The sequence below is a fragment of the Sphingopyxis sp. genome, from assembly GCF_035998905.1.
Lineage (GTDB): Bacteria > Pseudomonadota > Alphaproteobacteria > Sphingomonadales > Sphingomonadaceae > Sphingopyxis.
In genome coordinates this window covers 224,388-278,663 of record NZ_DASYHG010000009.1, presented here as the reverse complement: position 1 = coordinate 278,663, position 54,276 = coordinate 224,388, and the positions used below count along the sequence as shown (strand labels likewise).

General features: G+C 65.7%; 60 protein-coding genes and 1 tRNA gene (2 of these 61 running past the window's edge). 27 read left to right on the top strand and 34 right to left on the bottom strand.

Going from position 1 to position 54,276, the window contains the following annotated elements; translation table 11 throughout:
* The 4 genes from VGN62_RS03690 to VGN62_RS03675 all read left to right on the top strand — a co-directional run.
* Positions 1-164: the end of a M20/M25/M40 family metallo-hydrolase gene (locus tag VGN62_RS03690; protein WP_327451290.1), read on the top strand. The gene continues 1,489 nt to the left of window position 1, outside the view; the window shows 164 of its 1,653 coding nt (coding positions 1,490-1,653); the start codon falls outside the window, past its left edge; it ends in the stop codon at positions 162-164.
* A gap of 172 nt (positions 165-336) precedes the next feature.
* Positions 337-2,148, top strand: a complete 1,812-nt coding sequence (locus VGN62_RS03685; protein WP_327451288.1) for a DUF885 domain-containing protein — start codon at positions 337-339, stop codon at positions 2,146-2,148.
* Between the two features lie 19 nt (positions 2,149-2,167).
* On the top strand, positions 2,168-2,743 hold the full coding sequence (locus VGN62_RS03680; protein WP_327451286.1) for a phosphoribosyltransferase: 576 nt from the start codon (positions 2,168-2,170) through the stop codon (positions 2,741-2,743).
* Positions 2,736-3,761 carry an adenosine deaminase gene (locus VGN62_RS03675; protein ID WP_327451284.1) on the top strand — a complete coding sequence of 342 codons (1,026 nt, stop codon included), beginning with the start codon at positions 2,736-2,738 and terminating at the stop codon, positions 3,759-3,761. Before VGN62_RS03680 ends, VGN62_RS03675 begins: the two co-directional genes overlap by 8 nt.
* A 7-nt stretch (positions 3,762-3,768) precedes the next feature.
* Here the strand turns inward: VGN62_RS03675 and VGN62_RS03670 are convergent, their stop codons facing one another.
* From VGN62_RS03670 to VGN62_RS03635, 8 genes are all read right to left on the bottom strand, one after another.
* A complete protein-coding gene (locus VGN62_RS03670; protein WP_327451283.1) occupies positions 3,769-4,809 on the bottom strand; it encodes a rod shape-determining protein in 1,041 nt (346 codons plus the stop codon).
* 170 nt (positions 4,810-4,979) lie between these two features.
* The gene (locus VGN62_RS03665) at positions 4,980-5,462 is read right to left on the bottom strand and encodes a hypothetical protein (protein WP_327451358.1); all 483 of its coding nucleotides are present in this window, start codon (positions 5,460-5,462) and stop codon (positions 4,980-4,982) included.
* A 64-nt stretch (positions 5,463-5,526) separates the two neighbouring features.
* Positions 5,527-5,910, bottom strand: coding sequence for a reverse transcriptase-like protein (locus VGN62_RS03660; protein WP_327451281.1), 384 nt, complete (start codon positions 5,908-5,910; stop codon positions 5,527-5,529).
* A 17-nt stretch (positions 5,911-5,927) separates the two neighbouring features.
* On the bottom strand, positions 5,928-8,021 hold the full coding sequence (locus VGN62_RS03655; RefSeq protein ID WP_327451356.1) for a TonB-dependent receptor plug domain-containing protein: 2,094 nt from the start codon (positions 8,019-8,021) through the stop codon (positions 5,928-5,930).
* Positions 8,021-8,767 (bottom strand): hypothetical protein, encoded by a 747-nt coding sequence (locus tag VGN62_RS03650; protein WP_327451280.1) that lies wholly within the window; start codon positions 8,765-8,767, stop codon positions 8,021-8,023. Before VGN62_RS03650 ends, VGN62_RS03655 begins: the two co-directional genes overlap by 1 nt.
* Before the next feature lie 112 nt (positions 8,768-8,879).
* A complete protein-coding gene (locus tag VGN62_RS03645) occupies positions 8,880-10,601 on the bottom strand; it encodes a M56 family metallopeptidase (RefSeq protein WP_327451278.1) in 1,722 nt (573 codons plus the stop codon).
* Positions 10,601-10,975: a BlaI/MecI/CopY family transcriptional regulator gene (locus tag VGN62_RS03640; RefSeq protein WP_327451276.1), complete on the bottom strand. Its 375-nt coding sequence runs from the start codon at positions 10,973-10,975 to the stop codon at positions 10,601-10,603. The genes VGN62_RS03645 and VGN62_RS03640 overlap by 1 nt, the downstream gene beginning before the upstream one ends.
* A 321-nt stretch (positions 10,976-11,296) precedes the next feature.
* Positions 11,297-12,079 (bottom strand): cold-shock protein, encoded by a 783-nt coding sequence (locus VGN62_RS03635; protein ID WP_327451275.1) that lies wholly within the window; start codon positions 12,077-12,079, stop codon positions 11,297-11,299.
* Positions 12,080-12,340: 261 nt separating this feature from the next.
* On the opposite strand from VGN62_RS03635, the gene VGN62_RS03630 reads away from it, so the two are divergent.
* The 4 genes from VGN62_RS03630 (at position 12,341) to VGN62_RS03615 (ending at position 16,309) form a co-directional block, all read left to right on the top strand.
* Entirely contained in the window at positions 12,341-12,958 is a 618-nt protein-coding gene (locus VGN62_RS03630) for a ribonuclease D (RefSeq protein ID WP_327451274.1), read from the top strand.
* 26 nt (positions 12,959-12,984) lie between these two features.
* Positions 12,985-13,623: an LPS export ABC transporter periplasmic protein LptC gene (gene lptC / locus VGN62_RS03625; RefSeq protein WP_327451273.1), complete on the top strand. Its 639-nt coding sequence runs from the start codon at positions 12,985-12,987 to the stop codon at positions 13,621-13,623.
* Positions 13,620-14,195 carry an LptA/OstA family protein gene (locus tag VGN62_RS03620; protein WP_327451272.1) on the top strand — a complete coding sequence of 192 codons (576 nt, stop codon included), beginning with the start codon at positions 13,620-13,622 and terminating at the stop codon, positions 14,193-14,195. Before lptC ends, VGN62_RS03620 begins: the two co-directional genes overlap by 4 nt.
* Positions 14,196-14,488: 293 nt before the next feature.
* Entirely contained in the window at positions 14,489-16,309 is a 1,821-nt protein-coding gene (locus VGN62_RS03615; protein ID WP_327451271.1) for an ABC transporter ATP-binding protein/permease, read from the top strand.
* Between the two features lie 9 nt (positions 16,310-16,318).
* Here VGN62_RS03615 and VGN62_RS03610 read toward each other — a convergent pair whose 3' ends face one another.
* A complete protein-coding gene (locus tag VGN62_RS03610) occupies positions 16,319-16,705 on the bottom strand; it encodes a hypothetical protein (RefSeq protein ID WP_327451270.1) in 387 nt (128 codons plus the stop codon).
* A 97-nt stretch (positions 16,706-16,802) separates the two neighbouring features.
* Here VGN62_RS03610 and ybaL point away from each other — a divergent pair, with 97 nt between their 5' ends.
* The 5 genes from ybaL to VGN62_RS03585 all read left to right on the top strand — a co-directional run bounded on the left by ybaL (position 16,803) and on the right by VGN62_RS03585 (position 22,770).
* On the top strand, positions 16,803-18,443 hold the full coding sequence (gene ybaL / locus VGN62_RS03605; RefSeq protein ID WP_327451269.1) for a YbaL family putative K(+) efflux transporter: 1,641 nt from the start codon (positions 16,803-16,805) through the stop codon (positions 18,441-18,443).
* Between the two features lie 42 nt (positions 18,444-18,485).
* Entirely contained in the window at positions 18,486-20,264 is a 1,779-nt protein-coding gene (recQ, locus tag VGN62_RS03600; RefSeq protein WP_327451267.1) for a DNA helicase RecQ, read from the top strand.
* A gap of 147 nt (positions 20,265-20,411) precedes the next feature.
* Entirely contained in the window at positions 20,412-20,717 is a 306-nt protein-coding gene (locus VGN62_RS03595; protein WP_327451265.1) for a UrcA family protein, read from the top strand.
* 59 nt (positions 20,718-20,776) lie between these two features.
* Positions 20,777-21,835, top strand: coding sequence for an AraC family transcriptional regulator (locus VGN62_RS03590; protein WP_327451264.1), 1,059 nt, complete (start codon positions 20,777-20,779; stop codon positions 21,833-21,835).
* A 74-nt stretch (positions 21,836-21,909) separates the two neighbouring features.
* A complete protein-coding gene (locus VGN62_RS03585) occupies positions 21,910-22,770 on the top strand; it encodes a sterol desaturase family protein (protein WP_327451262.1) in 861 nt (286 codons plus the stop codon).
* Here VGN62_RS03585 and VGN62_RS03580 read toward each other — a convergent pair.
* Positions 22,707-23,336 carry a GNAT family N-acetyltransferase gene (locus VGN62_RS03580; protein WP_327451260.1) on the bottom strand — a complete coding sequence of 210 codons (630 nt, stop codon included), beginning with the start codon at positions 23,334-23,336 and terminating at the stop codon, positions 22,707-22,709. The genes VGN62_RS03585 and VGN62_RS03580 overlap by 64 nt on opposite strands.
* A gap of 102 nt (positions 23,337-23,438) precedes the next feature.
* Here VGN62_RS03580 and VGN62_RS03575 point away from each other — a divergent pair, with 102 nt between their 5' ends.
* The 4 genes from VGN62_RS03575 (at position 23,439) to VGN62_RS03560 (ending at position 26,866) form a co-directional block, all read left to right on the top strand.
* Positions 23,439-23,873: a TIGR01244 family sulfur transferase gene (locus VGN62_RS03575; protein WP_327451258.1), complete on the top strand. Its 435-nt coding sequence runs from the start codon at positions 23,439-23,441 to the stop codon at positions 23,871-23,873.
* Entirely contained in the window at positions 23,870-24,277 is a 408-nt protein-coding gene (locus tag VGN62_RS03570; RefSeq protein ID WP_327451256.1) for a hypothetical protein, read from the top strand. Before VGN62_RS03575 ends, VGN62_RS03570 begins: the two co-directional genes overlap by 4 nt.
* Positions 24,270-25,184 carry a sterol desaturase family protein gene (locus VGN62_RS03565; protein WP_327451253.1) on the top strand — a complete coding sequence of 305 codons (915 nt, stop codon included), beginning with the start codon at positions 24,270-24,272 and terminating at the stop codon, positions 25,182-25,184. Before VGN62_RS03570 ends, VGN62_RS03565 begins: the two co-directional genes overlap by 8 nt.
* 95 nt (positions 25,185-25,279) lie before the next feature.
* A complete protein-coding gene (locus VGN62_RS03560; RefSeq protein WP_327451251.1) occupies positions 25,280-26,866 on the top strand; it encodes a GMC family oxidoreductase in 1,587 nt (528 codons plus the stop codon).
* Here VGN62_RS03560 and VGN62_RS03555 read toward each other — a convergent pair.
* Positions 26,863-27,405 carry a winged helix-turn-helix transcriptional regulator gene (locus VGN62_RS03555; RefSeq protein ID WP_327451249.1) on the bottom strand — a complete coding sequence of 181 codons (543 nt, stop codon included), beginning with the start codon at positions 27,403-27,405 and terminating at the stop codon, positions 26,863-26,865. The genes VGN62_RS03560 and VGN62_RS03555 overlap by 4 nt on opposite strands.
* Positions 27,406-27,499: 94 nt before the next feature.
* Between VGN62_RS03555 and VGN62_RS03550 the strand changes: the two genes are divergently transcribed.
* A complete protein-coding gene (locus VGN62_RS03550; protein WP_327451247.1) occupies positions 27,500-27,874 on the top strand; it encodes a VOC family protein in 375 nt (124 codons plus the stop codon).
* Positions 27,871-28,347, top strand: coding sequence for a hypothetical protein (locus tag VGN62_RS03545; RefSeq protein WP_327451246.1), 477 nt, complete (start codon positions 27,871-27,873; stop codon positions 28,345-28,347). The genes VGN62_RS03550 and VGN62_RS03545 overlap by 4 nt, the downstream gene beginning before the upstream one ends.
* Before the next feature lie 232 nt (positions 28,348-28,579).
* Here VGN62_RS03545 and VGN62_RS03540 read toward each other — a convergent pair whose 3' ends face one another.
* The 13 genes from VGN62_RS03540 to VGN62_RS03480 all read right to left on the bottom strand — a co-directional run bounded on the left by VGN62_RS03540 (position 28,580) and on the right by VGN62_RS03480 (position 40,374).
* The gene (locus tag VGN62_RS03540; RefSeq protein ID WP_327451245.1) at positions 28,580-31,021 is read right to left on the bottom strand and encodes a TonB-dependent receptor; all 2,442 of its coding nucleotides are present in this window, start codon (positions 31,019-31,021) and stop codon (positions 28,580-28,582) included.
* A gap of 258 nt (positions 31,022-31,279) precedes the next feature.
* Complete coding sequence (locus VGN62_RS03535; RefSeq protein ID WP_327451243.1) at positions 31,280-32,644, bottom strand: ammonium transporter; 1,365 nt, start codon at positions 32,642-32,644, stop codon at positions 31,280-31,282.
* 17 nt (positions 32,645-32,661) lie between these two features.
* On the bottom strand, positions 32,662-33,000 hold the full coding sequence (locus VGN62_RS03530) for a P-II family nitrogen regulator (RefSeq protein ID WP_003043080.1): 339 nt from the start codon (positions 32,998-33,000) through the stop codon (positions 32,662-32,664).
* A gap of 155 nt (positions 33,001-33,155) precedes the next feature.
* Positions 33,156-33,863 carry an endonuclease/exonuclease/phosphatase family protein gene (locus tag VGN62_RS03525; protein WP_327451240.1) on the bottom strand — a complete coding sequence of 236 codons (708 nt, stop codon included), beginning with the start codon at positions 33,861-33,863 and terminating at the stop codon, positions 33,156-33,158.
* 18 nt (positions 33,864-33,881) lie between these two features.
* Positions 33,882-34,112 (bottom strand): DUF2007 domain-containing protein, encoded by a 231-nt coding sequence (locus VGN62_RS03520; RefSeq protein WP_327451238.1) that lies wholly within the window; start codon positions 34,110-34,112, stop codon positions 33,882-33,884.
* Positions 34,112-34,675: a pyridoxamine 5'-phosphate oxidase family protein gene (locus tag VGN62_RS03515; protein ID WP_327451236.1), complete on the bottom strand. Its 564-nt coding sequence runs from the start codon at positions 34,673-34,675 to the stop codon at positions 34,112-34,114. Before VGN62_RS03515 ends, VGN62_RS03520 begins: the two co-directional genes overlap by 1 nt.
* A 28-nt stretch (positions 34,676-34,703) precedes the next feature.
* Positions 34,704-35,279: a DUF924 family protein gene (locus VGN62_RS03510; RefSeq protein ID WP_327451234.1), complete on the bottom strand. Its 576-nt coding sequence runs from the start codon at positions 35,277-35,279 to the stop codon at positions 34,704-34,706.
* A 72-nt stretch (positions 35,280-35,351) separates the two neighbouring features.
* Entirely contained in the window at positions 35,352-35,753 is a 402-nt protein-coding gene (locus VGN62_RS03505; RefSeq protein WP_327451232.1) for a hypothetical protein, read from the bottom strand.
* An 83-nt stretch (positions 35,754-35,836) separates the two neighbouring features.
* Positions 35,837-37,054 (bottom strand): hypothetical protein, encoded by a 1,218-nt coding sequence (locus tag VGN62_RS03500; protein WP_327451230.1) that lies wholly within the window; start codon positions 37,052-37,054, stop codon positions 35,837-35,839.
* 297 nt (positions 37,055-37,351) lie between these two features.
* Entirely contained in the window at positions 37,352-38,794 is a 1,443-nt protein-coding gene (tldD, locus tag VGN62_RS03495) for a metalloprotease TldD (protein ID WP_327451228.1), read from the bottom strand.
* A gap of 42 nt (positions 38,795-38,836) precedes the next feature.
* Positions 38,837-39,355 (bottom strand): DUF4402 domain-containing protein, encoded by a 519-nt coding sequence (locus VGN62_RS03490; RefSeq protein WP_327451226.1) that lies wholly within the window; start codon positions 39,353-39,355, stop codon positions 38,837-38,839.
* Between the two features lie 131 nt (positions 39,356-39,486).
* On the bottom strand, positions 39,487-39,684 hold the full coding sequence (locus tag VGN62_RS03485) for a zinc-finger domain-containing protein (protein WP_248454814.1): 198 nt from the start codon (positions 39,682-39,684) through the stop codon (positions 39,487-39,489).
* Between the two features lie 135 nt (positions 39,685-39,819).
* Positions 39,820-40,374: a DUF4402 domain-containing protein gene (locus tag VGN62_RS03480; RefSeq protein WP_327451220.1), complete on the bottom strand. Its 555-nt coding sequence runs from the start codon at positions 40,372-40,374 to the stop codon at positions 39,820-39,822.
* Positions 40,375-40,476: 102 nt separating this feature from the next.
* Here VGN62_RS03480 and VGN62_RS03475 point away from each other — a divergent pair, with 102 nt between their 5' ends.
* A complete protein-coding gene (locus tag VGN62_RS03475) occupies positions 40,477-41,397 on the top strand; it encodes an ABC transporter ATP-binding protein (RefSeq protein ID WP_327451218.1) in 921 nt (306 codons plus the stop codon).
* A gap of 3 nt (positions 41,398-41,400) precedes the next feature.
* On the opposite strand, the gene VGN62_RS03470 is transcribed toward VGN62_RS03475, so the two are convergent.
* Complete coding sequence (locus VGN62_RS03470) at positions 41,401-42,225, bottom strand: endonuclease/exonuclease/phosphatase family protein (RefSeq protein ID WP_327451215.1); 825 nt, start codon at positions 42,223-42,225, stop codon at positions 41,401-41,403.
* A gap of 72 nt (positions 42,226-42,297) precedes the next feature.
* Here VGN62_RS03470 and nadB point away from each other — a divergent pair, with 72 nt between their 5' ends.
* Positions 42,298-43,875: an L-aspartate oxidase gene (gene nadB, locus VGN62_RS03465; protein WP_327451213.1), complete on the top strand. Its 1,578-nt coding sequence runs from the start codon at positions 42,298-42,300 to the stop codon at positions 43,873-43,875.
* On the opposite strand, the gene VGN62_RS03460 is transcribed toward nadB, so the two are convergent.
* The 3 genes from VGN62_RS03460 to VGN62_RS03450 are packed head-to-tail and all read right to left on the bottom strand — an operon-like array spanning position 43,872 to position 46,259.
* The gene (locus VGN62_RS03460) at positions 43,872-44,117 is read right to left on the bottom strand and encodes a GlsB/YeaQ/YmgE family stress response membrane protein (RefSeq protein ID WP_327451211.1); all 246 of its coding nucleotides are present in this window, start codon (positions 44,115-44,117) and stop codon (positions 43,872-43,874) included. The genes nadB and VGN62_RS03460 overlap by 4 nt on opposite strands.
* Positions 44,114-45,319, bottom strand: coding sequence for a M20 family metallopeptidase (locus VGN62_RS03455; RefSeq protein ID WP_327451208.1), 1,206 nt, complete (start codon positions 45,317-45,319; stop codon positions 44,114-44,116). The genes VGN62_RS03460 and VGN62_RS03455 overlap by 4 nt, the downstream gene beginning before the upstream one ends.
* Complete coding sequence (locus VGN62_RS03450) at positions 45,300-46,259, bottom strand: acyl-CoA desaturase (RefSeq protein ID WP_327451206.1); 960 nt, start codon at positions 46,257-46,259, stop codon at positions 45,300-45,302. Before VGN62_RS03450 ends, VGN62_RS03455 begins: the two co-directional genes overlap by 20 nt.
* A 71-nt stretch (positions 46,260-46,330) precedes the next feature.
* Here VGN62_RS03450 and VGN62_RS03445 point away from each other — a divergent pair, with 71 nt between their 5' ends.
* Positions 46,331-46,675 (top strand): metalloregulator ArsR/SmtB family transcription factor, encoded by a 345-nt coding sequence (locus VGN62_RS03445; protein ID WP_327451203.1) that lies wholly within the window; start codon positions 46,331-46,333, stop codon positions 46,673-46,675.
* Here the strand turns inward: VGN62_RS03445 and VGN62_RS03440 are convergent.
* Positions 46,672-47,847: an acyl-CoA dehydrogenase family protein gene (locus VGN62_RS03440; RefSeq protein WP_327451201.1), complete on the bottom strand. Its 1,176-nt coding sequence runs from the start codon at positions 47,845-47,847 to the stop codon at positions 46,672-46,674. The genes VGN62_RS03445 and VGN62_RS03440 overlap by 4 nt on opposite strands.
* An 80-nt stretch (positions 47,848-47,927) precedes the next feature.
* Between VGN62_RS03440 and VGN62_RS03435 the strand changes: the two genes are divergently transcribed.
* Positions 47,928-49,184 (top strand): dipeptidase, encoded by a 1,257-nt coding sequence (locus VGN62_RS03435; protein ID WP_327451199.1) that lies wholly within the window; start codon positions 47,928-47,930, stop codon positions 49,182-49,184.
* A gap of 3 nt (positions 49,185-49,187) precedes the next feature.
* Here the strand turns inward: VGN62_RS03435 and VGN62_RS03430 are convergent, their stop codons facing one another.
* Both VGN62_RS03430 and VGN62_RS03425 read right to left on the bottom strand, forming a co-directional pair.
* A complete protein-coding gene (locus tag VGN62_RS03430; protein ID WP_327451197.1) occupies positions 49,188-49,601 on the bottom strand; it encodes a DoxX family protein in 414 nt (137 codons plus the stop codon).
* Positions 49,598-50,890, bottom strand: a complete 1,293-nt coding sequence (locus VGN62_RS03425; RefSeq protein WP_327451195.1) for an FAD-dependent oxidoreductase — start codon at positions 50,888-50,890, stop codon at positions 49,598-49,600. Before VGN62_RS03425 ends, VGN62_RS03430 begins: the two co-directional genes overlap by 4 nt.
* A 155-nt stretch (positions 50,891-51,045) precedes the next feature.
* Here VGN62_RS03425 and VGN62_RS03420 point away from each other — a divergent pair.
* Both VGN62_RS03420 and VGN62_RS03415 read left to right on the top strand, forming a co-directional pair.
* Positions 51,046-51,119 (top strand) — tRNA-Gln (locus VGN62_RS03420).
* Positions 51,120-51,209: 90 nt separating this feature from the next.
* Positions 51,210-51,866: a hypothetical protein gene (locus VGN62_RS03415; RefSeq protein WP_327451193.1), complete on the top strand. Its 657-nt coding sequence runs from the start codon at positions 51,210-51,212 to the stop codon at positions 51,864-51,866.
* 15 nt (positions 51,867-51,881) lie between these two features.
* On the opposite strand, the gene VGN62_RS03410 is transcribed toward VGN62_RS03415, so the two are convergent.
* Positions 51,882-52,130 (bottom strand): helix-turn-helix transcriptional regulator, encoded by a 249-nt coding sequence (locus tag VGN62_RS03410; protein WP_327451190.1) that lies wholly within the window; start codon positions 52,128-52,130, stop codon positions 51,882-51,884.
* Between the two features lie 85 nt (positions 52,131-52,215).
* Between VGN62_RS03410 and VGN62_RS03405 the strand changes: the two genes are divergently transcribed.
* Positions 52,216-52,782: an SHOCT domain-containing protein gene (locus VGN62_RS03405; protein ID WP_327451188.1), complete on the top strand. Its 567-nt coding sequence runs from the start codon at positions 52,216-52,218 to the stop codon at positions 52,780-52,782.
* On the opposite strand, the gene VGN62_RS03400 is transcribed toward VGN62_RS03405, so the two are convergent.
* Together VGN62_RS03400 and VGN62_RS03395 are read right to left on the bottom strand one after the other, a co-directional pair.
* Positions 52,779-52,985: a hypothetical protein gene (locus VGN62_RS03400; RefSeq protein WP_327451186.1), complete on the bottom strand. Its 207-nt coding sequence runs from the start codon at positions 52,983-52,985 to the stop codon at positions 52,779-52,781. The genes VGN62_RS03405 and VGN62_RS03400 overlap by 4 nt on opposite strands.
* Positions 52,982-53,989 carry an IS1595 family transposase gene (locus tag VGN62_RS03395; protein ID WP_327451184.1) on the bottom strand — a complete coding sequence of 336 codons (1,008 nt, stop codon included), beginning with the start codon at positions 53,987-53,989 and terminating at the stop codon, positions 52,982-52,984. The genes VGN62_RS03400 and VGN62_RS03395 overlap by 4 nt, the downstream gene beginning before the upstream one ends.
* A gap of 96 nt (positions 53,990-54,085) precedes the next feature.
* Between VGN62_RS03395 and VGN62_RS03390 the strand changes: the two genes are divergently transcribed.
* On the top strand, positions 54,086-54,276 hold the 5' portion of the coding sequence (locus tag VGN62_RS03390) for a DUF6471 domain-containing protein (RefSeq protein WP_327451182.1). It continues 22 nt past the right edge of the window; only the first 191 of its 213 coding nucleotides appear in the window; its start codon is at positions 54,086-54,088; the stop codon falls past the right edge of the window.

The window sequence follows — 54,276 nt, the reverse complement described above, 5'->3', positions numbered from 1 at the left end:
GCGACGCGTGGGACGAAAGCTGGAACCTCGATGGTGCGGTTCAGGATATTTCGGTCTTCTACACGATCGGCGACGAACTCGCGCGCTCGGCCAAATGGCCGGGCTGGAAGGACGGCAGCGAGTTCAAGGCGATCCGCGACCGGAGCGCCGCGTCGCGGAAATAAGGGGCGGCGATTGCGGGTTTCGACCGGTTGGGGACATTGTGCACCCCGGCGAAAGGGCAGCTCCCTAGCCCAATCCAGTCATCTGCACCGCACGACGATAAACGGCCGCTGAAATATTATTGCGCCCGGCCCGGCACTGCGCGACAAGCCCTTCATTCGATAGGAGATCCCGATGCGCCTTGCCGTTGCCCTGATGCTGCTCCCCGTCCTGCCGCTCGCTCCGCTGACCGCGCCCGCTTTCGCACAGGCGGCACCGCAAGCCGGCGCGCAGGATCAGGCGCTGCTCGCGTTCCTCGATCAGGCATTCGACGAACGGCTGGCGCTCAGCCCCGAATCGCAGACGCAGCTCGGGCTCAAGACCAACTATGGCAAGCTCGACGATTACACCGACGCCGCATCGGTGCGCGAGCAGGAGCTCGCCGAACGCCAGCTCAGGGACATGCGCGCGCGCTTCCAGCCCGGCCAGCTCGGCGAAAGCGCGCGCGTGAGCTTTCGCCTGTTCGAATATGAGGTCGAACGCGGGCGCGAATCGCTCCGCTTCCGCAACCTCCGCTTTCCCGTCTCGACCAACGGCAGCCCCGCGGGCGCGATCCCCGTGCTGCTGATCAACAATCACAAGGTCGACAGCGTCGCCGATGCCGAGGCCTATATCGCGCGCCTGCGCGACACCGACCGCGTGATGCGCGAAGTCGCGGCGACGATGCGCGAACAGGCGGCGGCGGGGATCGTCCCCAACAAGGTCAATTTCGCGCCCGCGCGCGCCGACGCGCTGAAAATCGTCACCGGCGCGCCCTTCGACGGCGGCGCCGATTCGACGCTGATGGCCGATTTCCGCAAAAAGGTCGATGCGCTCGACGCCCCCGCGGCGACGAAGGCGAAGCTGATCGCCGACGCCAGCGCCGCGCTGACCGGGCCCTTCAAACATGGCTACACCACGCTCGTCGCCGCGATCGATGAAATCGAACCGAAATCGAAGGGCAATTTCGGCGCGTGGAACCTGCCCGATGGTGCGGCCTATTATGCCGACCGGCTGAAAAGCTCGACCACCACGAGCCTGACCGCCGACCAGATCCACGACCTCGGACTTGCCCAGGTCGCGGCTATCCGCGGCGAGATGGAGGCGATCAAGCGCGAGGTCGGCTTCACCGGCACGCTCGAGCAATTTTTCGACCACATCCGCACCGATCCGCAGTTCAAATATCCGAACACCGAAGCCGGCCGCGAAACCTATCTCGCCGACGCGCGCGCGGTGATCGCATCGGTGATGGACGCCGCGCCGCACTATTTCCGGGTGCTGCCGAAGGCGGCGCTCGAAGTGCGCGCGGTCGAGAAATGGCGCGAGCGGACGGCATCGACCGCCTTCTACAACCCGCCGTCGGCCGACGGGGCGCGCCCCGGCATCTATTATGTCAACCTCGTCGACATGAACCAGACGCAGAAGGTGCAGGTCGCCGGGATCGCCGCGCACGAAGGCGCGCCGGGCCACCATTTCCAGATCGCGCGCCAGCAGGAACTCGCGGGCATCCCGAAATTCCGCAAGTTCGGCGGTTACGGCGCCTATATGGAAGGCTGGGGGCTCTATTCGGAGCGGCTTGCGAACGAGATGGGCGTCTACAAGACCCCCTATGACCGCTTCGGCATGCTGTCGCTGCAGGTGTGGCGCGCGATCCGGCTGGTGCTCGACACCGGCATCCATTCGAAGCGCTGGACGCGCGAACAGGCAATCGCTTACTTCAAGGCGAACAGCTCGGTGTCGGACACCGATATCGCGCGCGAGGTCGACCGCTATTTCAACTGGCCGGGTCAGGCGACGAGCTACATGGTCGGCCAGCTCAGGATCGCCGAGCTGCGCAAACGCGCCGAAAGCGAACTCGGTCCGCGCTTCGACATCCGCGACTTTCACGAAGCGGTGCTGAGCGAAGGCGCGCTCCCGCTCGATATTCTCGAAGAGCAGGTAACGCGCTATATCGCGGCCAAGCGGTAACAGGATCGGCGAACCCGAAATGAGCGGCGAGAAGATCTTCATCAGCGCGAACGACCTGCTCGCCGATTCCTTCCGGCTCGGGATGCAGGTGCTCGATAGCGGCTTCCAGCCGACACACCTCGTCGGCATCTGGCGCGGCGGCGCGCCGGTCGGGATCGCGGTGCAGGAACTGCTCGACTATCACGGCCAGCATTGCGACCATATCGCGATCCGTACCTCGTCCTACCACGGCATCGACAAGCAGGATGCGCACGTCAAAGTCTTCGCGCTGGGCTATCTGATCGACACGTTGAATCCCGAGGACCGGCTACTCATCATCGACGACGTCTTCGACAGCGGGCGCAGCATCCGCGCCTTCATCGCCGAGCTGAAGGCGCGCTGCCGCCACAATATGCCGCGCGACATCCGTATCGCGACCGTCTGGTTCAAGCCGGGTCGCAACGTCACCGACCTCCGTCCCGATTTCTTCGTCCACGAAACCGACCAGTGGCTGATCTTCCCGCACGAGGTCGACGGGCTGACGATCGACGAGATCCGCGAGCATAAGCCCGAGGCGGCGATCATCCTGCGCGAAGAGGGGAAATCCGATGGCTGACGGGTTTGCATCGGTGGAAGAGCGTGCCGCCTTCATCGCCGGCCTGCCCAAGGCCGAACTCCACCTCCATATCGAGGGCTCACTCGAACCCGAGCTGATGTTCGAACTCGCGCAGCGCAACAATGTCGCGATCCCCTTCGCCAGCGTCGAGGAAGTGCGCGCCGCCTACGCCTTCTCGAACCTTCAAGATTTTCTCGACATCTATTATCAGGGCATGGGCGTCCTCCACCGCGAGCGGGATTTCTACGACCTGACCGCCGCCTATCTGGCGCGCGCGCACGCCGACGCGGTTCGCCATGTCGAAATCTTCTTCGACCCGCAGGGCCATACGACACGCGGCGTCGCGTTCGAGACCGTCATTGCCGGCATCACGCGCGCACTCGACGACGCGGCAGCCAGCTATGGCATGACGTCGAAACTCATCATGTGCTTCCTCCGTCACCTCAGCGAAGCCGAGGCCGAGGCGACGCTCGACGAAGCCCTGCCGTTTCTGGGCCGGATCCACGGCGTCGGCCTCGACTCCTCCGAGGTCGGCCACCCGCCCGCGAAGTTCGAACGCGTCTTTGCGCGCGCCCGCGGCCTCGGCCTCAAGATCGTCGCGCACGCGGGCGAGGAAGGCCCGCCCGCCTATGTCCACGAAGCGCTCGACCTTCTGAAAGTCGACCGCATCGACCATGGCAACCGCAGCCTCGAAGATCCCGCGCTCGTCGCGCGCCTTGCGGCCGAAGGCATGACGCTGACCGTCTGCCCGCTCTCGAACCTCAAGCTTTGCGTCGTCGGCGACATCGCCGACCATCCGCTCAAGATCATGCTCGGCGCCGGCCTCGCCGCGACGGTGAACAGCGACGATCCCAGCTATTTCGGCGGCTATGTGAACGCCAATTACCGGGCGGTCGCCGACGCGCTCGACCTGTCGAAGGATGAGCTGCTGACCTTGGCGCGCAACAGCTTCACCGGATCGTTCCTCGGCGACGCCGACAAGGCGCGGCACCTCGCGGCGATCGACGCCTACGCCTGACCCGGGGTTACGCCGCGATCAGCACCCCATGATAGGCGCGGTCCTCGAACGCGCGCCCGGCGCCCATCGCGACGCAGATCAGCGCATCGTCGGCGACCGCCACCGGCAGCCCGGTCGCGCGCGCGATCGCGTCGTCCATCCGGCGCAGCAGCGCGCCGCCGCCGGTCAGCGTGATGCCCTCGTCGATGATATCGGCCGACAGTTCGGGCGGCGTCTGTTCGAGCGCGGCGCGCACCGCGCTGACGATCTGCCCGACGGGCTCGGCGAGCGCTTCGGCGATCTCTGCCTCGGTCACGCGGACCTCTGCAGGACGGCCGGTGACGAGGTCGCGGCCCTTGACCCCCATGACCATGCCGTCGCCTTTGGGCGGGGTTGCGCAGCCGATCGTCAGCTTGACGCGCTCGGCGGTCATCTCGCCGATCATCAGATTGTGGCGGCGGCGGATCGACGAGGAAATCATCTCGTCCATCTTGTCGCCGCCGACGCGCACCGACGTGCTGTACGCGACGCCGCTCAGCGACAGCACCGCAACCTCGGTGGTGCCGCCGCCGATGTCGACGACCATCGCGCCTCGCGGCTCGGTGACATGCAGCCCGGCGCCGATCGCGGCGGCGAGCGATTCCTCGATCAGCTGCACCGACACCGCACCCGCATTGGTCGCGGCGTCGCGGATCGCGCGGCGTTCGACCATCGTCGACCCCGACGGGACGCAGATGACGACATGGCTGCGCTGCGCAAAACGGCTCGCGCCGCCCTGCGCCTTGTCGATGAAATGCTTCAGCATCTGTTCGGCGACGTCGATGTCGGCGATCACGCCGTCGCGGAGCGGCCGGATTGCCTGGATATTGTCGGGGGTCTTGCCCATCATCAACTTGGCTTCGTTGCCGACGACCTTGACGCGGCGAACGCCGTCACGCGTCTCGAGCGCAACGACCGACGGCTCGTTCAATACAATGCCCTTGTCCCGCAAATATACGACAGTGTTCACCGTACCGAGATCGATGGCCATGTTGTGCGCGGCCGACGCAAACCGATTAAAAAACTTCATATGCAGGGCGAATGCCTTCGGGAATTGACGGAATCATCAGACGCGGCTCGCCCTTCGGCGCGCCCGGCGTCTGCCCGTTGATCGCTGCGTCGAAGGCGCGGGCGCGTCAACGAAAGCCTCCGCCAATACTGCCAGAACGGTGGTTTCTCAGGCCCGGTTGATCGATCGGTTCAAAATTCGGGACCGCCCGAGCTGGGCACGAGGAATTTCAGCCCGTGCAGCCTGACGACATTGTCGCCGACGCAGACCGGCGCCGCGATCAGCCGCATCCACCGGCGCGGCGCCTGCACGGGCCTGATTTCGACGTCGAGCGTGAAACCGCGCCGATGCCTGATCGCATAGGCGCGCAGCTTCTCCATCGCCGCGCGCGACCCTTCGGCATAGAGCGCAACGGCTTCGTGGCGCGTGACGGCCGCCCCGCGCGGAATGCCGAAAATGTCATAGACTTCGTCCGACCAGTCTAGCCGGTTGTTGTCGGTCAGGTCGCATTGCCATTGGCCGAGCCGCGCGGGCCGCACGGGGACAACGACGTCGACCAGGTCGGGAACCGGGTCCAGCGTATCGCCCCCATGAAGCTGGCCCAGTTCGAAAAAGCGGTCGCGCTCGTACAGCGGCCAGCTGTGATGAACGGGCAAGGGATGGGTCGGCTTCAACGCGCTGGTGTCCATTGGGTCGGCCAAGGATAGGCGCCGGCGCTTAACAAGTGATGATCCGGATTTACAGCAATCTCTGCCGCGCCAGCGCGATTCCCGCCAGATTCTGCGTCCGCTTGATGTGCCGCACGCTCGGCATCGGTCCGTCGCCGACGAGCGCGAGGAAATTGGCCAGATGCGCCGCCGTCCCGTCGCGGGCGCGCACCATGCCGTTCGCCTGCGCGACCACCGCCGCCGCGTCGCCGAGCAGGATGAAGTTCGTCAACCCCAGGTCCTGTGCCAGCCGCAGCGCCGCGATCAGCGCGAGCCACTCGGCGTCCATGCTGCTGCCGATCCCTGCGTCGCGCACGACCACGGCAGCGCCGCCCGTCACGACCGCGGTTTCCATCTTTCCCGGGTTGGGGCGGCACCCGCCGTCGAAATAGATCTTGATGCGGCGCTTCGTCATCGCACTGCCTTATCCGCTCAGAATTTCCCGCGCACCGAAAAGGAGAAGATCGGGCCGATCAACCGGTCGCGTTCCTCGACGAAGCTCACCGGGCTTTCGCCGCGCACCCCCGTATAGGCGGTGCGGTCGCGTTTCGACCGGGCATTGGCGATGTTGCGGATCGACGCGCGGACGGTCAAGCCCAGCACATCCTTATGCTCGACAAACACCGACGCCCAGACCGGCCCTTCCCACACCTTGTCGACCTGCGTGCGTCGATAATTGGGCTGGTAGTGCGCATATTCGGCGTCGCCGCCCCACGCCCAGTCGCTGCCGGGGATATCGTGGCGCAGGCCGAGGCTGATCACCGTGTCGGTGAAGCCGTTCCACTGCCTTTTCTCGCCGGTAAAGGGATCCCGAAGCGAGCTTTTCTGCAGCAATAGCCGCGGTTCGAGCTTCATGCCCTTGACCCCGGCGGGATCGAGGTTGATCGTCGCGGTCCAGTCGATCGCGCCCGCCTTGGCTTTGGCGATATTGCCGACCGCCTCGCCATTGGTGCCGATCGGGATGACGTCGACGCGATCCTCGACGTCGCGATAGATCAGGATGATCTTGGTCGAACCCCACGCGCCGAATTTCTTGTTGATCTCGGCCTCATAGGTCCAGTCCTGCTGCGGCCGGAGGTCGTTGTTGCTCTCATTCTGGTTCCCGTCGTTCAGGAACGCGCGCGCAAGGAAATCATAGAAGCTGAGCTGGAGTACGCGGCGGCGCAGCTTGACCGAGATGTCGAAATCGGGCGACGGGGTCCACGCGAGCGATATCGAGCCCTTGGGCCGGAAAAAGCTGCGCGTCAGGCCGTTCATTCCGGTCTGGGTGATCGTCGAATGTTCGGCGCCGGCGATGATCTGGAAATTGAGTTTGTCGGTCAGCTTGCGCCCGAAGCTCAGCAGCCCCTCGTAGCGATCCTCGCTCACCCCGCCGGTACCGCCTTCGAAGGGTTGGTCGACCCACGCCCCCGTCGGATCGAGCACCGCGATCGACGCCACATTGTCGAGCGTGTTGAACGCCGCTTCGCCCGACAATTGCCAGTCGCCGCCGAACATCTTCCACTGATATTCGCCGCGCCCGATCGTCTCGCCGATATCGCCCGTCTGCGCAAAGCGATCGCCGGTCGCAATGCCGCCCGCGGGCGTCGTGACAATCTCTTGCCGGTAGGGTTCGTGGCTGAAACGCCGCAGGCCGATCAGCTTCAGCTTGCCCGGCCCCAGCCCGAACTGATAGTCGCCGCTGATCTCGTAATTCCAGCTGTCGGCATTTTCATACACGGTGCGCACCCGATCGGGCAGGCCGGGACCCGTTCGCACGCCATCCTCGTAATAGCGGTCATACTTGCGCTGATAATGGCCGCCGAGATTGGCCACCGTATCGCCGGCGGGGTCCCAGGTGATGCGCCCCGACAGCTTCGGCGTGTCATAATGGGTGTTCCAGATGTCCTTGCGCCGTTCGATGATATTGCCCGCGCCATCATAGATCAGCGTCGGGCCGCCCGCGCCGCTGCGCGCCGAATCGTCGTTGTTCAGCGCGACCTCATATTCGACCGCCCCGGTGCGGCCGCGCACCGACACGTCGGCGCGGGTGAACAGCGGGTCGGTATAATGCGCGCGAAACTCGGGCTTCCACGAAAACTGCCCCGAAAAGGCGTCGGCGCGATAGACGATATTGGCGACCTGTCCCGACAGGCCGGGGATGTCGAGCGTCGCGCCATCGACGATCTCGATCCGCTCGACATTGCCGGCGGGGATGCGCGACAATTGGGTATACATGTCGTCGGCCTTGTTCGACGGCCGCTCGCCGTTGAACAGCACATTGCCCGTCGCCTGTCCCAACCCGCGCAGATTTTCGTTGTCGCGGATCTGGAAGCTCGGAACCTGGATCAGCATGTCATAGGCGTTCTTCGGCGCGTAGCGCGTGAATTCGGCGGGCGCATACACCTGCCGCGCCGCGTTCGAAGCGCTCGCCGCGATCTCGGCCGGCGCGGGCGGCGGGGTGTCGCCTGTCGGCGCCGCCGTTTCCTGCGCCCATGCGGGCGTCGAAAGCGCGGCGGCGATGGCCGCTAGGCTCGTCCATCGCATCACTTGCCGGTCCCCTTGGCGGCGCGGTTCATCGCCTGCGCATAATCAGCGGTGACCCCCATCGCCTTCATGCTCACGACCTCGTTCGCGCTCAGCTTCCGGTACCCCGCCGCGGCAAGCCCGCGCACATAGGCGCCGTCGACGCCCAGCGCCTTGCACGCGATGGCATCCTCCACATCGGTCAGCACCAGCGCCTCCGATTTGAGGTCGCGGATATATTGGGGCCGCACGTCGAGCGCCGCCGCCGCGATCAGGTCGTCGGCGTCCTTCGGCCGCACCCCCTCGCGCGTCAGGCCATCGGCGAGGTCGATCGTCGCGTCGACCATCAGCATCGCCAGCAAGGTTGCGCGCCGGTCGGGGACAAGCCCGCGCTCGCTCAAGGCGCGCTCGAATCCGGGGTTCGAGGTAAAGCGGCACGCGCCCTTGCCTTCGAACGCGCGTGTCAGCGTGCCGGTGCACGACAGCGTCCCCGCATCGTGCGTGACCGCGAAGCTGACCGGCCCCGGCGTCGCGCGGCCCAGCGCCGCTTGCGCTTCGGCGAAGTCGGCCCGTGCGCCATCGAGTGTCCGATCGCTGCTCGACCGCTGGTGCTGGATGCGGACGCGCGGCGCGCCCTTCTTTCCGCTGGCGGGTTCGGCGACCCAGCGCACATCGGTCAGGACGAGCGGGTCGGCGGCCGCGGTCGGCGCCGCACAGGCGAGGATCGACAGCAGCGCGGCGGTGCCGGCAAGATACAGGGCTTTCATTGGTGCACTCCTCCCTCCGTGCGCCGGGCGAGCGTCATCGCTCGCCGTCGCAACGGCAATTTTGAATCAGGTTTCGATTAATCGTCCGTCGGTGCGGACGAATGTCCGAACGTCAGTCGCGCGCTGGCGGCCTGGGCGGTTCGGGCGCCTGTGGGAATTCGATCCGTGCGGTCCGGCCATCGCCGCGGCGCGCCTCGATCACCCCGCGCTCCATGTCGACAATCGCAACATTGTCGCCGCGCATGGCTTTCGCGACAGGGCGCGGCGTCGCTGCCGGCCGCGGCTTCGCGACGGGCCGGAACCCGCCCGTCGCGCGCAATTCGATCGCGTCGTCGGCGCTACGCATCTTCACGCCGGCCTTCTGCATGTCGGTGACGAAGTCGCAATCGATGCCCATCGCCCGGAGCGCGATCACATCGTCGATGCCGATGTCGGGAAAATGCGATTTCATGTCGCGCGCGAATTTCGGCTCGATGTGCAGCGCCGACGCGCCGACCAGTTCGTCGATATCGACCCCCGGGAAGATACCGCGCATCGTTTTGATATAGGCGGGATCGACGCCGGCCGCCTTCGCACCGATGATCTCGTCGGCGGTCATCGACCCGTCATGCTCACGCATCTGCGCGACATATTCGGGGGTCACCCCCACCGCGCGCATGCTCACCAACTCATCGGCGCTCAGCGTCTTTGCGGTCGCGGCGGCCGCCGCTGCGTCGTCGTCGGCATCGCTTTTCGCGACCGCCGCCGATTGCGACGTCATGGTCGTCGCCTCGCGGGTGACGGTCGAGGCGGCGCCGGCGTGGACTTCCGCCGCCGCCCCGGGCTTGGCCGTCGCCGAAAAGGCGGCGAGCGGCACGGTGATTCCCGCCAGCACGACAAGGCTCATCAGCATCCAGCTCGCGCTCGCCGGGCCGCGCTTCAGGCTGCCGTCGAGGACGCGGGTGATCCGGCGCTTCAGGCTGTCCTTGCCCGGCGCGACGCCATGCGCCGCGAGCAGCGCGCCCTGATTGTCGTGCCGCGCCGCTCCGACCAGCAAAGTCGCATAGTCGGGGCCGTCGATATCGGCCATCAGCACGGCGTCGTCGGCGGCTTCCTCGCGCAATTGATGGCTCTCACGCGCCAGCATCCACACCAGCGGATTGAACCAGAAGACCGCGCAGGCGACGCGCGCGCCGAGCAGCTTCGCCCAGTCGAGCCGCGCGACATGCGCGAGCTCGTGCGCGATGATCGCCTCGGCCTCACCCGATGCCGCGACAGCCTTGGGGCTCAGCACGATCGTCGGGCGCAGCACGCCCCAGCTGATCGGCGAGCGCAATTCGTTGCTGACGAGCAGCGCGGTGCCATGTTTGAACCCCATGCGCCGCTGCGCTTCGGCCAGTGCCGACAGCCACGACCGTTCGACCAATATTTCGGCGCGCCCGCGCATCGCGAACAGCCGCACCACCGCAAGCGCCATCATTCCAAACAGCAGCGCGAGCGGGGCAAGATAGAGAAAGGGGGCAAGGTCGCTCCATTCGGCAACGACCGGCGTCGATCCGGCGCTTTCGACCACGACAGGGACTGACGTCGCGGCGGGGGCCGGATCGATCGCCGATCCCCCTGTTGATACCATTTCGGCGGCGGGCGCGGCGAACCAGGTCGCGGGCAGCGGTACCCATTGCGGCAGCAAAAGGATCGCCGCGGGCAAGGCGAGCAGCGCCGCAAGCCCCATATGCGCGATCATCGACCGCTCGCCCGCCGAACGCCAGCGCGCGAGGCGGAGCAGCCCCAGCGTCAGCGCCGCGACGACGATCGATTTCCAGGCGAGGCCCAGCAACATGGCGGTGGTCAACATCACCCTCTCCCTTCGCGCGCTTTGGCGATCATCTGTTCGAGTTCGTCGAGTTCGCTATTGCTCATCTCGTCCTGCATACCGAGGAGGGCGGCGGCGGCGCTTGTCGCCGATCCGTTGAAAAAGACACGCACGACCTGGCTCAGCGCCGACTTGCGCGCGGTCTTGTCCGACACGCTCGGCGCATAGACGAAGCCGCGCTCGGATTGTTCGCGCACGACGAAGCCCTTCGTCTCGAGCCGTTTCAGCATTGCGCGGATCGCCGAACCCGACAATTCGTCGGCGAGCGCCTCGCCGATCTCGGTCACCGTCGACGCACCGCGCTCGTACAGGATATCGACGATTTCGCGTTCCCGCGGGGGCAAACTGGACAACATGCGACTCACCTCATGCGCTACATTTGTAGCGTGCTACATTTGTAGCGCATGCTTGGCAAGGGGTTTTGTTCGGATAATACACATCGGGGTGCGGCGGCGGCTTTTTGGGTGGGAGCTGTCCTCTCGTGAACCCCGGCGAAAGCCGGGGCCGAGTGCGGAAAAGCCAAGCCAGCGTTGGAATTCTGGACCCCGGCTTTCGCCGGGGTTCACATCTCTATCGTCCGCAATCGGCCGATTGCCGCCGATCACCTTCGATACTGTGACGCCCAAACAAAAAGGGCGGCCCGAGGGCCGCCCTTTCCGTTTTGGTCGTGCTGCCGATCAGTCCTGATGCGGCTGCAGGTTCACCGCCGCGAACTTGCCGCGGTCGTCGACTTCGATGTCGAAAGCGACGCGGTCGCCTTCGTCGAGGCCCGCCATGCCGGCGCGCTGCACCGCGCTGATATGGACAAAGGCATCGGCCTGTCCGTCGTCGCGCGCGATGAAGCCGAAGCCCTTCGTCGTGTTGAAGAATTTCACCGTGCCCGAGGTGCGTTCGCCGGTGAGCTGGCGACGGCCGCGGGCGCCGCCGGGAGCCGGACGGTCACCGCGATCGTCGCGACGCGGGGCGAATTCTTCGATCGGCAGCGGTTCGCCTTCGATCTTGAGGTCGATCGCCGACACCTTGCCGTTGCGTTCGACGAGCGTGAAGCCGAGCGGCTGGCCCGAAGCCAGACCCTGGAGGCCTGCCTGCTCGACCGCGCTGATATGCACGAACACGTCTTCACCGCCGTCGTCGCGTGCGACGAAGCCGAAGCCCTTCGACGGGTTGAAGAATTTCACCGTGCCATTGCCTTCGCCGACAACCTGCGCCGGCATGCCGCCGCCGCGTCCGCCGCCGAAGCCGCCGCCACGATCGCCGCCGCCGAAGCCGCCGCGGTCGCCGCCGCCGAAGCCGCCACGATCACCGCCGCCGAAGCCGCCGCGATCGCCGAAACCGCCGCCGCGGTTGCCGCCGCCATAGCTGTCGCCGCCGTAGGGTGCAGGTTCGAAGCTGTCGAAATTGCCGAAATCATCGCGCTTGCCGCGTCCACGCTGGCCGCGCCGATCCTTGTTGAAACTCATAGTCTGTTAGTCGCTTTCGGTCGTCCACACCCCATTCAACCGGCTCATTGCGCCGGACGGGGACGCAGTTCACCTCAGGCACGGACTCGCCCCATGCCACCAAGGGCGCAAGATATAGCCTAATTGTCCACAGGCTGCGAACAGAAAATTTCAGGAAGGCGATGCCGGATTTTGCACGATTTGCCGCTGCCGCGGCGGCGCCCTTGGCCTGCGCGAAAACCAGTCATTGAGCGGCGGGGCGGCTTGGCCTAAGGCGGCGCTATGACTGTCCATTTCCACGAAGAAGATCTGCCCGAGGGCGTGCTGGGTCCCGGCGCGGTCGCGATCGATACCGAGACCATGGGGCTGAACCCGCTGCGCGACCGGCTGTGCCTCGTCCAGATCAGCGACGGGTCGGGCGACGAGCACCTCGTGCGCTTCAAGCCCGGCAGCAGCTATGACGCGCCGGTGCTGAAGGCGATATTGACCGACACCAACCGATTGAAATTGTTTCATTTTGCTCGCTTCGATATTGCGGCGCTGCAGCAGGCGCTCGGCGTCGTGACGGCGCCCGTCTATTGCACCAAGATCGCCTCGAAGCTGGTCCGCACCTACACCGACCGCCATGGCCTCAAGGAACTGGTGCGCGAACTCCTCGGTCAGGAAGTATCGAAGCAGCAGCAGTCGAGCGACTGGGGCGCCGCCGAACTCAGCGACGCGCAGCGCGATTATGCCGCGAGCGACGTGCGCTTCCTGCACGCGATGAAGGGCATCCTCGACGCGCGTCTCGCGCGCGAGGGGCGCACCGAACTCGCGCAGGCCTGTTTCGATTTCCTGCCGACGCGCGCAGCACTCGACCTCGCCGGCTGGCCCGAGACCGATATTTTCGCGCATAGCTGAAAGTGATTCGCACAAGGCTTTGATGGATGTCCGAACGCGCCGATCTTGACCGCACGATGCGCCAGATGTGGGCGGCCAGCGGGTCGAGCCACGACCGGCTGGTGCGCATCCTGCGTTTCGGCCTGCCGCTCGTGATCGGCGTCGTCGCCGCGGTGCTCGTCTTTTCGCCCTTCACCCAGCGCGCCGAAATCAGCTTCCTGTTGTCCAAGGACAAGGTCGACATGGCGAGCGAGCGGATGAAGGTGACGCGCGCCGAATATCGCGGCCAGGACGCGAAGGGGCAGCCGTTCGCGCTGCTCGCGGGAAGCGCGGTGCAGAAAAGCTCGGCCGAGCCGATCGTGCGGATGACCGACCTCTCTGGGGCGATCAAGCTCGCCGACGGCCCGGCGACGATCGTCGCGCGCGACGGTGCCTATAATATGGAGACCGAAAAGGTCGCGGTGCCGGGGACGGTGCAGGTCAAGAGCGCGAACGGCTATCGCATCGACGCGAGCAATGTCGCGGTCGACCTCAAGACACGCAGCCTGCTGGGACAGGGCGGCGTCAACGGCAGCCTGAACATCGGGCAATTTTCCGCCAACCAGCTGTCCGCCGACCTCGACCAGCGCGTCGTGCGCCTGCAAGGCAATGCGCGGCTGCGGATCAATCAGGGAGCGCTCAAATGAACCGTTTTTGGACCATGAAGAGCATGGCGCTCGCGGGAGCAGGCTTCGCCCTGACCAGCCTCGCCCTCCTGTCGGCGGGCGGCGGCGACGCCGCGCACGCGCAGGCGCTCGCCAATCACAATAGCAACGCGCCGGTCGATTTCGCCGCGGGCAGCATCGAGGTGCAGGACCGCGCCGACCGTGTCGTTCTGGCGGGCAATGTCCGCGTGACGCAGGCCGGACTGACGGTCACCGCGCCGCGGATGACCGTCGCCTATACGCGCTCGGGCGGCACCGACGTCAACCGGCTCGACGCGACCGGGGGTGTGACGGTGGTGAAGGGCGACGAGACCGCGAAGGGCAATGTCGCGATCTATGACCTCGACCGCCGCCTGATCACGATGGTCGGCAATGTCGAGTTGCGCCAGCGCGGCAACCATTTGCGCGGCGGGCGGCTGGTGATCGACCTGACGAGTGGCCGCGCGACGGTCGACGGGCGCGGCGCGGCGCGCGGACCCGACGGCAATCCCGTGGCGGGCGGCACCGGCGGGCGCGTCACCGGCACCTTCACGGTACCGGAAAGAAAGCAGTAACCACAGCGATTGACGGATCTGCAACCACGCGCCTTCACCAAGGGCGTGGGACCAGATCACCGCGGTGCCGGGGGGCGGCCGCTCAATGGAAGCGAACCCCCATGCGCTTTTCCCCGCTCGTTCCGCCCCGGCGCCCGATATTCGGCCGGCGTCAAGAGCCGCCCGCCGCGATCATCCCGACCCCGACATCCGAAGAACGGCGCCTGATCGACCGGATCATTCGTCACGCAGGGTATCGCGAATCGCGCTAGCCCCGTTGGCGGAACGGCATTCGCCCCCTACATGGGGCGTCCATGCCTCCTGACAGCAGCACCTCCGCCGACGCCTCGCGCGAACCGCCCGTCCTCGCGACGCTGAAGCGTTTCCTGCCCTATCTGTGGCCGGCGGGAAATCGCGGGCACAAGATCCGCATCGTCCTTGCCGCGCTGATCGTGCTCGCGTCGAAGGGCGTGCAGCTGTCGATGGGCTTCCTCTATGGCGCCGCGATCGACAAGATGGCGCCGGGGATGGAGGAGGGCGTCGCGCTCGCGATCGGGCTGGTGCTCGCCTATGCCGGGGCACGCTTTGCCGGGGTGTTGTTCGACAACCTCCGCAATGTGGTGTTCGAGCGCGTCGGGCAGGATGCGACGCGCGAGCTGGCGATCGCGACCTTCAGCCACCTGCATGCGCTTTCGCTGCGCTTCCACCTCGCGCGGCGGACGGGCGAGGTCACCAAGGTGATCGAGCGCGGGACGAAGAGCATCGACACGATGCTTTACTTCCTGCTGTTCAACATCGCGCCGACGATCATCGAGCTTGCGGCGGTGCTGATCATCTTCTGGACCAAGTTCAGCTTCGGCCTCGCCAGCGCGACCGCGTTGATGGTCGTCGTCTATATCATCTTCACGCGTAAGGTGACCGATTGGCGCAACGCGCTGCGCACGCGGATGAACGACCTCGATACGCTGACGATCGGGCGCAGCGTCGACAGCCTGCTCAATTACGAGACGGTCAAATATTTCGGCGCCGAGGAGCGTGAAGAAGCGCGCTATCGTGACGTCGCCGACCAATATGCGCGCGCCGCGGTCAAGAGCGAGAACAGCCTCGCCTGGCTCAACATCGGGCAGAGCCTGATCACCAACGCCGCGCTCGCCGGGGCGATGGCCTATACGGTGTGGGGCTGGTCGACGGGTGAATATAAGGTCGGCGACGTGGTGCTGGTGAACACGTTGCTCGCACAGCTGTTCCGCCCGCTCGACATGCTCGGCATGGTCTATCGCGTGATCCGGCAGGGGCTGATCGACATGGAGGCGATGTTCCGCCTGATCGACACCCCGCCCGAGATTTCCGATGCGCCCGATGCCTGGCCGCTCGTCGTGAACGGCGGCGCGGTGACGTTCGAGAATGTGGTGTTCGGCTACGAGTCCGACCGGACGATCCTGAATGGCGTGAGCTTCGCCGTCGGCGCGGGCGAAACGCTGGCGATCGTCGGGCCGTCGGGCGCGGGCAAGTCGACGATCGCGCGGCTGCTGTTCCGTTTCTATGATCCGCAGGGCGGGCGCATCCTGATCGACGGTCAGGATATCGCAGCGGTCACGCAGAAAAGCCTGCGCGCCGAGATCGGCATCGTCCCGCAGGACACGGTGCTGTTCAACGATTCGATCGGTTACAATATCGCCTATGGCCGCGAAGGCGCGGGTGCCGACGCGATTGCCGCGGCGGCCGAGGGCGCCGCGATCGACACCTTCATCGCGCTGCTGCCGCAAGGCTATGATACCGAGGTCGGCGAGCGTGGGCTCAAACTGTCGGGCGGCGAGAAACAGCGCGTCGCAATCGCGCGCACGCTGCTCAAGAACCCGCCGGTGCTGATATTGGACGAAGCGACGAGCGCGCTCGACAGCCGGACCGAGGCGGCGATCCAGGACACGCTCGACCGCATCGCGGCACGGCGCACGACCTTGGTGATCGCGCACCGCCTGTCGACGGTCACGGGCGCCGACCGGATCATCGTGCTGGAAAAAGGGCGCGTCGCCGAGACGGGCACGCACGACCAGCTGCTCGCGATGCGCGGACTCTACGCCGACATGTGGGCGCGGCAGCAGGCCGAGCGCGACGAGGGTACCGTCGACGCCTGACCGCGCGGGTCAGGCGATCAGCCTGTCCGACGCCCAGATGTGATAGGGTTCGAGGTCGATCGGGATCGCGTGCGGCACCGGATGGCTGTTGCCGTTGCAGCTGACATCGACCCGGTCGAGGTTGCCGGCGTCGTCGACCGACAGCATGATTTCGAGCTGGCGGTCGGCGGTCACGGCGAAATCGGCGTTGAAAACGACGCCGCCCGATTTGGTTTTGCGGGCGAGCGGCGGCGTGCCCGTTTGCACCCGGACGCCGAAGCTGTTGCACCCACACGCGCAAAAATCCGCCAGTTCGGCGCCGTCGAACTGCGCCGCCAGCCGCGCCGCATTGGGATAAGCGCAGCGGGCGATCACGAAATCGCGCCAATAGGCGGCCTGTTCGGGTCCGTTGGGCATCGCATGAGGCTAGGTCGAGCGGCCGGGATAGGCAATCGCAACTAAATTACTTGCCTTGGGTTGACCCGTTCCGCCCGCGCCCTTTACGCAAGGGGTCATGCCACATGACACCAGCCTGATCGGAACCATCGTCGCCGGTCTGGGCGTCGCCTTCCTGATGGGGGCGTTAGCACACCGCCTCAAAATCTCGCCGATCGCGGGCTACTTGCTCGCGGGGGTGATGGTCGGGCCGTTTACGCCGGGGTTCGTCGCCGACACCGGGCTCGCGCTCCAGCTCGCCGAGATCGGCGTGATCCTGCTGATGTTCGGGGTGGGCTTGCATTTTTCGCTCAAGGACCTGCTTTCGGTGCGCAAGATCGCGGTGCCGGGGGCGATCGCACAGATCGCCGTCGCGACCGCGCTCGGCATGATGCTCGGGCTGTGGCTCGGCTGGTCGGTCGAGGGCAGTATCGTCTTCGGACTCGCGCTCTCGGTCGCATCGACCGTCGTGCTGCTACGCGCGCTGCAGGCGCGCGACATGGTTGAGACCGAAAAGGGACGAATCGCGGTCGGCTGGCTCATCGTCGAGGATCTGGTCATGGTGCTTGCGCTCGTACTGCTGCCCGCGATGTTCGGGTCGCGCGGCGATGAGGGCGGCTCCGCAGGGCTGCTGCAATCGGCGGGGATCGTGCTCGTCAAGGTCGTCGGCTTCGTCGCCTTCATGTTCGTGATCGCGCGGCGGGTTCTGCCGTGGGTGCTCCACTGGGTCGCGCATTCGGGGTCGCGCGAACTGTTCCGTCTCGCGGTGCTTGCGATCGCGCTGGGGGTTGCGTTCGGCGCGGCGGTCATTTTCGACGTGTCCTTCGCGCTGGGCGCCTTCTTTGCGGGGATGATCCTCGGCGAGACGCAGCTCAGCCGCCGCGCCGCCGAAGAGACGCTGCCGCTGCGCGACGCCTTCGCGGTGCTCTTCTTCGTCTCGGTCGGCATGTTGTTCGATCCGATGGTACTCGTCGAGCAGCCGGGGCCGGTGATCGCGACCGTGGCGATCATCGTCGTCGGTAAGTCGGTGGCCGCCTTTGCGCTGGTCCGCGCCTTTGGTCACAAGTCGCAGACCGCGCTCACGATTTCGGTCAGCCTGGCGCAGATCGGCGAATTCTCTTTTATCCTTGCAGGGCTTGGCGTCGGGCTGAAGGTGCTGCCCGAAACCGGGCGCGACCTGATCCTCGCGGGGTCGCTCCTCTCGATCCTGTTCAACCCGATCCTCTTCACCTTGGCGGTCAAGCGCCTCCGTGCCGAGGAATCCGAGGAGGCGGTGGCGGCAACGGACGAAGAGGTCGCCCCCGCGTGCAACGCCGGCGTTGTCCTGATCGGATATGGCCGCGTCGGCAGCCATATCGGCAGCCTGATCTGCGGGCGAGGCGAGGGGCTGACGGTGATCGAGGACCAGAAGGACATGGCCGCGGCGGCGCGCGAGGCGGGCGCGACGGTGATCGTCGGCGATGCGACGAAGGAAAGCGTCCTGCGGCAGGCCGGACTCGACGAGGCGGCGACGCTGCTGATCGCGATCCCCGAGGGGGTTGAGGCGGGGGCCATCGTGCGGCGCGCGCGCGCGATCAATCCGCAGCTGGTTATCGTCGCGCGCGCGCATTCGGACGAAGAGGTCACCGACCTTGTCCGCCGCGGCGCCGACCATGTCGTTATGGCCGAACGCGAGACCGCGTCGCGGATGGCCGAGCGGGCGATGCTGACGCTCGCTTAAGGGCTTCCCCCGCTTCGCCATCTTGCCTATCGCGGCGGCACGATGTCCGCCGACGCTCTCCTCCCCTTGCTCAAATCCACCTTCGGTTTCGATGCCTTTCGCGGGCGTCAGGGCGAGGTTGTGGGCCGGGTGATGGCGGGCGAGCGCACGCTCGCGGTAATGCCGACGGGCGCAGGCAAGTCGCTGACCTATCAATTGCCCGCGGTCGCGCTGAACGGATGCGTCGTCGTCGTGTCGCCGCTGATCGCGCTGATGCACGACCAGCTGCGCGGCGCGCGCGCGGCGGGGATTCGCGCCGCGAGCCTTACCAGCGTCGACGCCGACTGGGCCGACACGCGGCAGGCGTATCGCGACGGCCAGCTCGACCTGCTCTATGTCGCGCCAGAGCGCGCGACGGGCGAGGGTTTCCGTACGCTGCTCGAAGCGCAGACGCCCGCGCTGTTCGCGATCGACGAAGCGCATTGCGTGTCTGAATGGGGGCATGATTTCCGCCCCGATTATCGCCTGCTGCGCCCACTGCTCGACGCCTTTCCGGCGGTGCCGCGATTGGCCCTCACGGCAACGGCCGACAAGCACACGCGCGAGGATATCCTTGTCCAGCTCGGCATCCCGGCCGATGGCCTGATCCTCGCGGGCTTCGACCGGCCGAACATCCGTTACGCGATCCGCCCGCGCGTGAGCCCGGCGAAGCAACTCGTCGATTTCATCGCCGCCAATCCGGGGCCGGGGATCGTCTATGCGCCAACGCGTAACGGCACCGAGCGGCTTGCCGAACAGATCGCGGCGGCGACCGGGCGCAGGGTCGCGGCCTATCACGCCGGGCTCGATCCCGAACGGCGCGCGCAGGTCCAGCATGATTTCGTCGCGTCGGAGGACGGTATCGTCACTGCGACGGTCGCGTTTGGCATGGGCATCGACAAGCCCGATGTGCGCTTCGTCGCGCATGCCGGGCTGCCGAAGTCGATCGAGAGCTATTATCAGGAAACCGGGCGCGCGGGGCGCGACGGCGACCCTGCCGAGGCGATGATGCTGTGGGGCGCCGACGATTTTGCGCGCGCGCGGATGCGGCTGTCCGAATTGCCCGAGGCGCGCGTAGCGGGCGAGCGGGTGCGATTGAACGCGCTCGCGGCGCTGGTCGAGACGGTCGAGTGCCGCCGCGCGCTGTTGCTGCGCCATTTCGGCGAGAACCCGCCCGAGCGCTGCGGCAATTGCGACAATTGCCTCGAACCCGCGGCGCAGGTTGACGCGACGATCCTCGCGCAGAAACTGCTCAGCGCGGTGTATCGCACCGGGCAGAGCTTTGGCGCGGGGCATATCGAGGCGGTGCTGACCGGGCGCAGCGACGAGCGGATCGCGAGCCGCGGACACGATAAATTGTCGGTGTTCGGGATCGTCGCGGGCGAGGAGGCGCGGCTGATCAAGCCGCTGGTCCGCTCGCTGATGGCGCGCGAGGCGCTCGACACCACCGAGCATGGCGGACTGATGCTCGGTCCCGCGGCGCGCGCGATGATGAAGGGCGAAACCGCGGTGCTGATGGCCGAACCGCCGGTGAAGCGGACACAGCGCGCCTCGCGCGGCGGCGCCAGTGCGACGCCGAACCCGGTCGGCGATCCGCTGTTCGATGCGCTGCGCGCGATGCGGCGCGAACTCGCGGCCGAGGCAAATGTCCCGCCTTATGTGATCTTCCACGACGCGGTGCTGCGCGCGATGGCGAGCGAGCGGCCGGCGACGCGGAGCGCGCTGGCGGACATCCCGGGCGTCGGGGGCAAGAAGCTCGACGCGTGGGGCGACGCGTTCCTGAATGTGATCCGGCAATTTTGAGCCGATATCGGACCGTGCGGCTGGCCGATTTCGTAAACGGCTAGCCATATTCCGAACGCGGCGCGACCGGTGCGCCGATCGTCGACACTTCGCTTTCATCGCGGCCGCTCTCCCTTCGCGGCGCCGATCGATGAAAGGATTTCGACCATGAAACACCGACTGATCCTCGCGCTCGTCTCCGGATGCCTTGCCGCGATCCCCGTCGCGGTCCAGGCCTCGGACAGCGTAGCGACCGTTCGGGTCGACATGCGGGCGCTCGACCTGCGCGCGCCCGCCGATGTGAAGACCGCCGAGCGCCGGATCGCGCGCGCCGTCAGGACCGCGTGCCGCAGCCATGTCGAACATTTGAGCTTCAAGGCGCGGCGGGTGGCCCGCCAGTGCCGCGAGGCGACGCGCGAGCAAGCCATGCGGACATTGCAGGGCCGGCAGCTCCAGCAACTGGCGGCGCAATGACCCGGCGCAGCGCGGCCGCGATGGTGGCGCGCCGACGTGGCTTGCAGTAGCAGAATGTGATGGCGTCGCTGATGATCCTCGACCCGATGATTCGTGGCGGTGCCATCGCGCTGTTCCTGCTGTGGATCGCCATATTGGCGCGCGACCATGGCCATGTCCTTCCCGCGCGCGTCGCGATCGCGATGAACCTGTCGATCATCGCCTATCTGCTCGTCCCGGTCTTCAGCCCCGGAGGACGGGCGCATTTTCCCTTTGCCATCTGCGACGCGCTGTCGGTGATGGTGCCGGCTTTCTTCTGGCTGTTCGTGCGGCTGTGGTTCGACGACCAGCAGGGCATCGGCTGGCGCAGCTGGCTGCTCGTTGCCGCGTTCGGCGTGCTGCCGCTGACGCAGATCATATTGATGGCGGCGACGGGGACGTTCAGCTTCGAGATATGGGTGCTGGTGCGCATCGGCATGTTCGCCTTTGCGGTGGCGGGCATGTGGATCGCGTGGCGAGGGCGTGCGAACGACCTGATCGAGGCGCGGCGCGGATTTCGTGCTGCGCTCGTTTGCGCGATCGGCGGCTTTATCCTGCTCGTCACCTTTATCGAGATGTTCGACGGCCATGGTACGGCGTCCGATCCGGGGCGGTCGGTGACGCTCGTCGCGATCCTGGTCGCCACCTTCATCGTATCGGTCGGCCTGTATCGTTTTCGGTTGGCCGAACTGTTCGCGGCGCCGGGGCCGCGGCCGAAGCAGGTGCCGCCGCCCGACACACCCTCGGCGCTCGCGCAGCGGCTGCACGCGGTGATGGCGGAGGCGCGCGCCTATCGCGCCGAAGGCTTTTCGATCACGATCCTCGCGGCGCAGCTCGGCGAGCCCGAATATCGCGTGCGGCGCGCGATCAACGGCGAGATGGGCTTTCGCAACTTCACCGCGTTCCTGAACAGCTTCCGTCTCGACGAGATCCGCGCCGCGCTCGCCAACCCGGCGCAGCGCGAGGTGCCGATCCTGACGATCGCGCTCGATGCGGGCTTCGGTTCGCTGGGGCCGTTCAATCGCGCGTTTCGCGATGCCGAGGGGATGACGCCGAGCGCGTATCGCGCCGGCCGGCTCGCCGATTCCGGAATCGGCTAGCCGATTTTCGACATTGCGGCGCGGCGGCGCGGAAAAGCTGGTCGACGGCGGACATCGATTGGAAGGATGTCCGCATGATCCAAGACCTGCCGCCGCTCGCGATCCTGTTCGAAAAGGGGCCCGCGATCTTCGCCTTCGACTTCGGCCGCTACCTTGTCGCGGCGGGGGTGACGAGCGCGATCGTCTGGGGGCTGCGGCGGTCGAGCCTTGCGGCGCGCAAGATCCAGGCGCGCGAGGCGACGGCAGCCGACCGGCGCCGCGAAGTTCTGCAATCGCTGCAGACCGTCGGGGTCTATCTGCTCGTGTCGTTGTTCATTGTCTGGGGTGTCGATTCGGGCGTGCTGCATCGTTTTCAGGGCAGCTATGGCCTGATCGGCGATATGGCACTGCTCGCGGCGATCATCGTCGCGCACGACGCCTATTTCTATTGGGTGCACCGCGCGATGCACCATCCGCGGTTGTTCAAGGCATTCCACCGCGCGCATCATCGTTCGGTGACCCCGACGCCTTGGGCGGCCTATAGCTTCGCGATTCCCGAAGCGTTCGTGATGATCGCCTTCGTGCCGATTTGGCTGTTCTTCGTCGCGACCCCTGCTTGGGTGATGTTCCTTTGGATCAATTTCCAGATCGTTCGCAATGCGATGGGACATGCGGGCTTCGAACTGCACCCGCGCTGGTGGCTGGCGACGCCGCTGACGCGCTGGATCAACACGACGACGCACCATGATTTGCACCACAGCGGCGGGTTCAACCGCAATTACGGACTCTATTTCACCTGGTGGGACAAATGGATGGGGACCGAGCATCCGCACTATGCCGAACGGTTCCACGCGGTCGTGTCGCGCCCGCCGGTGCGCGAGATTGCGGGGCCTCAGGCGGACGGCGAAATCACCGAAACGATGTCGCTGCGCAGCGTCCAGCCGAGCCGTTCATAGAGCGCCTTGCCGTCGGCGGTGGCGACGAGCAGGCGCGTCGTGACGCCGCGGCCCGCGGCGCGGCGGCCGAGTTCGGCCATGATCGCCGAGCCGAGCCCGCGGCGGCCGAATTGCGCTTCGGTGACGATCTGGTCGTAGACGGCGACCGCGCCATGGATGCCGACAACGCCGCGCGCGGCGAGTGCACCGTCGGCATCGCGCGCGACCGCTTCGAAACGGTCGGCACCTTCATCGACTTCGATCGTGAAGTCGGGGGTGGGCCGTGCGGCGGGCATGTCGGTCCCGGTCGCCATCAGCCACATCGGATCGCGCGGCTGCCAGCGCGGCGGGATGTGCGGAAGAATCGCGTCGCGCGGGGCCGCGATATCGATGTAGATGTGCGGCGCATCGACCGCGGCGAAGGCGGCGGCGGCGGCTTCGCCCGATGTGTCGCCGAGGATGAAGCGCCCGGCCTGATCGGGTTTATCGGCATCGAACCACAGGGCCGGGGACATCGTGGCAGCGACGGGGGGAGCATAGCCGCGCGCCGCGCAATAGCCGAAGGCCCATTGAAAATGATCGTTCATGGCGCGACCATAAGCGACGCGCGGAGCAAGGGAAGCGGCAACGCATTTCCGGTGCCACCTTCACCCTTGTCAGCAAGGGCGCGGCGGGAGTAGATCGCTGGCATGAGCGATTTTCGAACCCTGTCCGCCGACTATAGCGTCGCCCCGCAGATCAGCATCGAGGATATTGCCGAGGCGAAGGCCGCGGGCTTTGCGATGGTGATCAACAACCGCCCCGATGGCGAGGAGCCGTCGGCGCCGCAGGGGGACGAGATCGCGCACGCCGCGGCGGCCGAGGGGCTGGCCTATGCCGCGATCCCGATCGGCCATGCGGGTTTCAGCCATGCGCAGATCGATGCGCTCGACAAATTGCTGCGCGATGCGACGGGGCCGATTCTCGCCTATTGCCGTTCGGGCACGCGCTCGACGCACCTGTGGGCGCTGACGCGCGCGCGCGCGGGCGACGATGTCGATGGCATCGTCGAGGCGGCGGCAAAGGGGGGATATGATCTTTCGGGGCTGCGGCCGATGCTGGACGCATTAGCAGGCGAGAAATGACGCAGGCCGCGTTGATCCAGCTCGGCGCGTCGCTCGTCGCGGTGCTTTTCATCGCCTGGCTGGTCGGGAAGATCGGGCTGGGAAGCGACCCGCGGATAGCGGACGCGGCGCACGCGATCCGGCTCGCCGAAGAGGCCGAGGCGGGGTTTAACGGAGTCGAGGTCGCACGCGACCGCGCGGGCTTTGCCGCGATCGTGCAAAATGCCGAGGGGCGGATGATGCTGGTGCGCGCGCACGGCAATTTCTTTGCCGCGCGGCCGGTCGATGCCAGCGTCGAGGGCCGGCTCGACAAGGATTTCCTGACATTGACGACACCGGAGAAAAGATTCGGCGCGGTGACGCTGCAATTGGGGAAGGATGCGGGGATGTGGGCGAGCCGGATGCGCGAGTTTAACCGTGGATAAGCTGCCCGATCCGGTCGTCTACGCCGTTCCAGCCTTCATCCTGCTGCTCATCGCCGAGATGCTGATCTCGCTACGTGCCGACAAGAGCCGCTACGAAGCGCGCGACACGCTGACCTCGCTGATGCTCGGCACGTTCAGCCAGGTTGCCGGCGCGCTCGTCGGCGCGGCGGTGATCGGCATGTCGGTTTGGGTGTACCAATTCCACCTGTTCGACATCGGGATCGAGTTCAGCCGCTGGTGGTGGGCGTGGATCCTCTGCTTCTTCCTCGACGATCTGGCTTATTATGCTTTCCACAGGAGCGCGCACCGCGTGCGCTGGTTCTGGGCGAGCCATGTCATTCACCACAGTTCGCAGCATTATAATCTGTCGACCGCGCTCAGGCAGACATGGACGGGCTTCTTCAGCCTGACCTTCCTGTTCCGCCTGCCGCTGTTCCTGATCGGCTTTCCGCCCGCGATGGTGTTCTTCTGCGCGGGGCTGAACCTGATCTACCAGTTCTGGATCCATACCGAGGCGATCAAGCGGATGCCCCGTTGGTTCGAGGCGGTGATGAACACCCCGTCGCACCACCGCGTCCACCATGGGGTGAACCCGCGCTATCTCGATGCCAATTATGCCGGCGTGTTCATCATCTGGGACAAGATGTTCGGCAGCTTCGTCGCCGAACGCGACGACGAACCGGTGCGCTATGGCATCGTCAAGCAGCTCGGCAGCTTCAATATCCTGTGGGCCGCGGTCCACGAATGGGTCGGGATCGCGAAAGACGTCTGGCATGCGCCGTGGAAGCACAAGCTCGACTATATGTGGCGCGAACCCGGCTGGAGCCACGACGGCAGCCGCGCGACGAGCGCGATGATCAAGGAGCGCTGGGCAGCAGGGCGGCCGGCCGAAGAACCGGCGGAGTAGAGCTACCTCATCTAGCAGCTTGCCTCGCCCCCTAATGACATTCATGTAAGCACGCAGACGACCGCCAGCAGGCGGCGCGAGGGAGAGTCGCAAGCATGGATCAGTTCGACATCATCGTTATCGGCGGCGGCAGCGCGGGGAGCGCGGCGGCGGGGCGGCTCGCAGAGGACGGTCGGCGGACGGTGTGCCTCGTCGAGGCGGGCGGGACCAACGACAATGTCCGCGTCAAGACGCCGGGTTTCATGCCCTTCATCCCCGATGCGTCGAACTATCGGTACGAGACGGTGCCGCAGCCGGGGCTGAACGGCCGAACCGGATATCAGCCGCGCGGGCGCGGGCTTGGCGGGTCGAGCGCGATCAACGCGATGGTCTATATCCGCGGCCACGCCTTCGATTACGATCAATGGGCGTCATTGGGCGCGACGGGCTGGAGCTATGCCGACGTGCTGCCCTTCTTCAAGCGCAGCGAAGGCAATGAACGCGGCGGCGACGAATTTCACGGGAGCGGCGGGCCGCTCAACGTGATGGACCAGCGCTGGCCCAATGTGACGAGCAAGCGCTTCATCGAGAGCGCGGCGTCGCTGCAATTGCCGCGCACCGCCGATTTCAACGGCGCGCAGCAGGAGGGTTTCGGCCTTTATCAGGTCACGCAAAAGGCGGGCGAGCGCTGGTCGGCGGCGCGCGCCTATGTCGAACCGCTCCGCGCGCACGGCAATTTCGCGGTGCGCACGGGGGCGCTGGTCGAGAAAATCCTGATCGAGGATGGGCGCGCGACGGGGGTCGTGATCCGCCGCGGCGGCAACCGCGAGACGCTCCGCGCACGCGGCGGCGTGATCCTTTCGGCGGGCGCCTTCAACAGCCCGCAGATATTGATGCTGTCGGGAATCGGGCCGGGCACGCATCTGAAGGACAAGGGGATCGAGGTGACCCTCGACCGCGACGGCGTCGGCGCGAATTTGCAGGATCATATCGACTATGTGTCGAGCTGGGAGACGCGCTCGACCGAGCCGTTCGGCGACAGCCTCGGCGGCACCTGGCGGATGGTGAAGGCGATCTTCGAGCATCGCACCAAGCGCACGGGGATCATGACGACCTGTTTCGCCGAAGCTGGCGGCTTTTGGAAATCGCGCCCCGACCTGCCCGCGCCCGACATCCAGTATCATTTCGTCCCCGCGATGCTCGAGGATCATGGTCGCACCAAGGTGAAGGGGCACGGCTTTTCGTGCCACGCCTGCGTGCTGCGCCCCGAAAGCCGCGGGACGGTGCGGCTCGCTTCGGCGGATGCCGCCGCGGCGCCCGCGATCGATCCGGGTTTCCTGACCGACGCGCGCGACATCGCGACGCTGCGCGCCGGGGTGCGGATGATGCACCGCATCGCCGCCGCGCCGCCGCTCAGCGATTATGCGGGGGTCGACCGGCATCCGGTGAATCTCGACGACGACGCGGCGCTCGACGCGCTGATCCGGTCGCGCGCCGACACCGTCTATCACCCGGTCGGTACGTGCCGGATGGGGAGCGACGCCGAGGCGGTGGTCGATCCGACGCTGAAGCTAAGCGGCATCGACGGGCTGTGGGTCGCCGATGCGAGCGTCATGCCGCGCCTGGTCAGCGGTAACACCAATGCGCCGAGTATCATGATCGGGGAGAGGGCCGCCGATTTCGTGAAGGCGGCGCTGAACTAGCCGGAGCAGGCGGCCGCGAGCAGCGCGCCATTTCCCGTCAGATCGTAACGGCTCGCGGGCGGCCTCGCGTCGAGTACCTCGCGCGTTATCAGCCCATGTTTGCCGAGCGCCGTCAGCCCCTGCGACAGCGCACGCGGGGTGGCGGGGGCGAGCAGGCGCGATAGCGCGTTGAAACGGTCATGCCCGGCGCCGATCCCGGCGACGAGCGGCAGGCCCCAGCGCGTCGCGGCGCCCGGGGGCAGGCCGAGCGCATCCTGCGCCTCGGCTATCGTTGCGGCGCGTGCGGCGGCCGCTGCCCCCGCTTCGGTGAGGATATATTCGGGGCGGAGCGGATGGCCGTGGCCGGGGTTGCGCGTGACCCAGCCGATCGCCGCTGCGGCCTCCAGAGTCCGCACGCAGCTATCGCGCGAGAGGCCCAGCCGGTGGATCAACTCGACGAAGCGCGCACCCCTGTGCGCCGCGAGGTCTGCGAGCAGCGGCACCAGCCAGCGGTGGCTGCCGAGCTGGACGAGCAGGGGATCGGGCGTAGTTGACGGCATTTGCAACTAACTATACAAACCAGACTCATGGGGCAAGCGATATGGGCGGTGCGATTCTCCGTCCGGTCGGATGCTGCGAAAAGGGAGGAAGGACATGGCGCTCAAGATCGGATCCGAGTTGACCTGTTCGATGGGGGTCAAGGACATGACCGCGTCGATCGCCTGGTACGAGCGGGTGATGTTGTGCGAACTGCTCTACCGCGCCGATGAGATCGGTTGGTGCGAGCTCAAAACCCCGATGGCGGGGGTCAATATCGGCCTCAGCCAGGTCGAGAGCGTGGCGCAGGGCGGCGGCGCGACCAATGTGTTCGAGGTCGCCGATATTGTCGAAGCCAAGGCGCATCTCGATGCCGAGGGTGTGCGGCAGGACGGCGATATCCAGCATATCCCGGGGCTGGTGAAATTGCTCACCTTCTACGATCCCGACGGCAACGCTTTCATGTTCTCGCAGTCCGAGATGGCGGCATGACGCCGCTCTGGTGGGCGGCCGCGGTGCTGGCGGCACCGGCGGCGCCCGCCGAAACTCCGTCGCTTGCGGCATGGCATGGCCATTGGATCGGGGAGGGGCAGGCGTTCGGCAAACCCGCGACCGCGACGCTCGATATCGCGCCGGGCGAGGCGGGGGCGACGCGGCTCGCCTATCGCCTGCATGTCGCGGGAAGTCCGCCGATCACCTATTCGGCCGAGGCCCACTATGCCTTCGATGCGAAGCGGCGCCTGCGCGGGCAATGGACCGACAGCAGCGGCCGGACGCGGGCCGTCGCGGGCGGCGTGAACGCGGCGAAATGGTGGACGCATTGGGGCAGCGCCGACGTCGAGATCGGCCGCTCGACCTATAGTCTCGAGGGCGACGGAACGCTCGTCATCAGCGATTCGGTGCTGCAGGAAGACGGCAACTGGCGGGTCTTTGCCATGCTGCGCTATCGGCGCACAAAGCCCTGAAAACCGCCGATTTGTGACGGCATTCATGCTGCGCACAAAAAAAGAGGGCCGGAACTTTCGTCCCGGCCCAGCCTTTCAGGCTCTCCCCTCCTGAAACTGTTGACGCAATGAATGCCATATTAATGTCATGTTGAAAAGGGCAAAATTGCGGCAATGCTGCACAAAATTTGTGCAGCATTTCAGCGGGTAGAAAGGGGCCCAAACTCGGCTGCCCGGACCCCTTTCATACCGGTCAAAAGCCCTTGCGGACCGTGACACCAAAGGTGCGCGGCTGGTTCGTCGCAAAGCCGAGCCGCGCGCGTCCGCCGCGTTCGCGATCGAAGGCGAGCAGCGCGTTTTCGTCGAGCAGATTGTTCACATAAACCGAGATTTCGAGTTCGTCGGGAAACTCGATCCCGGCGCCGATATTCACCAGCTGATAGTCAGGCAGCTTGAGGTCGATCGTCGTCGCCGAACCGACCGGCGCCCCGCCGAAGGTGAAACCATGGACAAAGGTTCGCGGGTTGTTTTCCTGGTCGCCGGGCTGCGTGTAGCGGCTGCCGACATGCTGGAACGACGCGGTCACGAAGGCGTTGCTGTTCCCCGATGCGTCGATCGGGAAGCTGTAGGTCGCGTTCGCCGCCATCTGGAACCGGGGCACCGAGGGGAGGCGGTTGCCCTTGCGGATCCCCTCAATCACCGTGCCGTTCGGGCGGGTCAGCGTCGAATCGAATTCGGCCTCGACATAGCTGCCCGACAGCCCGAGATCGAGCCCGGTGAACGGGCTGGCCGACAGCTCGAATTCGAGGCCCATCGTATGCGCGTCGGCGTTGAACACGATGCGCGACGAGCAGCTTCCGGCATCGGCGGTGACCTGCAGGTTGTTGATCTTGGTATAGAAGCCAGCGGCGTTGAAGGTGATACCGCCGAACTGCGCCTTCACCCCGCCCTCATAGTTCCATAAGGTTTCGTCGTCGTAGCGCGGCCGACCGCCGAAGGTTGCTGCGTCGGGTCCGTTCGGCACGCCGCTGTCGCACAGCGGCAGGTTGAGCGGATCGTTGACCCCGCCGAGGCGGAAGCCCTTCGACGCCTGCGCGTTGAGCGTGACGCCGTCGGCGACGTCGTAGCTGAGCAGCAGGCGCGGCGAGAAGCCCGTCGACGAGGTCTTGTCGCGCGCGTTGTCGCCGTTCGGGAACAGGCCGCCCGATACGAAACGCCGGCTTTCGTCGAAGGCATAATAGCGCCCGCCCAATGTCGCGGTGAGGCGATCGGTAAAGTCGTAGCTCACCTCGCCGAAGATCGCGATCTGCGTCAGATTATAGGGAATGTCGGCATTATAGGGCGAATCGGGCCCGAAGCCGTTGGCGAGGTCGGACGACTCGAGTGGCACGCCAGGCGAACGGCACACCGGGTTGACGGGTCGCGAACAGAGGCCCGCGAGGAAGCCGTCGTCAAATTGGTCGTAACCCGGCGTCGGTAAGCGCTGGGTATAGTCGCGCTTTACATGGGCATAATAGCCGCCGATGAGCCACTGGAACGGGCCGGTCCCCGCTGAATTTACGCGCACTTCCTGCGTGAACTGTTTGACCCCCGTCGTGTCGACGAGGTTCGCGGGGAGCAGGATCCCGGCATCGACGAAGCCGAGGTCCGACGACACGCTGCCGGTGAGCGCGCTCGCGTCGCGGCTGACGAGGATATCGCGATCGGTATAGGTGGTCACCGAGGTGACACCCACGGCATCGCCGTCATAATTCATCGTCAGGTCGAAGAGTTTGACCTCGTCCTTGAACCCTTCGTCGAGCAGCAGATATTGCTGGCGTTCCTTGAAGGCGACCTGCGGCCGCGTCGTCGTGAACTGGTTGGCATAGAGATTATAGACTTCCTGCCGGTTGAAACCGTCGGTCGTGACCTTTTGATAGAGGAAGCGCGGGGTGATCGAGAGCCCCTCGGCGGGCTCCCAGCGTAGCGACACGCGGCCGCCATAGCGTTCGCCGCTGTTGACGTCCTCGGTCACACCGCCGCCTTCGCGCAACGCGTCGATAAAGCCCCCGTAGCGCGTGTAATAGCCGACCGCGCGCAGCGCGAGATTGGAGCTGAGCGGCAGATTGATCGCGCCCTTGAGGTGTCCGCCGAAATCATCGCCGTCGACGAGGTTCACATTGCCTTCGACCTTGCCTTCGATGCGGTCAGTCGTCGGCTGGTTGGTGATGTAGCGAAGCGTGCCGCCGACCGAACCCGAGCCGAAGAGCGTGCCCTGCGGCCCGCGCAGCGTTTCGACGCGGTTCAAATCGAAAAGGTCGAGGTCGGGGGTGAACAGCGACAGCGAGACGACCGATTCGTCGAGATAGACGCCGACCTGTTCCTTGACCCCGGGCTGGTCGCGCGCGATCTGGCCCGCCGATACGCCGCGCACCGATACCTGGCTCTGGCCAGGCCCGAGATTCTGGACGGTCAGCCCCGCGACATTGCGCGAGAGGTCTTCGATCGTGCTCGCATTGGCGCGCTCGATCGCCTTTTCGGTCTGCGCGTTGATCGAAAAGGGAACGTCCTGCAGGCTGGCGTCGCGCTTCGTCGCGGTGACGATGATCGCATTGCCGTCATAGCTGTCGTCGGGCGCGTCCTGCGCCGCAGCGGCCGGTGCGGTAGCAAGTGCGAGCAGCGACAGGCCCGCAAGCATATATGTGCGTGAAAGCATCCTTTTTCTCCTCCTGTTAGCCGGCTCTGTGACCGGTCTGGCAGAGGAGTGCGCGCGCGGCGCAAAGGTTGCACGAAATGGAGCCGCCCGAAAAAATGGTCGCGAGCTGTTGCATCCCGGCCACGGTTCCAAGGCCGGCAAAAAAAAAGGCCGGGGACAAGCCCCGGCCAGTGGTTCGCAGGAGGAACCTGGGGAGGACCCCGCCGCCGCCGTTTGAAAGGAGAGAGAGCGTGCGGCGACGGGTATCCTGTCTCGTTGTCAGTAGTTGTAGGCGCGCTCCCCATGCTCGCCGAGGTCGAGGCCTTCGCGCTCCACTTCTTCGGAGACGCGCCCGCCGGTGACCGCCTTGGCGATGGTGAAGGCGATCGCCGAACCGACCGCCGACCAGAGGACGGCGACGCCGACCGACTTGACCTGGATCCACAGCTGGCTGCCGAGGACATAGTCGTCGCCCGCCGGACCGCCGAGTGCGGGAAGCATCGTGACCGCGGTCAGGATCGAACCGATCAGGCCACCGATGCCGTGGATACCGAACACGTCGAGCGAGTCGTCGAAGCCGAGCTTGGCTTTGAGCTTCATCACGAACCAGCAGCAGACGATGCCCGCGACCGCACCGAGCAGGATCGCGCCGAACGGACCCGAGTTGCCTGCGGCGGGGGTGACGGCGACAAGGCCGGCGATCGCACCCGAACAGGCGCCGAGCAGCGAGCCCTTGTGGCCGAGGACGCGTTCGGTGAGCATCCAGAAGAGGACGCCGGCGGCGGTGGCGGTGAAGGTGTTGATCAGCGCGAGGCCGGCCGACCCGTTGGCTTCGAGCGCCGAGCCGGCGTTGAAGCCGAACCAGCCCACCCAGAGCAGCCCGGTACCGACCAGGGTCATCGTCAGCGAGTGCGGGGCCATGATTTCCTTCTGGTAACCCGTGCGCTTGCCGATGATCAGGCAGCCGACGAGCGCCGCGATGCCTGCGTTGATGTGGACGACGGTGCCGCCGGCGAAATCGAGCGCGCCCCAGCCGAAGATCAGGCCGGTCGAGGCCTCGTCACCGCCCAGATACCAGACCATGTGCGCGATCGGGTAATAGACGATGGTCAGCCAGACGATCGCGAAGACCATCACCGCCGAGAATTTCATGCGCTCGACGAGGCCGCCGAGGACCAGCGCGACGGTGATCGCCGAGAAGGTCATCTGGAAGGCGATGAACACAAATTCGGGGATCACGACGCCGTCGGTGAAGGTCGCGACGGTCGAATCTGCCGCAACCCCGGCGAGGAAGAGCTTGCCCGACGAGATGAACTGGTTGGCGTCGCCGCCGAAGGCGAGGCTGTAGCCGAACATCACCCACATGATCATCGCGAGCGCCGCGACGGCGAGGATCTGCGTCAGCACCGACGCCATATTCTTGGTGCGGACGAGGCCGCCGTAAAAGAGCGCGAGGCCGGGGACGATCATCGCCATGACGAGCACGGTCGCGACCATCATCCACGCGGTGTCGCCCTTGTCGGGCGTCGGCTTGACGGCTTCGGCGACGGCGGGCGCCGCCTCCTGCGCCCAGACGGGCAGCGCGGCGAACAGCGCGAGGCCCGCGGCCCCGGCTCCCGCCGCAATCTTGTTTGCGAAGTTCATTGCTTCCCCCTTTGTCATTACAGAGCGGCCTCGCCGGTCTCGCCGGTGCGGATGCGCACGGCCTGACCCACGTCGAGGACGAAAATCTTGCCGTCGCCGATCGAGCCGGTGCCGGCGCTTTGCTGGAGTGTTTCGACGACCCGCGGTGCGAGCGCATCGTCGCACACGAGTTCGATCTTCACCTTCGGCACCATGTTGGTCGCATATTCGGCGCCGCGGTAGATTTCGGTTTGCCCCTTTTGCCGGCCGAAGCCCTTGACCTCGGTCACGGTCATGCCGGCGATGCCCAGACCGGTGAGCGCCTCGCGCACCTCGTCGAGCTTGAATGGTTTGATGATGGCCAGGATCAGCTTCATGACGCCCCCTTTTGCTAATGGCACGATGTTGCACTGCAACAGCCGTGCCAGATTGCGCGGGGCGCGCGAAGGTTAACATTTTGTGACGATTTTGAACCAAGGCAGCGAAGAATCGGTCGTTCGCTGGGCAGGTGAGGCAGGCTTTTGCCTAAATTTTAGGCAGGGTCGGTAGCTGCCTTGAACCGCGCCCAGATCGGCAGATGGTCCGATGCGCGCGCCGCGAGCGCGCTGCGGTGCACGCCCGCGTCGACCGCTTCCAGATCGGGGGTCGCAAAGATGCGGTCGAGCTTGGCGACCGGGCGGCGGCTGTGAAAGCTGTGGCCGGTGTCGACCAGCCGGTGCTGCGCGCCGAAATCGGAAAGGCAGCCGCCTGTCGCGCGCCATTCGTTGCAATCGCCCATCAGGATCGTCGGCAAATCCTCGCCCTCGGCGACATGATTGAGGATCGCGCGCGCCTGCTGGCGGCGGCGCAGGCCCGAAATGTCGAGGTGCATTCCGACGACGCGGAGGCGGGTGTCGCCGATGCGCACGGTCGCCGCGACCGCACCGCGCGGTTCGAGCGTCGGCAGGTGGAGCGCGTGGCTTTCCTCGACCTCGGCGCCCTTGCGGACAAGCAGCGCATTGCCGTGCCAGCCGATCGCATAGGGCCGCCCGTCGAGCAGGTCGACGGGGACATAGTCGCTATGCTCTTCGAACATGTGCGGCGGGATCGCGCTCGCGCGTGTGCCGAAACGGCGATCGGCCTCTTGCAGCGCGACGATATCGGCGTCGAGCTCGCGTAGCACCGAGAGCACCCGTCCGGGATCGCGGCGGCGGTCGAGGCCGATGCCCTTGCGCATATTGTAACTGGCGACCTTGATCATGATTTGCTTTTCAAGCGCTCAGGCCGCGTTTCCGTTCCCGGCGCCCTCGAATTCGGCGATCAGCGCCTGCGCTTCGGCCAGATCCTCGTCGAGCACCATGATGCGCACCGGGATGAGCAGACCGACGCTTTCGGCGATGTTCATGCCCGCATCGAAGCAGACCGCGTGGACACCGGCGCTTTCGAGGCGGCCGCGCAGCAATTCGGCTTCGGCGCCGTTGGGCAGGCGCACCAGTTCGACAAGCGGCATCAGGCCTCCCCGGAAATGAAGCGGTCGGTCGGGCGCGTGGGCAGGCCGTCGATGCTCTTCGTGCGCCCCTTGAATTTTTCGACCCACAGGTCGCGGTCGGCCTGACGGTGATATTTTTGCAGCGTGTCGCGTTCGTGTTGCAATTCCATCATCGGCACGCCCCAGCCGCAGCTCGTCTGCACGCTTTCGACGTCGATCACGAAAATCTGGCGCGTGCCGGGGATCAGGGTGAAATGGGCGGCGAGCGCGTCCCACTCACCATCCTGCGGCAGCACGGGGCGGCCGCGGCCATAGATGCGCAGGATCAGCGCGCTGCGGTCGAAGGCGCAGAACATGATCGTGATGCGCCCGTCGGCGGCGAGGTGCGCGTGCGTCTCGTTCCCCGATCCGCCGAGGTCGAGATAGGCGACCTGGGCGTTCGACAGGATACGGAAGCTGTCGGCATAGCCCTTGGGCGACAGGTTGATGCGCGCATCGGCGGCGGCGGTCGCGGTGAAATAGACCGGCTGTTTTTCGATGAAGGCGATATGCTTGTCGGTCAGCGTGTCGGTGAATTCGGCCATGGCTCTTCTCCGTGTCGAACCGGCCCTATCACCAATTCTTGCCCTCTTCTATCGCCGCGGCCTCGTCGGCGCGGCTGGTGCGGCCGAGCGCTTCGTTGCGGTGCGGGAAACGGCCGAAGCGGTCGATGATGTCGAAATGCTTCTTGGCATAGTCGGCGAACAGGGGGTCGGCGAGCTGCCCCATCAGGCGCAGCGATTCGCGCTGGTCGGCGATATCCTCGCTATGCTCGAAGGGAAGATAGGCGAACGGGCGTCGGTCATCGGGCCAGCTCTGGTCCCAGCCCCTGGCGACGATGCCGCGCGCGATCGCCCGCGCAAGTTCGTCGGTCGCGAAGGCGTCGGCATGGCCGCGAAACAGGTTGCGCGGTACCTGGTCGAACAGGATCGCCGCGGCGAGCGCGGTGTCGGGATCGGCGAGGAAGCTTGCGGGCGGCTGCGAGCGGAGCGCTTCGTGCCAGCCTTCGGCGAGGTCGCGCACTTCGGCGTCGAATTCGGGACCGCCGCCGTACCAGTCGCTCATGCCGTGCGCATCGAACCAGAAGCCGAGCAGTTGCTGCGCCCAGTCGGCGGGGGGCGGGGCGGGCGTTTGGGTGTCATTTGTCATTGCGCGCACAGCGAAGCAATCCGGAGCGATTTACGCAACCCCGGATCGCTCGCTGTACCCGCAATGAAGAGGCTATTCGCCCTTGACGCGCTTGTACGGCACAAATTGGCCGAGCGATACGAAGCCGGTGTAGAAATGGCTGCTGCGGTCGCGCAACTCGACGGGGTCGATGCTGTACAGCTGGCTGCCGATCGTCTTCGTCACGAGGATATCGTCGTCGTCGAGCGATTCGGCGCCGCCTTTCGGCCGGTTGACCCAGAGGGTGCTGCCGACGCGATAGACGATCGCTGTCTTGTCGATGATCTGCGAGCTGCGCGCGCTCGAAAGCGAGATGCAATCCTGCGGCTCGCCCGCGACGCGGCCTTCGAGCAGCTTGGCGAGCTGGTCTTCGGGCGCGAGCTTTTCGCGCGCGGTCGCGGCGGGTGCGGCCGCGATTGCGGCGGCGGCAAGAAGCGTCGGGATGAGGTGACGCATGGGTTCGACTCCTGTCTTCATCATACCCTACCCCGCGCTTCCTTACGCCTGGCCGCGTGAACGGGGCCTGACTCGCCGCTGTTTCAGCACGCCCCGTCGGGAAGCGGGATGCCGAGCGGGCCCTTGCACTTCTTTTTCTTCGCCGGTTCGGCCGGGGTGCTGCCGCCGGTCGATGCCCCGCCCATGCCGCCGAAATCGGCGCCGACCAGCAGCATGGTGTGCGAGCGGAAGCGCACCTTCGCGGTCCAGTCGATATTCCACACCGCGTTGCCCGCGGGTTTCGGCGGATAGGAGAAATTGGCTTCGGGGCCGAAGGCGTTCAAATTGCCCATCAGCATCTCGCCCGACGCCTTCTTGACCTCGGCCGGGATCTGGCAGCTTGTCTGCGACGGCGGCATCACGATCTTTTTCGTGATCAGGTTCGCGACCACCGAGGGGGGGAGCCAGTCCCACAGGCCGCCGCCGAATTCCTTCGACGCGCTGCTCGTCCACCAGACGATGTCGCCGACGTCGTTCTTGCCGCCGCCATTGCCCATGCCGCCGATCGTCCATGCGACATAGCCGGTCGCGCTCGGCACCGAATTCCAGCGGACCATCACCGACTGGTCGCCCTGGATCGCGGTCGAGGCGGAAAGGCCCTGCATATAATCCTGCGCGAGGGTGAAATTGATATCGGGGCCGATATTGCTCGCGACGCGGTGCGCGCCGATCAGCGACGATCCCGATCCGGGCTGCCGGCCACCCTTCTTGTTCGGCCAGTCGATATAGGAGCGGCTGTTCGCCTTGCTGACTTCGCGGATCACGGGCACCGCGCTTGAGAACAGGTTCGGCGGAATCTGGCCCGCGGCGACCTTGGCAAAATCGATGATCACCGGCTGGCCGGGGCCGGCCTTGGCGCCGCATCCCCAATAGAGCAGGAGGCGGCCCTTGGGGCGTTCGAACGTGTCCGTTCCGGGCGCTTCCTTTCCTTCCTCCCAGAACAGCGGCACCGATTTGCCCATCTTCGCTTGCGGCTGGAAGAAATGGTCGCCCTTCGGCGGCGGCGCGGTCGCCGCATCGTTCGAACCGAGACGGAGGAGAAGCTGGTGCGCGACCTTGCTTGACGGATCGCCGCCGAACATCATCCCCATCGCGCCGCCGATGCCGCCCTTGCCGCCGCCCATCGCGGCGAAGCCGGACATCGTCGCGACGTCCATTTCATAGCGTTCCTTGGGACCGGTCGATTTTTGCGCCGAGCCGGGAACGGCGGCGAGCATCGCGGCGACGGCGGCCACGGAAACGAAACGCAGACTCGAACGCATATTACCCTCCCTGTTGCGGGGCATGGCCCTGCGGATGATGCGACCGATTCTTCTTTGTTGGGCTTTTCTATATGCGCGCGAATGGCGAACGCCAAGTGAGGAGGGTCACAGCTGTTCAACCTCCCCCTTGATGGGGGAGGCAGCGAGACTTGCCAGCTTGCTGGCTAGTCGCAGCGGTGGGGGTGCGGTGTCGGTCTGAAGCGATGGCTTGATCCCGCGCCCTCACCCTCATCCAACTTCGCCTAGCCGCTTCGCGGCAAGGCTGCGTATCCTTCTCCCATCCAGGGAGAAGGAATTTTACGCCGTGCCGCCGACCGTCAGCCCGTTCACCAGCAGGGTCGGCTGGCCGACGCCCGCGGGGACGCTCTGGCCGCCCTTGCCGCAGATGCCGATACCTTCGTCGATCGCCATGTCGTTGCCGATGCCGGTGACCTTGGTGAGCACGCTCGGCCCGTCGCCGATCAAGGTCGCGCCCTTGATCGAGTCGCCCAGCTTGCCATTCTCGATCTTGTACGCCTCGGTGCAGGAAAAGACGAACTTGCCCGACACGATGTCGACCTGTCCGCCGCCGAAGCTTTTGGCGAAGATGCCGTTCTTGACCCGGCTCAGGAGTTCGGCGGGATCGTCGTTGCCGCCCTTCATGAAGGTGTTGGTCATCCGCGGCATCGGTGCGTGCGCAAAACTCTCACGCCGTCCGTTGCCCGTCGGCTCGACCCCCATCAGCCGTGCGTTGAGGCGGTCCTGCATATAGCCCTTGAGGATGCCGTCCTCGATCAGCACCGTTTCGCCGGTCGGCGTGCCTTCGTCGTCGATGCTGAGCGAGCCGCGGCGTCCGCCACCGACCGGGCTTTCCATCGCGCCGTCGTCGACCACGGTGACGCCGGGCGCGGCGACGCGCTCGCCGATGCGGCCCGAAAAGGCGCTGGTGCCCTTGCGGTTGAAATCGCCTTCAAGGCCGTGGCCGACCGCTTCATGCAGGAGCACGCCGGGCCAGCCGGGGCCGAGCAATACGGTGAACTCGCCCGCGGGGGCATCGACGGCGCGCAGGTTGACGAGCGCCTGGCTCAGCGCCTCGTCGATCGCGCGGTTCCACTGCGCGGGTTCGAAAAGATGATCGTACATGTAACGGCCGCCGAGGCCGAAATAGCCGGTTTCGCGGCGGCCATTTTCCTCGACCACAATCGAGACATTGAGGCGGACGAGCGGGCGGATATCGGTCGCGAGGAAGCCGTCGGCGCGGACGATCTCGACCACCGACCAGCTGCCCGCGAGCGCGACCGAAACCTGGACGATGCGCGGATCGCGCGCGCGCGCGGCGGCGTCGATTTCCTGGCAGAGCGCGACCTTCTTTGCGAAGGGGATCAGGTCGAGCGGGTTCGCTTCGTCATAGAGATGGCGGTTGGTGCGCGGCGGCGGGGCGGCGTGCGCCTGTTTTGCAGGGTCGAGCAGGGCGAGCGTTTCGGCGGCGCGGCGGATCGCGCCGGCGCTGATGTCGCTCGCGTGCGCAAAGCCCGTCATCTCGCCCGACACGGCGCGCAGGCCGAAACCGGCGTCGGTCGAATAGTCGGCGGTCTTGAGCCGCCCGTCGTCGAAGCCGAAGCTCTCTGTCGCGCGATATTGCAGGTAGAGCTCGCCGTCGTCGGCTTTCGCGAGGGCTTCGCGCGCGAGCGCTTGCGCCAGATCGGGGTCGAGCGCGTCGGCGCGATAGAGGAAGCGGCGGGGGTCGGTCGGGCTTGTCATGAGAGCGATATAGGCACGGCGCCCGCCGACCGCAAAGATTCGTCAGAGATAATTGACGGTGGGCGTGAAGGTGCCGCTGTAGTCGCCCTCGGGTTGGTTCGCGGGGACGGTCAGCGTGCCGCCGATATAATAGGTCTGTACCCCGCTGGGCAGCAGGGTCGCGCCGAGCAGCGCGATGCCGCCGCCGCTGGTGCTCGCGGCGCGGACGAGGGTGGCGGTCATCGGCGCGGCGCCGCCGCCCGCGCGCGTGAGCGTGACCGAGGTGCTGCCCGACACGGTGATCAGGAAGATGCCGCCGGTGCCCTGGAATGTCGCGCGCTGCGCCGCCGAGCCCACGGGGGTGACGCCGCCGCTGGTCGTGCGCGCGTTGGTGACGGGGTTGATCGTGACGGTGCCGCCGGTCGCGCCGCTGATCAGCGTGCCGAAATCGAGATCGTCGGTCTTGATCAGCGTGTTCGGGCGGACGATTGCCGCGTTGGCAGTTCCGGCCATGTCGGCGGCGTGCGCCGGCGCGCACAGAGCCGCGCCCGCCGCTGTCGCGGTGATGGTCAGGGCGCGCATCGTGCCCCGACAGTGTCTGGTCCCTCGAATCCCCACAGATTCTGCTCCTGTCTGGCACATCTTGTGCCAGCGGGACCTTCATCACTCATGCATGGGGTTGGTAAAGCAGCCGTTTACTTTTTGCGGCAGGCTCAGGCTTTGTCGGCGACGCCACCGATCAGGATGAAGCGCCGGTCGCAATAGCCGCAGTCGGCGAAGCCTTCGTCGGTGTCGATTTCGAGCCACACGCGCGGATGGCCGAGCGCCGCATCGGCGAGGCCGTCGCCGGTGCCGTCACAGGCGATGCGGGTCTTGGGCGTGCGGATGGTTTCGGGGGCGGGCTGGGTCATCGACCGCGCCCATAGCAAGCGCGCGAAGGCTCGGCAATCGGGTCTGCACAATCAGGGAAGGGACTTGACGGCACCGGCGCAGGCGCCCTTTCGGGCGCAAGTGGTCCCCGGTGCCGTCCTCCCCCCACAGAAGGCCTAGAGATAGTTCAATGTGACCGTGAACGTGCCGCTGTAGTCGCCCGGTGCCTGGTTGGCCCCGACCTCCAGCGTGCCGCCGACCGGGAAATTATAATTGCCGAGCGGCGACGTGATGCGGAATCGCGTCGGGGTCGTCGACAGGATCGCGGTCGGCGTGCTGCCGATCTCGAAATCGCGGACGCGCATCCGCACGCCCGGCCCGGTAAGCCAGATCGTGTTCGATCCGAGCGAAATATTGACCTGGCGATTGAAGCTGCCGAGTCCCGCGAAACGGGCGGGTTCGCCGGCATCGCCCGCGAGCGTCACGCCGCCGGTGCGGCTGCGCGACCCATCGGGTTCGATCGTCACCGTCCCCGCGGTCGCCGACGGGATGATATCGCCGAAATCGAGATCGTTGACCTTGAAGAAACTGAGCGGGCGAAGCACGATGGCTTCGGCCTGGGCCGGCGTGTTGGCTTGCGCCAGCGCCGGGACGGCGGGCACGAGGCAAAGCGCAAAGGCGGCTAAACCGCGCTGCATCGGCAGCGGGCAAATGATGTGGCTGGTCCTCACAAGCTCCCTCCTAGCGGCGAGTTTCCAATTGAGCGTTAATGCCGCGCTGACGAAAAATTAGCGGGCTTTCGCGAGGGCAGGCGCGCGGCTATGGAAGCGGCCATGAGTGAAGCCGCCATCCGCATCGACGCCGTCTCGAAACTTTATGCCGGCGGCAAGCAGGCGCTCGACAATGTCAGTTTCGACGTGCCGCGCGGCCAGATCTTCGGTCTCTTGGGGCCGAACGGCGCGGGCAAGTCGACGCTGATCAACATCCTTGCGGGCCTCGTCAACAAGACGAGCGGCAATGCGAGCATCTGGGGCTTCGACATCGACGCCGATCCCAGGAACGCCAAATATTCGATCGGCATCGTGCCGCAGGAAATCGTCTTCGATCCCTTTTTCACGCCGTATGAAACGCTCGAAAATCAGGCGGGGCTTTACGGGGTGCCGAAGGACAAGCGCATTTCCGACGCGCTGCTCGCCGCGGTGCACCTCAGCGACAAGCGCGATGCCTATGCGCGCACGCTGTCGGGCGGGATGAAGCGCCGCCTGCTTGTCGCGAAGGCTATGGTGCATTCGCCGCCGATCATCGTGCTCGACGAACCCACCGCCGGTGTCGATATCGAACTCAGGCAGCAGCTTTGGGAATATGTGCAGAGCCTCAACGACCGCGGCGTCACCGTGGTGCTGACGACGCATTATCTCGAAGAGGCCGAGGAGCTGTGCGACCGCATTGCGATCATCAACCATGGCAAGCTGATCGCGAACAAGCCGACGCGCGAACTGGTCGACATGGCGCGCGAGAAGATCGTGGTCGTGACGCTCGACGCCGATGTCACCGAGCTGCCCGCGCATCCCGCGTTCGACAAGGTCGAGCGCGAGGGCGAGCGGGGCCTTGCGATCCATTACAACAAGGACCGCGTCAACGCGGGCGAAGTGCTCGCCGCGGTCAACGCGATGGGCCACGGCATCGTCGACGTCTCGACGCGCGAAGCCGACCTTGAGGATGTTTTCCTGAACCTGACGCGCAGCGTCGCCTGAGGCTCAGCGCCGCGTCAGGCGCGCGGCGACCCCGAAATGATCGGACGGATATTCGCCATCCACCGGCGTATCGCCCATGACGCGCGTGCCGGAAACGGCGAAGTTCGCCGCGTCGGCGAAGATATGGTCGATCACGCGTGGGGCGTGGCCGCGTGCGGGGTTGAGCGTTGTCGGCGCGGCGCCGGGGGCAAGCGCCGAGGTGAAGCGCGGCGGCCCCATCGCCGCAAGGCCAGGATCGTCGAGGGGCGCGTTGAAGTCGCCCATGATGACGAGCGGGGTGCCGTCGGCCGGTAGCCAGCCGAGCAGGTCGGCGAGCTGTTGCGCGCGGACCGCCGCGGCTTCGGGTTGCCAGGCGAGATGCGTCGCGACGATATCGACCGGGCCAGAGCCGGTCCGCACGCGCACGCGGATCGCGGTGCGATAATCCGACAGCGGTTCGAGCCTGCGGCGCGCGACCTCGATCACCGGCAGGCGCGTCAGGATCGCATTGCCATAGCGCCGGGGGGCGCCGTCGGGTTCGGGCGCGACGAAGTGGACTTGCGGATAGCCGAGGTCGCTGGCGAGCGTCTCCGCCTGATTCGGCAGGCCCTTCTTCGCGTCTTCGAGCACTTCCTGAAGCGCGATGACGTCCGCGTCTGCGCCGCGCAGCGCCGCGACAAGCAGCGCGCGCCGCACCGGCCAGTGCCCGCCGGCATCGTGCCAGATATTGAAGGTCGCGACACCGATGCTGCGCTTCGCGTCGACCGGCAGACGATGCGCGCAGGCGGCGAGCGGGAGCGCCGCGATGGTTGCAAGCAGCACGCGCCGGTCAAGTTTCGCTTTGTGCATCCTGAAAAATTCCCGTGACCTGCGTCTTCGATCCCCCTGTCATGCGGCGCCTTGCTGTGCAACAGAGACGCCATGAGTGAATATGACGTCATCATCGTGGGATCGGGCGCTGCGGGCCTCACCGCCGCCATCGCGCTTGCCGATCATTGCCGCGTGCTCGTGCTCGCCAAGGGCGAGCTCACCGGCGGGTCGACTGCATGGGCGCAGGGCGGGATCGCCGCGGTGCTCGACGCGGGCGACACGTTCGAAAATCATATCGAGGATACGATGGTCGCGGGCGCTGGATTGAACCGGCGCGAGACGGTCGAGTTCGTCGTCGAAAATGCGCCGCACGCGATCGAACGGCTCGTCGAGATGGGCGTACCGTTCAACAAGGATGCCGAGGCGCTGCACCTGACGCGCGAGGGCGGGCATTCGCACCGCCGCATCGTCCATGTCGACGATGCGACCGGCTGGGCGGTGCAGGCGGCGCTGCTCAAGACCGCCGAGGCGCATCCGAACATCACGTTGCTCCCCGGGCAGGCGTGCATCGACCTGATCACGGGGCGGCACGAGGAACGCTATTCGGGTTCGGGGCGCGTGTGGGGCGTCTATGCGCTCGACGAAAAGAGCGGCAAGGTGCGCGCGCATGTCGGGCGCGCGACGATCCTCGCGAGCGGCGGGGCAGGGCGCGTGTACCAGTTTTCGACCGCGCCGCGCGGCGCGACGGGCGACGGCATCGCGATGGCGTGGCGCGCGGGCGCGCGCGTCTCGAACATGGAGATGATGCAGTTCCACCCGACCTGCCTCTACAATCTCGACGTCAAGAATTTCCTGATCACCGAGGCGGTGCGCGGCGAGGGGGGCATCCTCAAGCACCCCGTCACCGGGCACCGCTATATGCCCGATTATGACGCGCGCGCCGAACTCGCACCGCGCGACGTCGTGGCGCGCGCGAACGACGACCAGATCAAGCGCTTCGGCCTCGACTATGTCCACCTCGACATCAGCCATCTCGACCCCGATTTCGTCGCGGGGCATTTCCCGAACATCTACGAGAAGCTGCTGACGCTCGGCATCGACATGACGAAGCAGCCGATCCCGGTGGTGCCCGCGCAGCATTATACGTGCGGCGGGGTGTTGATCGATCTCGACGGGCGCACCGACCTGCCGGGGCTCTATGCGGCGGGCGAGTGCACCGAGAGCGGGCTGCACGGCGCGAACCGCCTCGCGTCGAACTCGCTGCTCGAATGTTTCGTGTTCGGCGAAGCGGCGGCGAAGGACATCATCGCGCACTGGGACGAACTCGACGCGCCGCCGGCAATCCGGCCGTGGGACGAAAGCCGCGTCACCGATTCGGACGAAGAGGTGGTGATCAAGCAGAACTGGACCGAGATTCGCCGCTTCATGTGGAATTATGTCGGCATCGTGCGCACGACCAAGCGGCTCGAACGCGCGCAGCACCGGATCAAGATGCTGACCGACGAGGTTGGCGATTATTACGGCCATTTCCGCGTCACGACCGACCTGATCGAACTTCGAAACCTGCTGCAATGCGCCGAGCTGATCGTGCGGAGCGCGCTGCACCGCAAGGAAAGCCGCGGACTGCACTATACGCTCGATTACCCCGACATGCTGCCGGAGGCGGTCGATACGGTGCTGGTCCCCTAACCGCCGACGCCGAGCAGGCGCCCGATAAAAATCAGCACGATCGCGCCGATCACCGAGGCGAGGCAGCCCGCGCGGCTGAAGTCGCCGCGGCCGCGCGATGTTGCGAGGCCGGCGAGGAGCGAGCCGCCGATGCCGAGCAGGATCGTCGCGATCCAGCCCATCTGCACCGCGCCGGGATAGAAGAAGCGCGCGAGCGCGCCGATGATCAGGCCCGAAATGATCGCGCCGATGATGTTGATCATGCGTTGAATCCTTCGTTCAGGAAGCGCTCGGCGAGCGCGGCGTGCAGCGCGGCGCCGCGCGCCATCACGCTCTCGTCGAGCACCATATGGTTGCTGTGGAGTCCGCAGCATTGGCGCCAGTCGCTGCCCGCCTCGCTCGCGCCGAGCCAGAACATCGCGCCGGGGACCTTTTCAAGGACGTAGGAGAAATCTTCGGCGCCCATCACCGGATTGTCCATCGTCAGCCACGCTTGCTCGCCGAAGGTGTCTTCTACCACCGACTGGCCGAAGGCAACCGCGCGCGCATCGCAAACGGTAACAGGGAAGCCCTCGATAATCTCGACCTCGGCGGTGCAGCCATGCGCCTCGGCGATCGCGGGGGCGAGGCGTTTCAACTCGCGCGCGACCATCGCACGGCGTTCGGGCGACAGGGTGCGGATCGTGCCCTGCATCTCGGCGGTCTCGGGGATGATATTGTTCGTCGTCCCTGCCGCGATCTTGGCGATGGTGACGACCGCGGGGTCGAAGACCGAGATGCGGCGCGTGACCATCGTCTGGATCGCGGCGACGATCGCGCAGGCGACGGGGATCGGGTCGATGCTGTCGTGCGGCATCGAGGCATGGCCGCCGGCGCCCTTGACGCTGATGTTCAGCACATCGGACGAGGCGAGCAGCGGGCCGGCGCGTCCGGCAAAGATGCCATGCGGCGCATTGGGCATGATGTGGAGCGCGAAGGCGGCGTCGGGCAGCGGGTCGATGATCCCGTCGTCGAGCATGAAGCGCGCGCCATGATGGCCCTCCTCGCCCGGCTGGAACATGAACATCACCGTGCCGGGCAAGCGGTCGCGCGCCGCGCACAGCAACTTCGCTGCGCCGACGAGCATCGCGACATGCGTGTCGTGCCCGCATGCGTGCATCGCGCCGGCGATCTCGGAGGTGAAATCGAGCCCGGTGTCCTCGAGCAGAGGCAGCGCATCCATGTCGCCGCGCAGCAGCGCGGTGCGCCCGTTCGCGGGGCCGCGCAGGATCGCGATCAGGCCGGTCGTCGAAGGCCCTTCGCGAAATTCGAGCGGCAGACCCGCGAGCGCGTCCTTGATCTTCGCGAGCGTCTTCGGGTTCTGAAGTCCCAGTTCGGGCTCGCGGTGGATGGCGCGGCGAAGGTCGACGAGATCGTCGAGCAATGTTTCGGCCTCGGCGGGCCAGCTATGTGATGGCGTGTCCATGCGGCGACTGTGCCGCGAAGCCCGGCCCGTGTCGAGGGACCTCGGAAAGGCCCGGGCGCACGCCCATCGTGTCGGGCGTGCGGACGTCCCACACCAGTCCGAATTGCTCGCACAGGCGGATGAAGGCATAGCCCCAGTCGCTTTGCCCGGGGTGCAGGCCGATGCGCGCGGAGCCGGGATAGGCATGGTGATTATTGTGCCACGCTTCGCCCATCGTCGGGATCGCGGCCCAGGGGACGTCGAACGCCTGCACGCCGTGCGCGTCGACCGTCCAGTGCTGCGGGCCGCGGTTGTGCGCGAGGTGGCCGACGAGCCAGTGGCCATGATTGGCGACCGCGACGCGCGCGGCGACACCCCATATGACCCAGCCCCATCCGCCGACCGCGAAGAACAGCAGCGCAACGGGGAGTTGTTGCCAGCGCCATGTCGCCTCGAGCCAGCGGTAGAAGGGGTCGCGGTCGAGTTCGGCAAAGTCGAAGCGCGGCGGGTGGTCGAGGTCGAGGCGGCAATAGATTTGCCACCAGGCGTCGCGGGCCATAGTCGTGCCGTGCCGGAGGAACGGATGGCAATCGGCCTGCCGCTGCGCCCAGTCGCGCGTGTCGTGCGCGCGGATGATGCCATAGGGACCCGCCATGCCGACGAAGGCGCCGAACCAGACGAGCGTGCGCGTCAGCCAGCGGGGCGCCTTGAAGCTGCCGTGGATCATCATGCGATGATAGCCGACGCTGTGGCCGAGCAGCAGCGCCGCGCCGGTGGTGACGAAGAAGAGGATGATCGCGGATGGCGTGATGAAGAAAGGCCCGGCGATCAGGGCGACGAATGCCATGCCGCCATTCCAGAAGATGCTGGGCGCATCGGCGCGAACGCTTCCCGCGCGCGGATCGGCGCCGGGCGCGTCGATCAGGAAATTGACGGCATGGGGGTCATCATCGCTGCGCATCACCCGACTCCTCGCTCAAAAGAATATAAGTAATTACTTAAATAAATTATTGCTTGTCAAGGGCGCGTGCCATGCCCATTTTGGGGCATATGGAACGGGTTTTTCAGGCACTGGCGTCGACGCCGCGACGCAAGATTCTCGCCTATCTGGCGCACGCCGAGCTGAGCGCGGGCGACATCGCGGCGCGGTTCGAGATGAGCAAACCGGCGGTATCGCAGCATCTGTCGGTGCTGGAGAACGCCGGGCTGATCGTGAGCGAGAAGCGCGGCCAGTTCGTCTTCTATCGCCTGCTGCCCGACGCGCTGACCAATGTGCTCAACGGCTATGTGCAGGAGGTCTGCCCGGTGTCGCGGCCGTTGAAGGCCGAATCGCGCGCGCTGGCGGACAAGCGGCGCGAGGAGGGGGGCGAGGCCTAGCGCTTGCCCCCGAACAACTGCCGCCCCGCGAGGTCGAGCATGATTTCCTCGCTGCCGCCGCCGATCGCGTTGACCCGCACCTCGCGGTAGATGCGCTCGACCTTGCTGCCCGTGATATAGGATGCGCCGCCGAGCACCTGCGCGGCTTCGCGCGCGACGGCTTCGAGCATCCGCGTTGCCTGTACCTTCAGCATCGCGAAGTCGGCTGGGCGGTCCTTGCCGGTCTTGACCTGCCAGGCGCAGAGGTCGACCCATGCCTGCGTCGCCTCGATCTGGCGCTCCATGTCGGCGAGCTTGATGCGGATCGACTGGTGGTCGACGAGCGGCTTGCCAAAGGTCTCGCGTTGCAGCGCCCATTCGGCTGCCTCGGCCATCGCGACGCGCGCATAGGCGCAGCAGCCCATCGCCATGCCGAGCCGCTCCGAATTGAAGTTGCGCATGATGCCGATGAAGCCGCCATTCTCCGGGCCGATCAGGTTGTCGGCGGGGACGCGGACATCGGAAAAATGGATCGCGGCGGTGTCGCTGCACCGCCAACCCATCTTGTCGAGCCGCGTGCGTTCGACGCCCGGCGCGTCCATCTCGATCAGCAACAGCGAGATACCCGCGGCGCCGGGGCCGCCGGTGCGCACCGCGCAGGTCAGCCAGTCGGCGCGCATGCCGCTGGTGATGAACATCTTGCCGCCGTTCACGACATAGTGGTCGCCGTTGCGAACGGCGGTGGTCCTGAGGTTCGCGACGTCGCTGCCGCCGCCCGCTTCGGTGATGCCGAGCGCGATGATCTTGTCGCCCGCGAGCACCGGCGGCGCGACGCGTTGCTTGAGATCGTTGGAGCCCAAGGCGAGGATCGGGGGCAGGCCGATGCCGTGCGTCATCAGTGACGCGCCGAGACCGCCCGCGCCGACCGCGGCGAGTTCTTCGGTGAGGATGAGGCCATGGAAATTGTCGAAGCCCTCGCTGTGCCCGCCATATTGTTCGGGATAGCGCAGCCCGAGGATGCCCGCCTCCGCAGCCTTTTTATGGAGCTCACGCGGCAGCTCGCCTTCGGCCTCCCATCGATCGATGTTCGGCGCGATCTCGCGCGCGACGAAACGGCGGACGCTTTGCGCCAGCGCTTCGTGGGTTTCGTCATAATAGGGCGAGCGGGCGCGCCAGTCGTCGAAGGCTGTCATGATGCCGATGCTGCGCGGGGTTTACGCGAACGTCAAGGCAAGGCTTGCGCCGTGCGAACAACGACCTAAGGTCGCGTGCCATGACAAAGTCGCACCTGCTCGCCGGCCTCGCCGCATTCGCCCTGATATCCACCCCCGCCATGGCGCAGAAATCGCCCGAAGCGGTCGCCGAGGCGGCGCTGAAAAAAGCGCCGGTGTTCGACGGGCATAATGATGTGCCGTGGGAGCTGCGCGGGAGCGTCGGCAATGTGATCAATAATTTCGACTTCAACGACACCACCAGGCCCAAGCCCGACGGAAGCGTGATGCACACCGATATCCAGCGGCTGCGCAAGGGGCATGTCGGCGCGCAATTCTGGTCGGTCTATGTGCCCAGCAACACGAACGAGCAGCAGGCGGTGCAGCAGACGATCGAGCAGATCGACGTCGCGAAGCGGCTGATCGCGCGCTATCCGAACGACCTTGGTTTCGCGCGGACCTCGGCCGAACTCGAAAGCCAGATGAAGGCGGGCAAGGTCGCGGGCATGCTTGGCGCGGAGGGCGGCCAGTCGATCGGCTCGTCGCTTGCGGTGCTGCGCGAACTTTATGGCATGGGCGTTCGCTACATGACGCTGACGCACGGCAAGACGACGCCCTGGGCCGACAGCGCGACCGACGCGCCGCAGCACGACGGGCTCACCGATTTCGGCAAACAGGTCGTGCGGGAAATGAACCGCATCGGCATGATCGTCGATTTGAGCCATGTCAGCGAAGCGACGATGAAGGACGCGCTCGAAGTCTCGCACGCGCCGGTGATGTTCAGCCATTCGGGCGTGCGCGCGGTCAACGATCATCCGCGCAACGTGCCCGACAGCGTGCTGCCCGCGGTGAAGGCCAATGGCGGCGTGGTGATGGTCGTTCTCTACGCCGCCTTCCTCGACCCCAAGCTGCGCGCGCATGGCCTGGCACGGACGGCGGAGAAGGCGCGGCTCGACGCGCTGTACGTCGGCAATCCCGATGCTGTCGCCCCGGCACTGAAAGCGTGGGACGCGGCGAACCCGGCCCCGCAGACGCCGATCGGGATCGCGGCGGACCATATCGACCATATCAAGAAGACGATCGGCGTCGACCATATCGGGATCGGGGGCGATTATGACGGGATGGACGCAACTCCGGTCGGGCTGGAGGATGTCACCGGCTATCCGCGCCTGTTCGCCGAACTCGCGCGGCGCGGCTATACGCAGGCCGAGCTCGAAAAGATTTCGAGCGGCAACATGTTGCGCGTGCTGAAGGCGGTCGAGGCTTATGCGGCGAGCCAGAAAGGCCAGCCGCCGATCGAGACGCCGGTTGCGAAATAGCGGCTAGGAAGAGCGGCGGCGAAACGGCCAATCGGCCGCGCCGCTTGCCCACAGCGCCCACCATATGATCAGCGGCTGCGCGGCGAGGCGCGGGCCGTGATACCACCAGCTTAGCGTTTCGCCGCCGATCGCGACGTTGGCGAGTGCATGATGGAAGTTGGCGGGCCAGACGCACAGCGCGTAGAGCGCGAGGCCCCAGCCCGCCGCCTTGCGGGTGGCCGGGATCATCAATCCGATCGCGCCCGCGATCTCTGCAATGCCGGTGGCGGCGACGACCAGTCCGGGTGCAGGTACCCATGGCGGTGTGATCGCGAAGAACGGCGCGGGCGTCGCGAGGTGCCGATAACCCGCATAGCCATAGGCCAAGGCCAGCAGCCAGCGGAGCGCGGTGCGGACGCCCGTCCGGCCGGGACTCAACGCCCGATGGCTTCGAGCATCGCCTCGATGCTGGTGAATTTCTCGCGCGGGTTGCCGTCGAGCGCGGCCTTGACCTCGGCCTCCTCGATCCGGCGCCAGTCGCGGAAGGTGACGGGGGTAATGTCGCGGCTCGCGAGCAGCGCGTCGAGCCCCGCCCGGCCCGCCTTGCCCGCGCCGCGCCCGATATCTTCGATCACCATCTCGCCGATCCGCGCGCCGTCGGGCTTGTTCGTGCCGATCGTCCCCGACGGGCCGCGCCGCGCCCATCCGACGGCATAAAGCCCGGGCAGGATCCGCCCGTCGTCGCTCGCGAAGCGCCCACGGCCATGTTCGTACGGCACGCCGGGGATCGGCGGGGTCTGGTAACCGATACAGCTGATCACGAGCCCGGCGTCGATCGCGTAGGTCTCGCCGGTGCCATGACTCCTGAGATCGGCATCGAGCGTCGTGCGTTCGACGATGACGCGCTGGACGCGCCCGTCGCCTTCGATTCCGATGGGCATGGCGAAGAAGTCGAAATCGATCGTCACCGGTTTGGCGACGGGGTTGGCAGCGAAGCTGCGCAAATGCGTCACCGATTTGCGCATCCCGGGTTCGAGCAGCGCGTCGTCGCCCTCGGGCGGCAGGTCGGCGGGGTCGACGCGCGGGCTAGCGCGTTCGAGATGGCCGAGCTCGCCCAGTTCCTTCGGGGTCATCGCAATCTGGTGCGGACCGCGGCGGCCGAGGATGTGAATATGACGCACCGCGCTCGCGCCCAGTGCATCGCGCGCATGTGCGACGATATCGCTTCCCGCGAACTCGGCGGGGGTCTTGGCGAGGATGCGCGCGACGTCGAGCGCGACATTGCCGTTGCCGATCACCGCGACGCCGGGCGCATCGAGCAGCGGGTTGAGGCCCGCGAAATCGGGATGGCCATTGTACCAGCCGACAAAGGCGGCGCTGCCGATCACGCCGGGCAGGTCGGCACCCGGAATGTCGAGCGGCCGGTCGTTGGGCGCCCCGGTCGCGAGGATCACCGCGTCGTAAAGCGCGACCAGCTCGTCGATCGTGACGTCGGTGCCGACCGCGACATGCCCGACGAAGCGGACATTGTCGGTGAGCGCGACCCCTTCGTAGCGGCGCGACACCGCCTTGATCGATTGATGGTCGGGGGCGACGCCGGTGCGAATCAGGCCATAGGGGACGGGCAGCCGGTCGATCACGTCGACCGCGATATCGTCGGCTTTCTGCAATGTTTCGGCGGTGTAATAACCCGCCGGCCCAGACCCGACGATCGCGACGTGACGCATCAGCCCACTCCTTATGGGTGTTCTGCGCCGGGGCGCAGCCCCCTTTGTTGTCCCCGCGATGCTAGCGGCGAAATGCGTCAGGGCAAGCGGACTTGTTCGGCCTGCCCCAGCGGCCTTGACAGCGGGTCCGCCGGGTCATATTGCGCGCGCCTCGTTGCCCCGTCGTCTAATGGTAAGACTACGGATTCTGATTCCGTCTATTGAGGTTCGAATCCTCACGGGGCATCCAGACTCCCGGTATTAGGTAGCAAACGCACCAAGCGCTGGCGCATTGACTATCTATGCCATAGTAGCATCGTCATTCTCCCTAGAGGATCAGATGCTCAACCTGTTCAAACGCCGCCGCCCACCGTCACCGCTCTTTGACTTCATCAAGGGCGTTACGCCGCAACGCGCAGCTAACTTCCTTGATGCGAACATAAGCTCTCCGCGCTTAGTTGGCCTTTCGGTTTTTATGTTCACCAATGCCCTTGCCGGGCACTTCCTAAGGAGCGTTGACGACGAAGACGCAATCCCAATGGAGGCCTCTAGTCGAGACGTGTTCGCATTTGAAACCTTGGCTTTTGCGGCTTTCGGTCTGCGAGATCAGTATACGCGACTGGCGCTCGAAGACGGCCACAGGAACTTGAGCCCCGTAGCGAGTGATGGATTCCGACATGGCCTCGAACTTGGCTGCACAATGATTTTGGATACCACCAAGTGGAATTGCCGGAAGCTGTTCTATGACCGGGTGATCTCTTACGTCAAAGTCGGCACCATGGGTGCTCCCAAAGACGCAGCAGAGCGTTTTCGGTTTCTCCTAATGACTATGGACAAGGCACAAAGCCCGAGTGCCGAATACGGTCGGGCAAATTTCGATCTTGCCGATACGATCCAAAGTTATGCGGCAGTGATGGCCTTTGCCGCCACAATGCCGAAAGGCTACGCGGAATCCCTTCGTAATGTCGGTGAAGAACTGAACATCGCTGGCCTCTGATCCTGCGCTGAATGCTTATGTCGGGCGTCCCGGTGGCAGGTCGGTAGTTAGCGCCGCCACGTCACACTTCATCGCCCGACACAGCTTTACCAACGCGACGAACGTCAGATTATGTTCGCCGCGCTCGATCCGGCCCACGTAGCTGCGATCCAACCCCGCCTCATGGGCAAGCCCTTCCTGTGACATGCCAAGCTCGCTTCTGCGGGCTCGAATGCGTTTGCCGAGGATGTCGAGATACGGGTCCACGCCGCCAAGTCGCGGCATAGGGGAGTATCAGTCCACGGAGTAAGAATCCCCTTGTTAACCTTTGTCGGATAAATGGGCTGGGACTGATATTCGGGAGGACGATATGAGACTGGCTTGTCTATTCGGCGCGTTAATCGCGGTGGTTGCGCCGGTTACTGCACAGCAATCCGAAACGGGCTCGCAGCCTGACCCGGCAGCGAAGCGCGAAATCGACTGGATGTCGGCTGTAACCAAGCAACTGACAAGCTCGCTCGTCGATCCCGGTTCAGCCCGCATTACTTTGCCCTACGGCTTCACGCCCCAGCCCACGACATGGAAGGTCTGGGGCGTCGATATGCAGGGCTATTTCACCTGCGGCGCGGTGAACTCGCGCAACCGTATGGGCGGATATGTCGGCGAGACAATCTTCCTCGCTCATATCAGCTTGCAGGGCCAGGTGACGACAACACTCGACAGTTCCAAATACCCGGTATTAGGGCGGGTCTGTGCCTCGGGCGGATTGCCTCCGATAAGGCCAACAACGGTTGCTGCTATCTTTCGGCCGGCACCGCAGGATGCGGGTAATTCCCTGTCGAAGCAATTGGCCGATCTAGCCGACCTTCACCGAAAGGGCGCGATCTCCGACGAGGAGTTTGCAGCGGCCAAGGCACGTATCATTGGGTCAAACTAATCGGCCTCGATTACACACTGAATCCGGCCGGTCGCAACCATAACGCCCCGACAGACGCCATGGTCGTCCGCCATAGGCATGTGGCCGGCCAGAAACTTGGCGCGCGCGGCCTCGGTCATCAGTTCGCCGAGATCACGAAAAGGGAAATCGATCGCGAGCGGATGACTGTGGCCCATCAGATAGACTTGGTAGACAGCCATCACGCGGCCTCCTTCCGACGCTGCCAATAGCCCTTCCACTGCCGCGAGACGGGATGGTGCAGCCCAGCCGCCGTAATCGTCAGGAATTGCTCTCCGTTCGATTTGCGTCGGTTATCTTCCCGCCATGCCATTTCATTCGCATAGGCTTCGAGCTTATCCGCAATGCGGTGATGGACACCCTGCTCGCTGCGGCGAACTCGCGAATGATAGGATTCGGCATGGTTGGTCGAAACCTCCCCTTCCGCGTAACTCTTTGAATGATCGATACGCCTCGTATCAAAGATCGCTTCGAGCCCGTCATAGCTTTTGGACTCATCGGCGTAGAGGATGCTACCCGGTTGGATCACGTTCACCGCCAGTTTTGCGCCTTCCAGTTCGCTGCAAATGAAAGGGCGGGTCCGACCGCCGCGTTCGCGCATAACAGTGACACATTTTCGCTTGCCCGTTTGGTTCGCGAGTTGTCGCCTGTCCCGTCGATTTTCCTTCCGCGTGGCAGGCTTCGCATAGCCGCCGAAATAGGCTCCATCGATCTCGACCGACCCAGCAAGCCGTTCGGCATGTTGGAGCGCGCCGAGCGCTTCCCGCAACTTATGCGCCAAAACGAACGCGGTCTTGTGCTGCACATTCAAATCCCGAGATAGCTGGAGAGCGCTGAGTCCTTTTGCCCCGTTGGCGAACAGGCCGATCGCGAAGAGAATGTCGCGAAGCTCTAGCTTTCGGCTAGCAAAGATGGTCCCGGATGTGGCCGAAAACTGCTTCAAGCAATTGGCGCATTTGAAAAGGCGACGCTTCCGGATTTCGCCGGTCTTGCGATTCTTCACGGTGCGGGTGATGCGATAGACGACGGCGCACTGGCAGTGATGGCAAAAAGGTTCGCCGTCCGTCTCTACGTAGCGAAGCGCGATGAATGCGTCTTCCGCCTCCTCTTCGGACATGCGGGCGACGCGCTTGAGATCAAGCGTCCTTGCCGATGCCGAGAGAAGAAAATGCTGCGACTCACCCTCCAATGCGTTACGTTCGCATCGGATATGATGACTCAGTCCAAGCAGGTCAAGCTAAATCGCATCATATTTGATGATATTTGAATCATAAGGATTACGTTTGTGACAGATTGGTCGGCATATGCAAAAGGGATTCTAAGGGCGGAAATGCTCCGCAAGGGGATGAGCTACGCCGATTTGGTCACGGCTCTGGCCCAAAACGGCGTGAAGGAGTCCGAAGCAAACCTCAGGAACAAGGTCAGCCGGGGCTCCTTCACTGCCGCTTTTCTCTTCGAGTGCATGGATGCGATGGG

Excerpts from the sequence above, each read along its gene's own strand:
- VGN62_RS03685 (WP_327451288.1), top strand. The coding sequence starts at position 337 with ATGCGCCTTGCCGTTGCCCTGATGCTGCTCCCCGTCCTGCCGCTCGCT.
- VGN62_RS03680 (WP_327451286.1), top strand. The coding sequence starts at position 2,168 with ATGAGCGGCGAGAAGATCTTCATCAGCGCGAACGACCTGCTCGCCGAT.
- VGN62_RS03675 (WP_327451284.1), top strand. The coding sequence starts at position 2,736 with ATGGCTGACGGGTTTGCATCGGTGGAAGAGCGTGCCGCCTTCATCGCC.
- VGN62_RS03670 (WP_327451283.1), bottom strand. The coding sequence starts at position 4,809 with ATGAAGTTTTTTAATCGGTTTGCGTCGGCCGCGCACAACATGGCCATC.
- VGN62_RS03660 (WP_327451281.1), bottom strand. The coding sequence starts at position 5,910 with ATGACGAAGCGCCGCATCAAGATCTATTTCGACGGCGGGTGCCGCCCC.
- VGN62_RS03655 (WP_327451356.1), bottom strand. The coding sequence starts at position 8,021 with ATGCGATGGACGAGCCTAGCGGCCATCGCCGCCGCGCTTTCGACGCCC.
- VGN62_RS03650 (WP_327451280.1), bottom strand. The coding sequence starts at position 8,767 with ATGAAAGCCCTGTATCTTGCCGGCACCGCCGCGCTGCTGTCGATCCTC.
- VGN62_RS03645 (WP_327451278.1), bottom strand. The coding sequence starts at position 10,601 with ATGTTGACCACCGCCATGTTGCTGGGCCTCGCCTGGAAATCGATCGTC.
- VGN62_RS03640 (WP_327451276.1), bottom strand. The coding sequence starts at position 10,975 with ATGTTGTCCAGTTTGCCCCCGCGGGAACGCGAAATCGTCGATATCCTG.
- VGN62_RS03635 (WP_327451275.1), bottom strand. The coding sequence starts at position 12,079 with ATGAGTTTCAACAAGGATCGGCGCGGCCAGCGTGGACGCGGCAAGCGC.
- VGN62_RS03630 (WP_327451274.1), top strand. The coding sequence starts at position 12,341 with ATGACTGTCCATTTCCACGAAGAAGATCTGCCCGAGGGCGTGCTGGGT.
- lptC (WP_327451273.1), top strand. The coding sequence starts at position 12,985 with ATGTCCGAACGCGCCGATCTTGACCGCACGATGCGCCAGATGTGGGCG.
- VGN62_RS03620 (WP_327451272.1), top strand. The coding sequence starts at position 13,620 with ATGAACCGTTTTTGGACCATGAAGAGCATGGCGCTCGCGGGAGCAGGC.
- VGN62_RS03615 (WP_327451271.1), top strand. The coding sequence starts at position 14,489 with ATGCCTCCTGACAGCAGCACCTCCGCCGACGCCTCGCGCGAACCGCCC.
- VGN62_RS03610 (WP_327451270.1), bottom strand. The coding sequence starts at position 16,705 with ATGCCCAACGGACCCGAACAGGCCGCCTATTGGCGCGATTTCGTGATC.
- ybaL (WP_327451269.1), top strand. The coding sequence starts at position 16,803 with ATGCCACATGACACCAGCCTGATCGGAACCATCGTCGCCGGTCTGGGC.
- recQ (WP_327451267.1), top strand. The coding sequence starts at position 18,486 with ATGTCCGCCGACGCTCTCCTCCCCTTGCTCAAATCCACCTTCGGTTTC.
- VGN62_RS03595 (WP_327451265.1), top strand. The coding sequence starts at position 20,412 with ATGAAACACCGACTGATCCTCGCGCTCGTCTCCGGATGCCTTGCCGCG.
- VGN62_RS03590 (WP_327451264.1), top strand. The coding sequence starts at position 20,777 with ATGGCGTCGCTGATGATCCTCGACCCGATGATTCGTGGCGGTGCCATC.
- VGN62_RS03585 (WP_327451262.1), top strand. The coding sequence starts at position 21,910 with ATGATCCAAGACCTGCCGCCGCTCGCGATCCTGTTCGAAAAGGGGCCC.
- VGN62_RS03580 (WP_327451260.1), bottom strand. The coding sequence starts at position 23,336 with ATGAACGATCATTTTCAATGGGCCTTCGGCTATTGCGCGGCGCGCGGC.
- VGN62_RS03575 (WP_327451258.1), top strand. The coding sequence starts at position 23,439 with ATGAGCGATTTTCGAACCCTGTCCGCCGACTATAGCGTCGCCCCGCAG.
- VGN62_RS03570 (WP_327451256.1), top strand. The coding sequence starts at position 23,870 with ATGACGCAGGCCGCGTTGATCCAGCTCGGCGCGTCGCTCGTCGCGGTG.
- VGN62_RS03560 (WP_327451251.1), top strand. The coding sequence starts at position 25,280 with ATGGATCAGTTCGACATCATCGTTATCGGCGGCGGCAGCGCGGGGAGC.
- VGN62_RS03555 (WP_327451249.1), bottom strand. The coding sequence starts at position 27,405 with ATGCCGTCAACTACGCCCGATCCCCTGCTCGTCCAGCTCGGCAGCCAC.
- VGN62_RS03550 (WP_327451247.1), top strand. The coding sequence starts at position 27,500 with ATGGCGCTCAAGATCGGATCCGAGTTGACCTGTTCGATGGGGGTCAAG.
- VGN62_RS03545 (WP_327451246.1), top strand. The coding sequence starts at position 27,871 with ATGACGCCGCTCTGGTGGGCGGCCGCGGTGCTGGCGGCACCGGCGGCG.
- VGN62_RS03540 (WP_327451245.1), bottom strand. The coding sequence starts at position 31,021 with ATGCTTTCACGCACATATATGCTTGCGGGCCTGTCGCTGCTCGCACTT.
- VGN62_RS03535 (WP_327451243.1), bottom strand. The coding sequence starts at position 32,644 with ATGAACTTCGCAAACAAGATTGCGGCGGGAGCCGGGGCCGCGGGCCTC.
- VGN62_RS03530 (WP_003043080.1), bottom strand. The coding sequence starts at position 33,000 with ATGAAGCTGATCCTGGCCATCATCAAACCATTCAAGCTCGACGAGGTG.
- VGN62_RS03525 (WP_327451240.1), bottom strand. The coding sequence starts at position 33,863 with ATGATCAAGGTCGCCAGTTACAATATGCGCAAGGGCATCGGCCTCGAC.
- VGN62_RS03520 (WP_327451238.1), bottom strand. The coding sequence starts at position 34,112 with ATGCCGCTTGTCGAACTGGTGCGCCTGCCCAACGGCGCCGAAGCCGAA.
- VGN62_RS03515 (WP_327451236.1), bottom strand. The coding sequence starts at position 34,675 with ATGGCCGAATTCACCGACACGCTGACCGACAAGCATATCGCCTTCATC.
- VGN62_RS03510 (WP_327451234.1), bottom strand. The coding sequence starts at position 35,279 with ATGACAAATGACACCCAAACGCCCGCCCCGCCCCCCGCCGACTGGGCG.
- VGN62_RS03505 (WP_327451232.1), bottom strand. The coding sequence starts at position 35,753 with ATGCGTCACCTCATCCCGACGCTTCTTGCCGCCGCCGCAATCGCGGCC.
- VGN62_RS03500 (WP_327451230.1), bottom strand. The coding sequence starts at position 37,054 with ATGCGTTCGAGTCTGCGTTTCGTTTCCGTGGCCGCCGTCGCCGCGATG.
- tldD (WP_327451228.1), bottom strand. The coding sequence starts at position 38,794 with ATGACAAGCCCGACCGACCCCCGCCGCTTCCTCTATCGCGCCGACGCG.
- VGN62_RS03490 (WP_327451226.1), bottom strand. The coding sequence starts at position 39,355 with ATGCGCGCCCTGACCATCACCGCGACAGCGGCGGGCGCGGCTCTGTGC.
- VGN62_RS03485 (WP_248454814.1), bottom strand. The coding sequence starts at position 39,684 with ATGACCCAGCCCGCCCCCGAAACCATCCGCACGCCCAAGACCCGCATC.
- VGN62_RS03475 (WP_327451218.1), top strand. The coding sequence starts at position 40,477 with ATGAGTGAAGCCGCCATCCGCATCGACGCCGTCTCGAAACTTTATGCC.
- VGN62_RS03470 (WP_327451215.1), bottom strand. The coding sequence starts at position 42,225 with ATGCACAAAGCGAAACTTGACCGGCGCGTGCTGCTTGCAACCATCGCG.
- nadB (WP_327451213.1), top strand. The coding sequence starts at position 42,298 with ATGAGTGAATATGACGTCATCATCGTGGGATCGGGCGCTGCGGGCCTC.
- VGN62_RS03460 (WP_327451211.1), bottom strand. The coding sequence starts at position 44,117 with ATGATCAACATCATCGGCGCGATCATTTCGGGCCTGATCATCGGCGCG.
- VGN62_RS03455 (WP_327451208.1), bottom strand. The coding sequence starts at position 45,319 with ATGGACACGCCATCACATAGCTGGCCCGCCGAGGCCGAAACATTGCTC.
- VGN62_RS03450 (WP_327451206.1), bottom strand. The coding sequence starts at position 46,259 with ATGCGCAGCGATGATGACCCCCATGCCGTCAATTTCCTGATCGACGCG.
- VGN62_RS03445 (WP_327451203.1), top strand. The coding sequence starts at position 46,331 with ATGCCCATTTTGGGGCATATGGAACGGGTTTTTCAGGCACTGGCGTCG.
- VGN62_RS03440 (WP_327451201.1), bottom strand. The coding sequence starts at position 47,847 with ATGACAGCCTTCGACGACTGGCGCGCCCGCTCGCCCTATTATGACGAA.
- VGN62_RS03435 (WP_327451199.1), top strand. The coding sequence starts at position 47,928 with ATGACAAAGTCGCACCTGCTCGCCGGCCTCGCCGCATTCGCCCTGATA.
- VGN62_RS03425 (WP_327451195.1), bottom strand. The coding sequence starts at position 50,890 with ATGCGTCACGTCGCGATCGTCGGGTCTGGGCCGGCGGGTTATTACACC.
- VGN62_RS03415 (WP_327451193.1), top strand. The coding sequence starts at position 51,210 with ATGCTCAACCTGTTCAAACGCCGCCGCCCACCGTCACCGCTCTTTGAC.
- VGN62_RS03410 (WP_327451190.1), bottom strand. The coding sequence starts at position 52,130 with ATGCCGCGACTTGGCGGCGTGGACCCGTATCTCGACATCCTCGGCAAA.
- VGN62_RS03405 (WP_327451188.1), top strand. The coding sequence starts at position 52,216 with ATGAGACTGGCTTGTCTATTCGGCGCGTTAATCGCGGTGGTTGCGCCG.